This is a genomic window from Nonomuraea sp. NPDC048881, from assembly GCF_040649795.1.
In the GTDB taxonomy this organism is placed as follows: Bacteria; Actinomycetota; Actinomycetes; order Streptosporangiales; family Streptosporangiaceae; genus Nonomuraea.
The window spans coordinates 399,746-456,599 of record NZ_JBEZGC010000007.1; the positions used below are offsets into that span (position 1 = coordinate 399,746).

At 73.7% G+C, this 56,854-nt stretch carries 45 protein-coding genes and 1 riboswitch (2 of these 46 cut by a window edge); of the genes, 22 read left to right on the forward strand and 23 right to left on the reverse strand.

Annotated elements, in window-relative coordinates; translation table 11 throughout:
* A protein-coding gene (locus AB0C33_RS26755) for a M36 family metallopeptidase (RefSeq protein WP_358292536.1) crosses the window boundary here: on the reverse strand, nt 1-142 show its beginning. It extends 2,753 nt beyond the left edge of the window; only the first 142 of its 2,895 coding nucleotides appear in the window; its start codon is at nt 140-142; the stop codon falls past the left edge of the window.
* A gap of 171 nt (nt 143-313) precedes the next feature.
* Here AB0C33_RS26755 and AB0C33_RS26760 point away from each other — a divergent pair, with 171 nt between their 5' ends.
* The 3 genes from AB0C33_RS26760 to AB0C33_RS26770 are packed head-to-tail and all read left to right on the forward strand — an operon-like array spanning nt 314 to nt 1,905.
* A complete protein-coding gene (locus AB0C33_RS26760) occupies nt 314-1,060 on the forward strand; it encodes an SDR family oxidoreductase (protein WP_358292539.1) in 747 nt (248 codons plus the stop codon).
* Nucleotides 1,061-1,094: 34 nt separating this feature from the next.
* A complete protein-coding gene (locus AB0C33_RS26765) occupies nt 1,095-1,442 on the forward strand; it encodes a metalloregulator ArsR/SmtB family transcription factor (RefSeq protein WP_358292542.1) in 348 nt (115 codons plus the stop codon).
* Nucleotides 1,435-1,905, forward strand: coding sequence for an SRPBCC family protein (locus tag AB0C33_RS26770; protein WP_358292544.1), 471 nt, complete (start codon nt 1,435-1,437; stop codon nt 1,903-1,905). Before AB0C33_RS26765 ends, AB0C33_RS26770 begins: the two co-directional genes overlap by 8 nt.
* A 4-nt stretch (nt 1,906-1,909) precedes the next feature.
* Here the strand turns inward: AB0C33_RS26770 and AB0C33_RS26775 are convergent, their stop codons facing one another.
* On the reverse strand, nt 1,910-2,428 hold the full coding sequence (locus AB0C33_RS26775; protein WP_358292547.1) for a hypothetical protein: 519 nt from the start codon (nt 2,426-2,428) through the stop codon (nt 1,910-1,912).
* 260 nt (nt 2,429-2,688) lie between these two features.
* Between AB0C33_RS26775 and AB0C33_RS26780 the strand changes: the two genes are divergently transcribed.
* Nucleotides 2,689-3,033 (forward strand): hypothetical protein, encoded by a 345-nt coding sequence (locus AB0C33_RS26780; RefSeq protein WP_358292550.1) that lies wholly within the window; start codon nt 2,689-2,691, stop codon nt 3,031-3,033.
* Nucleotides 3,034-3,037: 4 nt separating this feature from the next.
* On the opposite strand, the gene AB0C33_RS26785 is transcribed toward AB0C33_RS26780, so the two are convergent.
* On the reverse strand, nt 3,038-3,790 hold the full coding sequence (locus AB0C33_RS26785; protein WP_358292553.1) for a lytic polysaccharide monooxygenase: 753 nt from the start codon (nt 3,788-3,790) through the stop codon (nt 3,038-3,040).
* 338 nt (nt 3,791-4,128) lie between these two features.
* Here AB0C33_RS26785 and AB0C33_RS26790 point away from each other — a divergent pair, with 338 nt between their 5' ends.
* From AB0C33_RS26790 to AB0C33_RS26800, 3 genes are all read left to right on the forward strand, one after another.
* Nucleotides 4,129-5,133, forward strand: a complete 1,005-nt coding sequence (locus AB0C33_RS26790) for a TerC/Alx family metal homeostasis membrane protein (protein WP_358292555.1) — start codon at nt 4,129-4,131, stop codon at nt 5,131-5,133.
* 101 nt (nt 5,134-5,234) lie between these two features.
* Nucleotides 5,235-5,951 (forward strand): GNAT family N-acyltransferase, encoded by a 717-nt coding sequence (locus AB0C33_RS26795; protein WP_358292558.1) that lies wholly within the window; start codon nt 5,235-5,237, stop codon nt 5,949-5,951.
* Entirely contained in the window at nt 5,948-6,919 is a 972-nt protein-coding gene (locus AB0C33_RS26800) for a lysophospholipid acyltransferase family protein (RefSeq protein ID WP_358292560.1), read from the forward strand. The genes AB0C33_RS26795 and AB0C33_RS26800 overlap by 4 nt, the downstream gene beginning before the upstream one ends.
* On the opposite strand, the gene AB0C33_RS26805 is transcribed toward AB0C33_RS26800, so the two are convergent.
* From AB0C33_RS26805 to AB0C33_RS26815, 3 genes are read right to left on the reverse strand one after another with little or no spacing between them, the layout of a single operon-like run.
* Nucleotides 6,880-7,764, reverse strand: a complete 885-nt coding sequence (locus AB0C33_RS26805) for a carbohydrate ABC transporter permease (protein ID WP_358292563.1) — start codon at nt 7,762-7,764, stop codon at nt 6,880-6,882. The genes AB0C33_RS26800 and AB0C33_RS26805 overlap by 40 nt on opposite strands.
* A 1-nt stretch (nt 7,765) precedes the next feature.
* Complete coding sequence (locus tag AB0C33_RS26810; protein ID WP_358292566.1) at nt 7,766-8,689, reverse strand: sugar ABC transporter permease; 924 nt, start codon at nt 8,687-8,689, stop codon at nt 7,766-7,768.
* On the reverse strand, nt 8,686-10,041 hold the full coding sequence (locus AB0C33_RS26815; protein ID WP_358292569.1) for an extracellular solute-binding protein: 1,356 nt from the start codon (nt 10,039-10,041) through the stop codon (nt 8,686-8,688). Before AB0C33_RS26815 ends, AB0C33_RS26810 begins: the two co-directional genes overlap by 4 nt.
* A 353-nt stretch (nt 10,042-10,394) precedes the next feature.
* On the opposite strand from AB0C33_RS26815, the gene AB0C33_RS26820 reads away from it, so the two are divergent.
* A complete protein-coding gene (locus AB0C33_RS26820) occupies nt 10,395-12,806 on the forward strand; it encodes a glycoside hydrolase family 3 N-terminal domain-containing protein (RefSeq protein ID WP_358292572.1) in 2,412 nt (803 codons plus the stop codon).
* Nucleotides 12,793-13,818, forward strand: coding sequence for a substrate-binding domain-containing protein (locus AB0C33_RS26825; protein WP_358292575.1), 1,026 nt, complete (start codon nt 12,793-12,795; stop codon nt 13,816-13,818). The genes AB0C33_RS26820 and AB0C33_RS26825 overlap by 14 nt, the downstream gene beginning before the upstream one ends.
* On the opposite strand, the gene AB0C33_RS26830 is transcribed toward AB0C33_RS26825, so the two are convergent.
* The 5 genes from AB0C33_RS26830 to AB0C33_RS26850 form a co-directional block, all read right to left on the reverse strand.
* Nucleotides 13,805-15,361: a PQQ-binding-like beta-propeller repeat protein gene (locus AB0C33_RS26830; protein ID WP_358292578.1), complete on the reverse strand. Its 1,557-nt coding sequence runs from the start codon at nt 15,359-15,361 to the stop codon at nt 13,805-13,807. The genes AB0C33_RS26825 and AB0C33_RS26830 overlap by 14 nt on opposite strands.
* Nucleotides 15,358-16,947 (reverse strand): carboxylesterase family protein, encoded by a 1,590-nt coding sequence (locus AB0C33_RS26835; RefSeq protein ID WP_358292580.1) that lies wholly within the window; start codon nt 16,945-16,947, stop codon nt 15,358-15,360. The genes AB0C33_RS26830 and AB0C33_RS26835 overlap by 4 nt, the downstream gene beginning before the upstream one ends.
* A gap of 127 nt (nt 16,948-17,074) precedes the next feature.
* Nucleotides 17,075-18,409 (reverse strand): xylan 1,4-beta-xylosidase, encoded by a 1,335-nt coding sequence (locus tag AB0C33_RS26840; RefSeq protein ID WP_358292583.1) that lies wholly within the window; start codon nt 18,407-18,409, stop codon nt 17,075-17,077.
* Nucleotides 18,410-18,614: 205 nt separating this feature from the next.
* On the reverse strand, nt 18,615-20,207 hold the full coding sequence (locus AB0C33_RS26845) for a glycosyl hydrolase family 18 protein (protein ID WP_352352701.1): 1,593 nt from the start codon (nt 20,205-20,207) through the stop codon (nt 18,615-18,617).
* A 164-nt stretch (nt 20,208-20,371) separates the two neighbouring features.
* The gene (locus tag AB0C33_RS26850) at nt 20,372-23,941 is read right to left on the reverse strand and encodes a discoidin domain-containing protein (protein WP_358292586.1); all 3,570 of its coding nucleotides are present in this window, start codon (nt 23,939-23,941) and stop codon (nt 20,372-20,374) included.
* A 235-nt stretch (nt 23,942-24,176) separates the two neighbouring features.
* Between AB0C33_RS26850 and AB0C33_RS26855 the strand changes: the two genes are divergently transcribed.
* From AB0C33_RS26855 to AB0C33_RS26875, 5 genes are all read left to right on the forward strand, one after another.
* The gene (locus tag AB0C33_RS26855) at nt 24,177-25,169 is read left to right on the forward strand and encodes a LacI family DNA-binding transcriptional regulator (RefSeq protein WP_358292588.1); all 993 of its coding nucleotides are present in this window, start codon (nt 24,177-24,179) and stop codon (nt 25,167-25,169) included.
* A 141-nt stretch (nt 25,170-25,310) separates the two neighbouring features.
* Entirely contained in the window at nt 25,311-26,684 is a 1,374-nt protein-coding gene (locus AB0C33_RS26860) for an extracellular solute-binding protein (protein WP_358292591.1), read from the forward strand.
* A gap of 71 nt (nt 26,685-26,755) precedes the next feature.
* Nucleotides 26,756-27,676, forward strand: a complete 921-nt coding sequence (locus tag AB0C33_RS26865) for a sugar ABC transporter permease (protein WP_352325894.1) — start codon at nt 26,756-26,758, stop codon at nt 27,674-27,676.
* A gap of 2 nt (nt 27,677-27,678) precedes the next feature.
* Complete coding sequence (locus AB0C33_RS26870; RefSeq protein WP_358292594.1) at nt 27,679-28,638, forward strand: carbohydrate ABC transporter permease; 960 nt, start codon at nt 27,679-27,681, stop codon at nt 28,636-28,638.
* Between the two features lie 34 nt (nt 28,639-28,672).
* Nucleotides 28,673-30,190 carry a glycoside hydrolase family 13 protein gene (locus AB0C33_RS26875; RefSeq protein WP_358292597.1) on the forward strand — a complete coding sequence of 506 codons (1,518 nt, stop codon included), beginning with the start codon at nt 28,673-28,675 and terminating at the stop codon, nt 30,188-30,190.
* Nucleotides 30,191-30,223: 33 nt separating this feature from the next.
* Here AB0C33_RS26875 and AB0C33_RS26880 read toward each other — a convergent pair whose 3' ends face one another.
* The gene (locus tag AB0C33_RS26880) at nt 30,224-31,210 is read right to left on the reverse strand and encodes an endonuclease/exonuclease/phosphatase family protein (RefSeq protein WP_358292599.1); all 987 of its coding nucleotides are present in this window, start codon (nt 31,208-31,210) and stop codon (nt 30,224-30,226) included.
* Nucleotides 31,211-31,251: 41 nt separating this feature from the next.
* Nucleotides 31,252-33,525, reverse strand: coding sequence for a protein kinase (locus tag AB0C33_RS26885; protein ID WP_358292602.1), 2,274 nt, complete (start codon nt 33,523-33,525; stop codon nt 31,252-31,254).
* A 136-nt stretch (nt 33,526-33,661) separates the two neighbouring features.
* Between AB0C33_RS26885 and AB0C33_RS26890 the strand changes: the two genes are divergently transcribed.
* Nucleotides 33,662-34,132 (forward strand): PPOX class F420-dependent oxidoreductase, encoded by a 471-nt coding sequence (locus AB0C33_RS26890; RefSeq protein ID WP_358292605.1) that lies wholly within the window; start codon nt 33,662-33,664, stop codon nt 34,130-34,132.
* Between the two features lie 66 nt (nt 34,133-34,198).
* On the opposite strand, the gene AB0C33_RS26895 is transcribed toward AB0C33_RS26890, so the two are convergent.
* Together AB0C33_RS26895 and AB0C33_RS26900 are read right to left on the reverse strand one after the other, a co-directional pair.
* On the reverse strand, nt 34,199-35,005 hold the full coding sequence (locus tag AB0C33_RS26895) for an alpha/beta hydrolase (RefSeq protein WP_358292608.1): 807 nt from the start codon (nt 35,003-35,005) through the stop codon (nt 34,199-34,201).
* Between the two features lie 95 nt (nt 35,006-35,100).
* Entirely contained in the window at nt 35,101-36,579 is a 1,479-nt protein-coding gene (locus AB0C33_RS26900; protein ID WP_358292611.1) for a hypothetical protein, read from the reverse strand.
* Between the two features lie 125 nt (nt 36,580-36,704).
* On the opposite strand from AB0C33_RS26900, the gene AB0C33_RS26905 reads away from it, so the two are divergent.
* Nucleotides 36,705-38,036, forward strand: coding sequence for a hypothetical protein (locus tag AB0C33_RS26905; protein ID WP_358292613.1), 1,332 nt, complete (start codon nt 36,705-36,707; stop codon nt 38,034-38,036).
* Nucleotides 38,037-38,094: 58 nt separating this feature from the next.
* Entirely contained in the window at nt 38,095-38,598 is a 504-nt protein-coding gene (locus AB0C33_RS26910) for an NUDIX domain-containing protein (protein WP_358292616.1), read from the forward strand.
* 21 nt (nt 38,599-38,619) lie between these two features.
* Here the strand turns inward: AB0C33_RS26910 and AB0C33_RS26915 are convergent, their stop codons facing one another.
* Nucleotides 38,620-40,074, reverse strand: coding sequence for a glycine hydroxymethyltransferase (locus tag AB0C33_RS26915; protein WP_358292619.1), 1,455 nt, complete (start codon nt 40,072-40,074; stop codon nt 38,620-38,622).
* Between the two features lie 22 nt (nt 40,075-40,096).
* Nucleotides 40,097-40,183, reverse strand: a riboswitch (ZMP/ZTP riboswitch).
* 82 nt (nt 40,184-40,265) lie between these two features.
* Between AB0C33_RS26915 and AB0C33_RS26920 the strand changes: the two genes are divergently transcribed.
* On the forward strand, nt 40,266-41,198 hold the full coding sequence (locus AB0C33_RS26920; RefSeq protein ID WP_358292622.1) for a MerR family transcriptional regulator: 933 nt from the start codon (nt 40,266-40,268) through the stop codon (nt 41,196-41,198).
* Between the two features lie 33 nt (nt 41,199-41,231).
* Here the strand turns inward: AB0C33_RS26920 and AB0C33_RS26925 are convergent, their stop codons facing one another.
* The gene (locus AB0C33_RS26925) at nt 41,232-42,449 is read right to left on the reverse strand and encodes a multidrug effflux MFS transporter (protein WP_358292625.1); all 1,218 of its coding nucleotides are present in this window, start codon (nt 42,447-42,449) and stop codon (nt 41,232-41,234) included.
* Between the two features lie 212 nt (nt 42,450-42,661).
* On the opposite strand from AB0C33_RS26925, the gene AB0C33_RS26930 reads away from it, so the two are divergent.
* Nucleotides 42,662-43,246 (forward strand): carboxymuconolactone decarboxylase family protein, encoded by a 585-nt coding sequence (locus AB0C33_RS26930; protein WP_358292627.1) that lies wholly within the window; start codon nt 42,662-42,664, stop codon nt 43,244-43,246.
* Nucleotides 43,247-43,280: 34 nt separating this feature from the next.
* On the opposite strand, the gene AB0C33_RS26935 is transcribed toward AB0C33_RS26930, so the two are convergent.
* From AB0C33_RS26935 to AB0C33_RS26955, 5 genes are all read right to left on the reverse strand, one after another.
* Complete coding sequence (locus AB0C33_RS26935; protein WP_358292630.1) at nt 43,281-44,342, reverse strand: GNAT family N-acetyltransferase; 1,062 nt, start codon at nt 44,340-44,342, stop codon at nt 43,281-43,283.
* 29 nt (nt 44,343-44,371) lie between these two features.
* The gene (locus AB0C33_RS26940) at nt 44,372-45,586 is read right to left on the reverse strand and encodes a hypothetical protein (RefSeq protein WP_358292633.1); all 1,215 of its coding nucleotides are present in this window, start codon (nt 45,584-45,586) and stop codon (nt 44,372-44,374) included.
* A complete protein-coding gene (locus AB0C33_RS26945) occupies nt 45,583-47,193 on the reverse strand; it encodes a carbamoyltransferase C-terminal domain-containing protein (RefSeq protein ID WP_358292636.1) in 1,611 nt (536 codons plus the stop codon). The genes AB0C33_RS26940 and AB0C33_RS26945 overlap by 4 nt, the downstream gene beginning before the upstream one ends.
* A 4-nt stretch (nt 47,194-47,197) precedes the next feature.
* The gene (locus AB0C33_RS26950) at nt 47,198-48,445 is read right to left on the reverse strand and encodes a hypothetical protein (protein WP_358292639.1); all 1,248 of its coding nucleotides are present in this window, start codon (nt 48,443-48,445) and stop codon (nt 47,198-47,200) included.
* A 125-nt stretch (nt 48,446-48,570) separates the two neighbouring features.
* Nucleotides 48,571-49,635, reverse strand: a complete 1,065-nt coding sequence (locus AB0C33_RS26955) for a trypsin-like peptidase domain-containing protein (protein WP_358292642.1) — start codon at nt 49,633-49,635, stop codon at nt 48,571-48,573.
* Between the two features lie 165 nt (nt 49,636-49,800).
* Here AB0C33_RS26955 and AB0C33_RS26960 point away from each other — a divergent pair, with 165 nt between their 5' ends.
* Nucleotides 49,801-50,460 carry an AMP-binding protein gene (locus AB0C33_RS26960; RefSeq protein WP_358292645.1) on the forward strand — a complete coding sequence of 220 codons (660 nt, stop codon included), beginning with the start codon at nt 49,801-49,803 and terminating at the stop codon, nt 50,458-50,460.
* A 69-nt stretch (nt 50,461-50,529) separates the two neighbouring features.
* A complete protein-coding gene (locus AB0C33_RS26965; RefSeq protein WP_358292648.1) occupies nt 50,530-52,980 on the forward strand; it encodes a LuxR C-terminal-related transcriptional regulator in 2,451 nt (816 codons plus the stop codon).
* Nucleotides 52,981-53,051: 71 nt separating this feature from the next.
* Here AB0C33_RS26965 and AB0C33_RS26970 read toward each other — a convergent pair whose 3' ends face one another.
* A complete protein-coding gene (locus AB0C33_RS26970; protein WP_358292652.1) occupies nt 53,052-56,441 on the reverse strand; it encodes a BTAD domain-containing putative transcriptional regulator in 3,390 nt (1,129 codons plus the stop codon).
* Nucleotides 56,442-56,655: 214 nt separating this feature from the next.
* Between AB0C33_RS26970 and AB0C33_RS26975 the strand changes: the two genes are divergently transcribed.
* Nucleotides 56,656-56,854 carry the 5' portion of an AMP-binding protein gene (locus AB0C33_RS26975; RefSeq protein WP_358292655.1) on the forward strand. 1,526 nt of this gene lie beyond the right edge of the window, so 199 of the gene's 1,725 nt are visible here — the first part of the coding sequence; its start codon is at nt 56,656-56,658; its stop codon lies beyond the right edge, outside the window.

Sequence of the window (56,854 nt, forward strand, 5' to 3'; positions counted from 1 at the left end):
TGCCGTGCTGCTCGGCCTGGAAGTCGTGGACGATCGGCGCCTGCCCGCCGGGTTCGCCCCGCGCGGCGCCGGTCAGGGGCAGGGCAGAGGCGGTGACCGCGAGGGCGATCACGGCGCTGCGTAACCAGGGTCTGGTGGACACGGTTCCTCCTGGGCACGGAAGACGGGCGGTTGACGCCCGTCCCGCCAGAGGTAACACCGCCCCGGAGTCCTGACAAGATCGGATGAAGCCTCCAGGACTGTCCAGTTCTTGACACCGTCGCGTATTAAACCTATAGGTTGATAAACCAACGGGTTGAACAAGGAGGAAGAGATGCTTCTCCGAGAAAAGGTCGCGGTGGTCTACGGCGGCGGCGGCTCGATCGGCGGCGCGGTGGCCCGCGCCTTCGCCCGCGAGGGCGCCCGCGTCTTCCTGGCCGGCCGCACCCGGGCCCCGCTCGACAAGGTCGCCGACGACATCCGCGCGGCCGGCGGCACAGCGCAGACCGCCCTCGTCGACGCGCTGGACGAGCAGGCCGTCGACGCGTTCACCGGCTCGGTGGCCGCCCGCGAGGGCCGCATCGACGTCTCGTTCAACGCCGTCTCCGTCCAGGACGTGCAGCGCCCGCTGGCCGAGATCTCCGTCGAGGACTTCCTGCGGCCGATCCAGGTCGCCGCGCGCACCCAGTTCCTCACCATCAGGGCCGCCGTGCGGCACATGGCCGGTTCGGGGGTCGTCCTGCTGTTCGGCGGCGGCGGCCCGCAGACGCAGCCGGGGCTGGGCGGGTTCAAGGTGTCGCTGGACACCATGGAGGGCATCCGCCGCCAGTGGGCGTGCGAGGCCGGGGCGCAGGGCGTGCGCGTGGTCACCCTGATCACCGGCGGCGTGCCGGAGAGCATCCCCGACTCGTTCCCGGGCAAGGCCGCGCTGGAGGCGGAGCTGCGCGAGCCCACCCTGCTCGGCCGGCTCGCCACCCTCGCCGACGTGGGCGAGGTGGCGGCGTTCGTCGCCTCCGACCGGGCCCGGACCATGACGTCGGCGACCGTGAACGTCTCCTGCGGCGCGATCGTGGACCATTAGGGTCGGCACCGCCCAGGAAGGAACGTACGCACCGATGCCCGACGACCAGCTCAGCCTCACCTTCGCCGCCCTGGCCGACCCCACCCGGCGGGCCATCCTCGCCCGGCTGGCCGACGGCGAGGCGACGGTCAACGAGCTGGCCGAGCCCTTCGAGATGAGCCTGCAGGCCGTGTCCAAGCACCTGAAGGTGCTGGAGCGGGCCGGGCTGATCAGCCGCGGACGCGACGCCCAGTGGCGGCCGTGCCGCCTGGAGACGGCGCCGCTGGAGGGCGCCTCCGCGTGGATCGACCGCTACCGCGAACGCTGGACCGGCAGCTTCGACCGGCTCGACCAGGAGATCAGGAAGCTCCGGCACAGCGAGGAAGGACGTGACCATGGCTGAGACCGAATTCGTCATCGAACCCGGCCGCCAGGACATCATCATGATCCGGACCTTCGACGCCCCCAGGGACGTCGTCTTCCGGGTCGTGACCGACCCGGCGCTGATCCCACGCTGGTGGGGCCCCCGCTGGCTGGACACCCGGGTGGACGCCATGGAGGTCGTGCCGGGCGGCCGGTGGCGCTTCGTCAACACCGACGCCGGCGGCCGGGAGTACGCCTTCGGCGGCGTCTACCACGCGGTCGTGCCGCCGGAGCGGTACGTACGCACGTGGGAGTTCGAGGGCACGCCGGGCGAGGTGGCCCTGGAGACCGTCCGGCTGGAGGAGGCCGGCGGCCGTACCCGGTACGTGGCCCGGTCGGTGCACCCGTCCGTGGAGGCGCGCGACGCCATCGTCCGCGCCGACGGCGCCAAAGGCGGCGCCCAGTCCATGGACCGGCTGGCCGAGCTGCTGGGAGCGCGCTGACGTCTTACTGCGGGCAGGCCAGACGGCAACCGCCGAAGCGGGCTTCGTCCGGCTCGGGGAAGCGGGACTTCGGCATCCCGCGCAGCGCCTCGGCCATCGAGGCCCGCCAGATGGGGCCGGGGATGGTGGCGCCGTCCACGGTGTCGTAGCGGCGCCCGCCGACGGTCAGGCCGGTGAGCGTGGGCCGGCCGAGGCCGCCGGTCCGCAGCAGGCCGGTCACCGCGTCGGCGACGGCCGCGTCCAGAACCTGCTCGCACCGGGCGCCGAGGGCGTGCAGCACCCTGCCGGAGCCCTCGCGGACCTCCTTGACCGCCCTCGGCGCGCAGCGCAGGCCGTGGGCGGCCAGCGTGGCGTAGGTGGCGGCGACGGTGACGGTGTCCGCCTCGTTGATGCCGAGCGTGAAGGTCTCGTACTCCCGCAGCGGTGTCCCGTCGCGGTGGGCGAGGCCGAGCCGCTGCGCCGTGCGCACGGTCTGGCAGAGGCCGACCCGCTCCTCCAGCCGCAGGAAGAAGGGGTTCGGCACGGCGCGGGCGGCCGAACGCAGGGTGGTGAACGCGCCGCCGTCCTCGCCGCCGGGGCCGATGACCGTGTGGGTGGGGTCGCCGACGTTCTCGCCCTTGCAGTTGGTGAAGGAGTTGTAGCCGGTGGCCTGGAAGGAGCGGGCGCGGGGGAAGCCGTCGTCGTAACGGAAGCCGCCGGACAGCGCCGCCGCGAGCGACGGCCCGTTGCGCCGCCTGCTGCGCCCGCGGGTCGAGGGTGGTCGCCACGACCAGGCCGCCGCGGGTGAGCAGCCGCGGATCGATCGCGGTCAGCTCGTCGTGCACCCGGCGGCAGAAGGCCGGGTGGCGGCTGGCCGCGCAGTCGGGAGCGAGCTTCTCGACGACCTGGCCGCCGCCGTCGGTGATCACGCTGTCGCGCACCACCAGAGGGGCGACGGCCAATCGCTGCCTGGCCGGCGCCGGGCCGGCCGTCGCGGACAGCACCAGGACGGCGCCCCAGACGGCCGCCGCCACCCCGGCGACGACGCCGAGGGCGAGGAGAAGTCGCTTCATCGGCGTCCTTCCGGAAGGGGGTGCGGCCGGCCCGTCCATCATGGCCGACCGCACCGCCCCCGTGCACCGGAGCTAGACGATCACACCCGTTGCCACAGGGCGGGCACGTTCGGCGGCTCCCAGCCGGGCAGCGCCGTGTGCGGCTGGAGGCAGCGGTAGGTGACGTTGTTGTAGACCACCTGGTCACCCGACTTGTACGCGGTGCCCGCCGTCCAGTTGCCGGCCGGGCCCTGGGTCGGGGTCACCGTGGGGGTCACCGTGGGGGTCGGGGTGGGCGTGGGGGTCGGCGTCGGGGTGGCGGTGGGGGTCGGCGTCGGGCCGCCGGGGCCCACCTGGAGGTCGACGCAGTTGTAGAAGGCGTTCTCCGTGTCGGCGATGTTCCAGATGGCCAGCAGCTTGATGCGCCCGGTCCGGCCGCCCAGGCTCACCGTGTGCGTCACTGTCGCGCCCGGTTCCCTGCCGTGGTCGTTGAACGAGGCGATCCGGGTGCCGCCGACGTAGTAGTCCCACGTGCTGGTGGCGTGCCGGGCCTCGATGAGCCACTTGAAGTTGACCGTGTCGCCGACGGACGCGGCGGGCCAGGCCTTGCTGTCGTCGTCCAGTGGGGCCCACCGGGCGTCGCCGCCGCTGCAGTTGCGCAGGCCCTTCGGGCCCTCGACGCTCTGCGGCTCCCAGATGATCTGGCCGCAGTTCTTGACCTTGCCGGCCGCGCAGTTGGCCTGGCGGCTGGGCGGGTCGGAGATGTAACCGTGCGCCGAGGCCGGCGGGGAGAGGGCGACGACGGTGGCGACGGAGACCGCCGCCATGGCTAAGAAGGTCCATACTCTGCGCATGTCACCGTTCCTTCATGCTGGGGGATAGTCCCAAATATAAAGGAAAGTTTCCTAACGGTAAATGGCACAGTCAGCGCTTTTCCGCCCCGCAGTCAGGCTCTCGTCGCCTTCCGCCGGTAGCGAGAGCCCTGCGCCTGATGTCGGGCAGCGCACAGATGGGCTGGCCAACAGGGGGTGACATGTCGTGACTTCGCCTAGGCTGAGGGTGCCGAGGGGAGTACTTCGCAAGCGCCGGCCCGGTCAGTACGGACGTCCCAGACGTCCCCGGGCGGCCGCCCGCGCGATCGGCGCACGGGCGAAGGAGACCTCGAACGATGACGCGCGTTCGAGGAGGACCCATGCCCCCGGGCACATTGCAGGCTGCCCCCGCCCTGACCACCATCGCCACGCCCACCCTCTGGCTGGTCGCGATCGCCGGGCTCGTGCTGCTGCTGGCGCTGGATCTTCTCCTGACCAGGCGCCCGCACGAGGTCCGCATGCGCGAGGCGGCCGGCTGGTCGGTGTTCTATCTGGTGCTGCCGGTGATCTTCGGCTTCTACCTGTGGGCGGACCACGGCGGCGGCGTCGCCGTGGAGTTCTTCACCGGGTTCGTGGTGGAGAAGTCGTTGTCGGTGGACAACCTGTTCGTGTTCATGCTGCTGCTGGCCGCCTTCGCCGTCCCGCCCGCGCTGGCCCGGCAGGTCCTGCTGTACGGGATCGTCGGGGCGCTCGTCCTGCGCGGCGTCTTCATCTGGCTCGGCGCCGCCGCCCTGCAGAGCGGCACGTGGGCGTTCCTGTTGTTCGGCGCGATCCTCATCGTCACCGCCGGGAAGATCCTCAAGGACGTGCTCGGCGGCCACGAGCAGCAGGTGGACATCTCCTCCATGCGCAGCGTCCGGCTGGTGCGCCGGTTCGTGCCGGTCACCGACGACTACCGCGGCTCCCGGCTGGCCGTGCGCGAGGGCGGCCGGCTGGCCCTGACGCCGCTGGCCCTGGCCGCCGTCGCCGTCCTGGGCACGGACATCGTCTTCGCCGTGGACTCCGTGCCGGCCGTGTACGGCGTGACCGAGGACCCGTTCCTGGTCTTCGCCACCAACGCCTTCGCGCTGATGGGCCTGCGGGCGCTGTACTTCGTGCTGCAGGGCGTCCTGGCCAAGCTGCGCCACCTCAACCACGGGCTGAGCGTCATCCTGGCCTTCATCGGGGTCAAGCTCATGCTGCACTGGGCGCACGGCGTGTGGGACTGGATGCCGCAGATCCCGACGCTCGCCTCGCTCGGCGTGATCGTCGCCGTCCTGACCACGGTCACTCTGACCAGCCTGTACGCCAACCGCCGCGACCGCGAGAAGGAGGCCGCGAGCTAGTTCACCGCTCCGACGCCTGGGTGCCCCCGACGCGAGAGCCGGCCGTCATGTCGGCATGACGACATGGTCGCGAGACGCTTTCAGGGAAGGACCCCGCGCCCATGACGATCTCTCTTGACACGAGCCGGTACACGGTCGGCATGGCCACGAGCCCCGCCGACCTCCAGGCGGCCCAGCGGCTGCGGTACGAGGTCTTCGCCGAGGAGATGGGGGCGCGGCTCGACAGTCCGGTCTCCGGCCTCGACGTGGACCGGTTCGACGCCTACTGCGACCACCTCCTGGTGCGGGAGGGGCGGCGGGTGGTGGGGACGTACCGGCTGCTGCCGCCGGGGCGGTCTGACCGGCTCTACTCCGACGGCGAGTTCGACCTGCGCGCCCTCGCCCCCATCCGCAACAACCTGGTCGAAGCGGGACGTACCACCGTGCACCCGGACCACCGGGACGGCGCGGTGGTCGCGCTGATGTGGGCCGGGATCGCCCGGTACATGGTGAACGGCGGCCACCAGTGGCTGGCGGGCTGCTGCTCGGTGCCGCTCGACGACGGCGGCGCGCTGGCGGCCGGGGTCGCCGGACGGGTGCCGCTCGGCCCCGAGGAGCACCGGGTCACGCCGCACGTGCCCTGGGCGGCCGACGGCGCGCCGCGCTCCGACCGGTTCGTGCCGCCCGCGCTGCTCCGCGGCTACCTGCGGCTGGGCGCGTGGGTGTGCGGGCCGCCCGCGCACGACCGGGACTTCGGCACGGCCGACTTCTTCGTGCTGCTCTCGATGGCCCAGGCGAACACCCGCTACCTGCGTCACTTCCTGGGCGGGACGCCGTGACCGGCCCCTGGCTGCGTACGGGCCCGTGCACGCCGGACATGTGCGTGGGGGCGGCGGTCGTCGGCGCGGGGGCGGTGCGCCGGGCGCTGCGGCTGCTCGCGGCGGCCCTGGTGGTGCTGGCCGGGGTGCCGGTGGCGCTGGCGTTCCGCCACGCCCGCCCGGACGTGCGGGCGCGCGTCACCGGAAGGTGGGCCCGGCTCCTGCTGCGCGCCCTGGGCATCCACCTGGACCTCGTCGCCGAGGATCCGGCGGAGGCGACCCGGCCGCCGACCATGGCCGGGGCCGGGGCCGGGGCCGGGGTCGAGTGCGGGGGCGGGGTCGGGGCCGCGGGTTCGGGGGGAGGTGGGAAGGCCGGGGTGTTGGTCGTGGCGAATCATGTGTCGTGGCTGGACCCGCTGGTCGTCGCGGCCGCGGTGCCCGCGCGCCCGCTGGCCAAGCGGGAGATCGCCGCCTGGCCGGTCGTCCGCACGCTGGCCGCGGGCTCGGGCGCGCTGTTCATCGACAGGGAACGCCTGTCCGCGCTGCCGTCGGCGGTCGCCGCCGTGGCCGGGGCGCTGCGGGCGGGCGACACCGTCGTGGCCTTCCCCGAGGGCACCACGTGGTGCGGGCTCGGCATGGGCGACTTCCGGCCGGCGGTGTTCCAGGCGGCGATCGACGCGGGCGCCGCCGTACGGCCCGCCACGCTGCGCTACCGCGAGGACGGCCGGCCCTCGACCCGCGCCTGCTACGTGGGCGAGGACTCGCTGCTCGCCTCGGTGCTCCGGGTGGCCGCGACCCGGCGGCTGGCCGTCGAGGTGCGCCTGCTGGCCCCCCTGCGCGCCGCGCCGCCGGCCGGCCGCCGGCGGGCGCGGGCCGCCCTGGCCAGGGACGCCGAGGCCCTGGTACGCGCCGCGATGGACGGTCCTCCCACGCGGGGGAGGACCGCCGCTCACTTGCCGAAGCCCGCGGTCAGCCCGCTGAGCAGCTGACGGCGGCCCACCACGTAGAGGATCAGGATGGGCAGCGTGGTCAGGACGACCGAGGCGAGCACGGCGGGCACGTTCACGCTGTACTGGCCTTGGAACGTCCACAACGCCAGCGGCAGCGTGCGCTTGTCCGGGCTCTGGGTCAGGATCAGCGGCAGCAGGAAGCCGTTCCAGATCGTCAGCGCGTTGTAGATCGTCACCGTCACCACGGCCGGACGGGTCAGCGGGAAGGTCAGCCGCCAGAGCATGCCCCAGTCGGTGGCGCCGTCCAGCCGCATCGACTCGAACAGCTCCTTGGGCACGTCCCTGATGAAGTTGGACAGCACCAGCACCGACAGCGGGATCGCGAACGCGATGGAGGGCAGGATCATGCCCAGCAGCGAGTCGTACAGGTGCAGCCGGATGATGATCAGGTAGATCGGGATGATCGTGGCCTGGAGCGGGATCGCCAGCCCCATCAGGAACAGCGAGTTCACCCCGCGCAGGAACCGCCCGCCGCCGCGCACGATCGCGTACGCCGCCATGAACGACACCCCGACGGCCGGGATCACCGCGCCGAGGGTGACGAGGAGGCTGTTGAGGAAGTACAGCGCGAAGTCCGACTCCAGCACCAGCCGGTAGGCCCCCAGCGTCGGCTCCGCCGGCGGGGCGAGCGGGTTGGAGGCGTAGTAGGAGCTCTGCTCCTTGAAGCTGGTGATGACGATCCAGTAGATCGGCACCACCACGATCGCCAGCCAGATCCACCCGGCGACCCCGGCCACCCAGTTGCGGCGGGCGGCGGCCGGGCCGCCCGCCCGCCGGGACGCCCCGGCGGCCCGCCGCGCCGGCTCCGTCAGCGTCGTCGCCATGTCAGGCCCCTTCCAGCTGGCTCGCCGAGGCGTCGCGGCCGCCCAGACGGCGCAGCAGCAGCGCCAGCGCCAGGCCCACGAGGACGAGGATGACCGCGATCGCGCTGGCCGGGCCCATCAGGTTGGCCTGGAACCCCCGCTTGTACATGTCCAGGGCGAGCACCCGGGTGGCGTCGCCGGGTCCGCCCGCGGTCAGCACGAAGATCAGGTCGAAGAACGTCAGCGACCCGACCACCATCAGCGTCGAGGACGTGATGATCGTGTACTTGAGCTGCGGCAGCGTGATGCTGAAGAACGTGCGCACCCGGCCCGCGCCGTCGAGCTGGGCGGCCTCGTACATCGAGCGCGGGATCTGCCGCACGCCGCCCTGGTAGATCAGCGAGTGGAACGGGATGAACTGCCACGACACCACGAAGATCACCACGCTGAAGGCGAGGACGGGCTCGCCCAGCCAGTCCTGGGCCAGCAGGTCGAGGCCGAGCCCGGCGCCGAGCCCGAAGTTCGGGTCGAGCAGCGCCTTGTAGGTGATGGCGATGGCGGCCGAGCTGAGCAGCAGCGGGATGAAGTAGAACACCGACAGCACGGCCCGGTAGCGCTGCCGACCGGCCAGGAACACCCCGAGCAGGATGCTGGCCGGCGTCTGCACCGCCCAGGACGCGGCCATCACCAGGAACGTCACCCACAGCGCGTGCGGCAGCCCGGGGTCGGCGAGCACGGCCCGCCAGCTCGACAGGCCGGCGAAGCCGATGTCGCCCAGCCCGTCCCAGGAGGTGAAGCTGAGGACGAGGACCCCGATCAGCGGGATCACGCCGAAGGCGACGAAGAGCAGCAACGCCGGGACGGCCAGCCAGGCGAGGGAGCCGCGGCCCCCTCGCCCGGCCGCCGCCGGCGCCCGCCGCCCGGCGGGGATCGGGATCACGCTCACTTGCCGATGACCGCGTTCATGTTCGTCTGGAACTGCTGCGGCGAGATGGACAGCTGGAACAGCTTGGCGATGTTGTCCAGCAGCACCTCGGCGGCGGTCGGGCTGAGCGCCTGGTCCCACGACTGGGCGAAGGTCTTGGCGTTGCTGGCGATGCCGTAGACGAACTTCAGGAACTCGGCGTCGGGGGAGGAAGCGAAGGCCGCGTCGGCGCCCTTGACGATCGGCACGGCGCCCGTGTCCGCCCACTCCTTGACCTCGGTCTGGTCGAGCACGCCGCTGGTGAAGAACTTCTTGGCGATCTCCTTCTGCTCGGGGGTGGCCTTGGCGGAGATCGACAGGTACTGGCCCGGGTTGCCGACGGTGTTGCTCGGGTCGCCCTTGCCGCCGTCCACGGGCGGGAAGTTCATGTAGCCGAGGTGGCCGCCGGGGACGAAGTCGCCGCCGTCGTTCTTCATGCCGCCGTACGTCCAGCCGCCGTGCAGCATCATCGCGGCCTTGCCGGTGTAGAGCAGCGCCTGGTCGGCGTTGGAGTCGGCGGTGATGGAGGAGAAGCCCTTGATGAAGCCGTTCGCCTTGATCAGGTCCTGCATCTTGGTCAGGGCGTCGAGGGCGGCGGGGTGGGACCAGGCGTCCTTCTGGCCCTCGAACACCGCCTGGAACACCTCGGGGCCGCCGATCCGGTCGAACAGGAACTCCAGCCACATCATGTTGGTCCAGCGCGACTGGCCGCCGAGCGAGAACGGCGCGATGCCCTTGGCGTTGATCTTGGGCACGATGTCCATGATCTCGCCCCAGGTCGTCGGTGGCTGCACGCCGACCTTCTCCAGGACCTCCTTGTTGTAGTACAGGACGATCGGCTGCACGGTCTCGCACGGCATCGCGTAGATCTTGCCGTCCACGGTGGCCGCGCCGAAGGAGGAGGGGAACAGCCGGTCCTTGACGGCGGCGTTCTCGGAGAACCAGGACGTGAGGTCTTCCACCTGGCCGGCCTGCACGTAGCTGCGCAGCGTGCCGCCGCCCCAGCCCCAGATCAGCGTGGGGGCCTGGCCGGCGCCGATGGCCGTCTTGATCTTGGTCTTGTAGGCGTCGTTCTGGAACGCCGTGCCCTCGATCTGGGTGTTGGGGTTGGCCTTGTTGAAGCGCTCGATCGCCCGGCGGCGCACGCCTTCCTGCGGCTCGACCGACAGGTACCAGTAGGTGGCCTTGGCGCCGCCGCCGCCGCCACCGCCGGTCGGACCGCCGCCACCGGCGCGGGTGGGGCCCGACGTGCCGCAGGCGGCGAGCGCGGCTCCCAGGGGCAGCCCCATCGAGAGGCTGAGGAAGGTGCGGCGAGAGGTTGTCCTGGTCTCCACGCTGATCTCCGTACTCGAATGCCGTGGCCTGGCCGCGGCTCGGTTGTCCTTGGGACGCGTTGGCCGGCGGTCGGATCGGCAAACCCCCCAATGCCGCTCGTCCGCTCGCCGTTGAGTGAACTAGTCGAAACATTTGCGACATGACCGCGCGGCACGTCAATCTAGATTTCGACCATTTCCCTGTCAAGACCTCTGTCGCGGAAACGGAGCTGGGCGGCGGCCGGGCCTGTGTAGTAATCTCGCGCGGGCATCTAGCTGGCTATTCTGCCCCAGTTGCGGCATTGTGCAGGTGGCAGGCCCAGCTCCGAAATGTTTCGAAACTTTGCGGCAGAACTCTTGAAGGAGTGCAGTTCATGACGGCTCTAGATCGGACCCCGGCGGATCGGGTCCTCGGTCCGTGGCTGGACCCGGCGCTTCCCGTGGCCGAGCGCGTCGAGGCCCTCCTTCAGGAGTTGACGCTGGAGGAGAAGGTCGCCCAGCTCGGCAGCCGGTGGGTGGGCAACGACATGGCGCACGAGGAGGCGGCCCCCGCCCCCGACCCGGACGGCACGGGCACCCACAACGTGGCCCCCATGCAGGACGTTTTCGCCGCCTCCGGCACCGTGCCCCTGGGCGAGGCCGCCCGGCACGGGCTCGGCCACCTGACCCGCGTGTTCGGCAGCGTCCCGGTGACGGTGGCCGAGGGCGCCGCCGAGGTGGTGCGGCTGCAACGCGAGGTCGTCGGGCTGTCCAGGCTCGGCATCCCCGCCCTCGTGCACGAGGAATGCCTGACCGGTTTCACCACCTACGGCGCCACCGTCTACCCGGCGGCCATCGCCTGGGCCGCCACCTTCGACCCCGGCCTGGTCGAGCGCATGGCCGCGGCCATCGGGCGGGACATGCGCGCCGTGGGCGCCCACCAGGGGCTGTCCCCGGTGCTCGACGTGGTCCGCGACTACCGGTGGGGCCGGGTCGAGGAGACGATGGGCGAGGACCCGTACCTCGTCTCGATGCTCGGCACGGCGTACGTGCGCGGCCTGGAGAGCGCCGGCGTGATCGCCACGCTCAAGCACTTCGCCGGGTACTCGGCCTCGCGGGCCGCCCGCAACCACGGCCCGGTCCCGATGGGCCGCCGCGAGCTGACGGACATGATCCTGCCGCCGTTCGAGGCGGCGATCACCCTGGGCGGCGCCCGTTCGGTGATGAACTCCTACTCCGACGTGGACGGCGTGCCCGCCGCCGTCGACTCCTGGCTGCTGACCGAGCTGCTGCGCGAGGAGTGGGGGTTCACCGGCACCGTCGTGTCCGACTACTGGGCGGTCCCGTTCCTGGCGACCATGCACCAGGTGGCCGCCGATCCGGCGGACGCGGGCGCACAGGCGCTGGCCGCCGGCGTGGACGTCGAGCTGCCCGACACCCTCGGCTTCGGCGCCCACCTGGTCGAGCGGGTGCGCCGCGGCGAGCTGCCCGAGTCGCTGATCGACCGCGCCGCGCGCCGGCTGCTCACCCAGAAGGTGCAGCTCGGCCTGCTCGACCCCGGCTGGACGCCGGAGGGCTCGGTCGCCGGCGCGCCGGACGTCGAGCTGGACTCGGCCGCCAACCGCGCCCTCGCCCGCGAGCTGGCCGAACGCTCGATCGTGCTGCTCGACCCCGGGACGGCGCTGCCGCTGCGCGCGGGCCTTCGCCGGATCGCCGTCGTCGGCCCGTGCGCCGACGACCCGCGCACGTTCATGGGCTGCTACGCCTTCCCCAACCACGTGCTGCCCCGCTACCCCGGGCTCGGGCTGGGCGTCGAGGCCCCGACCGTGCTGGACGCGCTGCGCGCCGAGCTGCCCGGCGCCGAGATCGTGCACGAGCCGGGGTGCGCGGTCCAGGGCGGCGACCGGTCCGGGTTCGCCGCGGCGGCCGCCGCCGCCCGCGCGGCCGACCTGTGCGTCGCGGTCGTGGGCGACCTGGCCGGGCTGTTCGGCCAGGGCACGTCGGGCGAGGGCTGCGACGCCGAGGACCTGCGGCTGCCCGGACTCCAGGCCGACCTGCTGGCCGAGCTGTTCGCGACGGGCACGCCGGTCGTCGTGGTGGTCGTCTCCGGCCGCCCGTACGCGCTGGGCGAGGCGCACGCCGGAGCCGCCGGGCTGGTCCAGGCGTTCATGCCGGGAGAGGAGGGCGGCGGGGCGATCGCCGGTATACTGAGCGGTCGTGTCCAGCCTGGAGGCAAGCTTCCCGTGCAGATACCCCGCCATCCTGGCGGGCAGCCGGGCACCTACCTGCAGCCCCCGCTCGGAGCCGACAGCAAGGGCATCAGCAACCTCGATCCCACCCCGCTGTTCCCCTTCGGGCACGGCCGCTCCTACACCTCCTTCGAGGTCGGCGACCTGCGGATCAGCGCGGCCGAGGTCCCGACCGACGGCGAGTTCACCGTCTCGGTCCGCGTCGCCAACACCGGCGGCCGGGCGGGCGACGAGGTCGTGCAGCTCTACCTGCACGACGTCCTCGCCCAGGTCACCAGGCCGGTGAAGCAGCTCACCGGCTTCGCCAGGGTGCACCTCGAACCGGGCGAGAGCAGGCGGGTCTCCTTCCTCGTCCACACCGACAGGACCGCCTTCACCGGGCGCGACCTGCGGCGCGTCGTGGAGCCAGGAGACGTCGAGGTGCTCGTCGGCACGTCCGCCGCCGACCTGCCGTGCCGCGGCGTGGTCCGGCTGACCGGGCCGACGCGGCCCGCCGGCGCGGGCAGGCGGCTGGTCACACCCGTGGAGATCCGAGGAGGAACAGATGCCGGCTCCTAGGCGCGCCACGCTGGCCACCGTCGCGGCCTCGGCCGGCGTGTCCGTCGCCACCGTCTCCAAGGTGCTCAACGGCCGCAGCGACGTGGCTCCGGCGACCCGTTCGCTGGTGCAGTCGCTGCTCCAGCAGCACGACTACGTGCCCGCCACGCCGCGCCGCGGCGAGGCGGGCGGCCCCGCCACGGTCGAGGTGCAGTTCGACGACGACCTCAACGCCTACTCCACCGAGATCATCCACGGCGCGATCGAGGCCGGCGACGAGCTGGAGACGTCGGTCGTCGTCAGCATCAGGAAGAGCCACCAGCGCACCGGCGGCTGGGCGCGCGACCTGGTCGCCGCCGGGCGGCGGGCGCTCATCGTGGTGACCAGCGAGCTGACCGGCGCGCAGCTCGGGGCGCTGACGCGGGCCCGGCTGCCGCTGGTCGTGATCGACCCGCTCAACCTGCCGACCACCAGCGTGACCAGCGTCGGCTCGACGAACTTCGCCGGCGGCCTGACCGCCACCCAGCACCTGCTGTCGCTGGGCCACCGCCGCATCGCCTACATCGGCGGCCCGCCGACCTCGGCCTGCAACCAGGCCCGCCTGCACGGCTACCGCGCGGCGCTGGAGGCGGCCGGCGCGCCCGAGCCGCCCGGCTACGTGCGCACCGCCCACTTCCACTACCAGGACGGCCTGGACAACGGCGCGAGCGTGCTCGACCTGCCGGAGCCCCCGACGGCGATCTTCGCCGGCTGCGACGAGATCGCGCTCGGGGTCATGGAGGCCGCCAGGTCGCGCGGCCTGCGCATCCCGGAGGACCTGAGCATCGTCGGCTTCGACGACACCCAGATCGCCCGGATGGCCTCGCCGCAGCTCACCACCGTGCGCCAGCCGCTGCGCGAGATGGGCCGGGCGGCCCTGCGCACCGCGCTGCGGCTGGCGGCCGGCGAGCGCATCGACTCCCACCACGTCGAGCTGGCGACCGAGCTGGTGGTGCGCGGCTCGACCGCCCCGGCGGCGCCTACGGAAGGCTGAAGGCCAGGAACACCGACCCGTACGGGTTCGGGTACGGCGTGAAGGAGTACCCGGACTGGACGAACAGCATGCCGTGCGACACCACGGCCCCGCCGCCGCCCGAGACGGCCCCGCCGCGCCCGGTCAGGCCGTTGACCCCCTGCACCTCCTGCATGGTGTCGTAGGCCCACACGACCTCGCCGGTGCGCGCCGAGTAGGCCCGCATCTTGCCGTCCATGCTGCCTTCCCAGACCAGGCCGGGCGTGCTGGAGACGGCCGGGGTGTGGCCGAGGCGGCAGACGTTCGGGTACTGGGCCGCGCCGCCGGTGGCGCAGCCGTCGGCCGGGTTGGGCGTCTCCCACAGCAGGTGCCCGGTGGCCGGGTCGAGGGCGAACAGGGTGCCGGGCTGGGCCATGTACGTGGCCACGTACAGGCGCTGCCCGTCGAAGGAGGTGCCCCACTGGACGCCGGACAGGCCGCCGCCGGGCATCGGCTTGGACAGCTGCCGCTGCCAGACGATCTTCCCGGTCCGGGCGTCGAGCACGTGGTACACGCCCGCCTTCTGCCCGATGCCGACCAGGGCGCGCCCGCCCGCCCTGAACAGGTTGGGCGCGGCCCCGAGGTCGAAGTCGAGCGCGGTGCCGTCGGGGAGGTTGGGGCAGTACTCGCGGTCCTCGGGGGTGGGCAGCGAGCACTCCAGCCGCCAGGTGTCCACGTCGGTCATCCGCCGGGTCCAGCGCGGGCGGCCGGTGTCGATGTCCAGCGCCAGCACCGAGTCGTAGTGGCCGGCGCTGCCGGTGTAGTTCTGGCCGGTGCCGACGTACAGGGTGCGGGTGACCGGGTCGAGGGCGGGGGAGCTCCACACGCCGCCGCCCGAGGGGGCGTACCGGGGGACGCCGTTGGGCCAGGTGCCGTCCTGGCGGGCCTTCGGGACGGTGTTGAAGCGCCAGACCGGGCGGCCGGTGTCGGCGTCCATGGCGTCGAGGTGGCCGCGGAAGGTGCAGCAGGCGTGCTCCTTGCCGAGGATGTTCTCGCCGCTGGAGACGCCGACGTAGACGCGGTCGCCGAAGACCAGGGGCGAGCTGGTCACGATCGCCGTGACGGTGTCGTCGAGCCGGCGGGCCCAGGCCAGCCGGCCGGTGCGCTGGTCGACGGCGTAGAACCAGCCGCGCACGTCACCGAAGTACACCTTGCCCCTGGCCACGGCCGGGCCGTCCTGCACCTGGGTGCGGCCGGTGCCGACGGTGGTCAGGTCGAACTCCCAGCGGGCGGCGCCGGTGGCGGCGTCCCTGGCGTAGAGCTTGCCTTCGGGGGAGCCGAAGTACACGGTGTCGCCCACGACGGCGGGCTGGCTGCGCGGCGTGCCGGCCTCCTTGGGATAGGCGAAGGCCCACTTCAGCGCGAGGCCGCCGACCGTGCGCGGGTTGATCGCGCGTTCGGCCGCGTTGTGCCGCCAGCCCAGCGGGCCCTGCTGCCACATGGGCCAGTCGCCGCCGGTCGCCGCCTGCGCGGGCGCGGGGCCCTGCAGCAGCGCGAGGCAGAGCGCGGTCAGCAGCCGGATCATGAGGTCGCCTCCTTGTTCCAGAACGCGCACTGGTGCTGCCTGGCGATCTCCCGCGTCACCTGGCTGTCACCGGCCGGGGCCAGGGACATGACGGCGGGGTCGGTGCGGGTGTACCGGGGCCACAGCGGGGTCCCCTCCGCGGTCGGGTCGCCGGTACGGGCGAAGCCCGTCCACTGGGCGACGAGCTGGGCGCCGAAGGAGCGCTGGTTGGCGTCCAGGTCCTTGACGTCGGAGTACAGGAAGGGCGCCTCGCTGATGTGGAAGGCGCCGTTCGGCTTGGTCCGGTCGAGGAAGAACAGCGGCGGCGCGTCGGCGTTGTCCACCTGGAAGGCGAACACCGGCAGGTGCGCGGCCAGCCGTTCGTCGTTGAGCAGCGCCGGGCAGACCGAGTTGCTGTCGGCCACGATCGTCCGGTACGCGATGAACGCCGCCGGAGCGGGGAACCTGGCCAGCGGGTAGCGGGCGAGCACCTCGGGGGCGAGGGGGCCGTACTGCCGGCGGACCAAAGTCTCGTACTCGGCCGGGGTGTTCGCGGCGGGGAGCTGGACCTCGTCGCGGCCCACGCCGTGCATGAGGGCGACCTTGTTGACCTTGCCCCTGGCGAACGCCCGGGACGGCGACATGGTCAGGATGCGGCCGTCCACGATGGGGGCGATCGTCCCGCGGTCCGGGCCGAGCCCGTCGCCGGACTGGTCGAGCAGCGCCTTGACCGGCTTGGCCCGCAGGCACGCGGCCGGGTCGGCGGCCTGCTCGCAGCCCAGCGCGGCGGCGAACCGGCCGCCCTGGGCCTGCGCCTCGGCCTGCGTGGGCAGCTCGGCCTTGCAGTCCTGCGGCTGCCAGAAGGTGTTCACGCCGCGCAGCGAGTTGTACTCGCCGCTCTGCACGATCCCCTTCTCGAACAGGCCCTTCGCGGTCGGCGACGCCGTGTGCGCGCAGACGCTCGACCCGCCGGCGCTGGCCCCGAAGATCGTCACGTTGCCGGGGTCGCCGCCGAAGCGGGCGATGTTGCGCCGCACCCAGCGCAGCGCCTCCTGCTGGTCGGACAGGGCGTAGTTGCCGGCGTTCCGGCCGAAGGCCCGGTGGGACAGGAAGCCCAGGACGCCCAGCCGGTAGCCGACGCCGACGTGCACGACGTCGCCGGCCTTCGCCAGGTAGGAGCCGTCGGAGGGGGCGCCGTACCGGAAGCCGCCGCCGTGGAACTCCACCATGACGGGCAGGTTCCGCGCCCCTTCGGGAGCGGCGACGTTGAGCTTGAGGCAGTCCTCGTCCTCGGAGGGGGAGCCGAGCAGCTCCGCCTGCGGGCAGGGGCTGCCCCGTCCGGTGCCGGAGAACACGCCGGGCCAGGGCGTGGCCCGGCGTGCGGGCGTCCAGCGCAGGTCGCCGACGGGCGGGGCGGCGTAGGGGATGCCGAGCCAGGAGCGCAGGCCCTCGCCCGCGATCCCGCACACCTGGCCCGAGTCGGTGGTGACGGTCGTGCCGGGCGCGCAGGCGGGCGCGCCGCGCGGGGCCGCCTGCGAGGGCGGCGTCGTCAGGCTGAGCGACGCGATCACGACGAGCGCGCTCAGCCCTGGTCGGAGCTTCAACATGCGCAAGTTCCCTCGATGGATTGACACGGGATCTTGCGCATCGTGCCAAGGCGAGTCAGCCGGATCAATGGCGGCCGTCATACCGGACCGCCATCTCGCCCGTGTGATCACCGCGCGCCGCCTCCGGCTAGCGGTCGCTCCACTTGATCTCGTACGGCTTGAGCGTCAGCTCCTTGCCGTCCACCGTCGTGGTGACCTGCTTGCCCGTGGTGTTGACCGCGAGGAGCTGCTTGGGCTGGGCCAGCACCCGCACCCGCGGGTCGGAGGAGGTGACCGGCTCCAGCTCGGCCCCCGCCGGGAACCAGCGGGTGAAGTCGCTCACCAGCTTGCCGGTGGGCATCAGCGCGCCCGTGCGCGGCTCCCACATGCAGGCCCGGCACTCGCCGTCCTTGGCCTGCGGGTTCCAGTACAGGGCGGTGCTCGCGCCGCTCCGGGCGAACTCCATCATCGAGACGGCCTGCACGGCCAGCCGCATGGGCTCGTCCCAGACGGTGCCGTCCTCGGGCACGAAGTACCACTCCGACCACCACACCGGCAGGTCGCCGGTCTTCTCGCGCAGCCACTTGGTGATCGCGCTGAACTTGCCCAGGGCGCCGAACGCGTCGGGCAGCAGCTCGTGGGTCTCGGTGGGGGAGGCGCCGTCCACGACGACGAAGTCGGCGCCCTTCTTGTTCTTGAACCAGTACTCGAAGGCGTCGAGGGCGTGCTGGTTGACCGCTCCCCACGGGCCGCGCAGCTCGGTGTCGCCCTTGCTGTCGCTGTCGAAGCCCAGGTACGGCCCGCCGATCTTGGCGTCCGGACGGACCGCCTTCACCGCGTCGTACACCTTGTTGTACAGCTCGGTGTAGCCCTTGTAGTCCGCGGGCTTCTTGTGGTCCCGCCAGAAGCCCTTGAACTCGTTCCAGACCATGAAGTACTTGACGTCCCGGTAGCGCTCGGCCACGGTCGCCGCCAGCTTGGCGAAGTCGTCGAAGTGCTCCGGGTACGGCGCGTCCTCCAGGTGCTCCTTCCAGGCCGACTCCTCGGTCGGGCCCTCGGGGCCGCCCTTCATCCAGTCGGGGGCGCAGCACAGCGTGATCACGCCGGTGCCGCCGGACTCCCGCATGAAGTTCGTCCGGCTGTCGAGGTCCTCCCAGAAGTACTCGCCTCGCCGCGGCTCGGGGTTGAGCGCCCCGAAGCCCATGATGTGCTGGTTCTGCAGCATCGGCGTCTCGGACAGCGCGCGGGCGACGTCCTGCTCCAGGCGCGGGGTGATGTTGTTGGCGCTGACGCCGGTGTGGGTCAGGCCCCAGCGCGGCCAGTCGGCGTCCACGGGCGGCGGCTTCAGCGCCTCGGCGGTGGCGGCGGGCGAGGACGCCGGCGGCGGCTGGGCGCCGGTGGTCTCCTGGTCGGCGGTGGCGCCGAGGGAGCAGCCGGCCGCGAGCAGCGCCATGGCGGCGAACCCCATGACGCAGGTGGCCAACCGGCCAGAACGCCGCGCCGCCGCCCTCCCGCTTACTGTTGACACCTGAATCCCCACCTGGTCCTCGGCGCTTTTTGCCTAGAGCGTTCCATGCCCCCGCAAACGCGGCAAACCAGTGGGCCGGATTCACAGCCAAGCGTTATCTCGCGGACACGGCGGCGCTTCCGGCGCCCCTGGCGCGCCGGAAGGCCGCCGCGTCCTGTCCCTAGCGGCCCTGCAGGCCCTTGACGTTGTCCCCGAACGTCCAGCCCTTCGAGCCGTCCCAGTTGATCGACCAGGTCATCAGGCCCTTGAGCTGGCCGTTGAAGGCGTTCCAGCCCTGCGAGACCAGCGAGGGGGCCATGTACCCGCCACCGGCGCCCGGCTGCGCGGGCAGGCCCGGCACCTGCTTGTCATAGGGCACGGTGATCGTCGTGCCCTGGATGGTCAGGCCGTTGTTGAGGCAGGTGGTCTGCACGGTGAAGCCCTGCACGGTGCCGGCGGAGTAGGAGTCGCCGGAGCAGCCGTACATGCTGCCGTTGTAGTACTGCATGTTCAGCCACCACAGGCGGCCGTTGTCGGCGTACTTCTTGATGATCGGCAGGTACGCGCCCCAGATCGACCCGTACGTCACGCTGCCGCCCGTCACGTACGCCGTCTCCGGCGCCATGGTCAGGCCGAACCCGGCCGGCATCTGGGCGAGCACGCCGTCGATGATCCGGATGAGGTTCGACTGCGAGGCGGAGAGCTGGGTGATGCTGCCGCCGCCGGTCAGGCCGGTCTCGATGTCGATGTCGATGCCGTCGAAGTTGTACTTCTTCAGGATCGGCACGACGGTCGCCACGAAACGGTCGGCGACGGCGCTGGAGCCGAGGTCGATGCCGGCCGCCGCGCCGCCGATGGACATGAGGATCGTCGCGCCCGCGGCCTTGGCCTGGCACATCTCGGCCGGGGTGGCGACCTTGACGGTGGCGTCCATGCCGTCCTCCCACAGCACGGTGCCGTCGGAGCGGATGACGGGGAACGCGGCGTTGATCACGTTGTAGCCGTGCGCCTTGATGCGCGGGTCGGTGATCGGGATCCAGCCGAGCGGCGGGTGCACGCCGTTGATCGCGCCGTCCCAGTTCTCCCAGTAGCCCTGGATCACCTTGCCCGCCGGGCGCGGCTTGGTCGGGCAGGTGGTGTCGGTCGGCGTCACGGTGGGGGTCACGGTGGGGGTCACGGTCGGCGTGACCGTGGGGGTGACGGTCGGGGTCACCGTGGGCGTCACGGTCGGCGTCACGGTCGGCGTCACGGTCGGGGTGACCGTCGGCGTGATCGTGGGGGAGGCGGTGCCGCCGGGGCCGTCGAAGCTGACGTCGTCGGCGTAGTAGGTGCCCTGCCCGTACCAGCCGTGCAGGAAGATGACCGCGGTGCTCTGGCTCGCGGTGGTCGTGAACGACACGGTGAGCTGCGTGTACGCCCCCGCCGACGACGTCCAGGAGGAGGAGCCGCCGGTCACGCCGAGGTAGACGTAGCTGCCGCGCACCCACGCGCTCAGCGTGTACGTCGTGCTCGGCCGCACCGACACCGACTGGGTGCACTGCGCGGTGTCGGACCCGCTGGCCGCCGCGGCCAGCGCCTTGGTGCCGGAGTGGACCGGGGTGGAGACCACCGACCCCAGCCCGCCGGTGCACGACCACGGCGACAGGGATCCGGTCTCGAAGTCCGGATTGGTGAGGAGGTTGGCCGCCTGGGCGGAGGTCTGGACGACGAGGACGCCCAGTGCCGCCAGGACGGAGGCCAGCAGCACGACGAGGAGACGGCGCGTTCGCTTCATGGTGGACAACCCTTTCGTCGCCCGAGCGCGGGCCCGCGACCAGCGGGTTCATCGGATTATGTAAAGAAACTTTAAAGTTGTCCACGGAGCTTGCATACCATTTGGGTCATATCGCGGACGTGCCGTCCGGGCCCCGCGGACCCGGACGGCACGTCGGGACGGGCTCAGTTCACGTTGAGGGTGAACGTGCTCGTCGTGTTGCGGATGTTCGTCGCGTTGTCGCTCAGCCGCAGATTGCCGAACGTCGCCGAGCCGACCGCCGGGCCCTGCCCCGGCTCGGGCAGCTCGTTGACCCAGATGCCGAAGCCCGACTTGGCGTCGAAGGCGTCGCCGCTGCGGTGGGCCCCCGAGATCGACACGTTCGTGAACACGGTGTCGGTGACCGGGTTCAGCGGCGTGCTCGGGCTGGAGTAGCCGGTCTGGAACATGATCCCGCTGTAGGTCGGGTCCACGATGTCCACGTCGGTGACCCGGATCGCGGTGAACTTCTTGGACGCGGAGAAGATCCACATCGCCGGGAAGGTCTGCTGTCCCCAGAAGTGCCCGCCGGCGCGGACGAGCGAGATGTTCTCGAACTTCGTCTGGCCCGGCCCGAAGTCCCGCATCGGGATGCCGAAGTCCAGCGAGCTGATCGTGATGCCCGAGTAGACCAGGGTGTCGGCGATGTAGGCGTTGCGCACGACGTTGTTCTGGCCGCCGTACACCGCGACGCCCGCGGCCCGCCAGGTCAGCAGCGAGGTGATGTTCTCGAAGACGTTGCCCGACTGGTCGGCGTTGACGTTGTCGATCGCCGCGAACAGCGCGAAGCTGTCGTCGCCGGTGGCCCGGGTCTCGACGTTGGTGATCAGGTTGTTCGTGCTGCCGTTGGTGAAGTTCGCGCCGTCGGCGAAGGTGTTCCTGATGCGCGAGTTCCTGATCGTGACGTGGTCGACGTTCGTGCCCCAGAACATGCAGATCTGGTGCTCGACCCAGAGGTCGTCGATCGTGATGTTCGAGACCTTCGACAGGTCGAAGATCTTGCCGGGGCCGTCGATGCGCGAGGTGTAGTTGCCGAAGTGGGCGAACCCGGCGAACGTCGAGCCGTTCGACGACGCCTCGGTGCGCCAGCCGACGTCGGTGCCGTCCTGGCCCGAGGGCGAGACGAACCTGGTGTACCAGGGGCCCGCGCCGACCACCTTGACGGCCTTGCCGTACACCTGGAACTTGCCCGTCGTCTGGTACGTGCCCGCGGGCAGGTAGACGCCGGTCAGGTTGGCGTCCTGGCGCGCCTTGTCCAGGGCGTTCTGCACGTCCTGCTGGGAGAACCCGGCCGGTACGGCGTAGTGCGCGGGGTCGGGGTTGGCGGCCGGCGAGACCTGCTCCAGGCTGACGAAGTCGATGGCGTAGGTCGTGTTGTTGGCCGGGTCCTTCTGCAGCCTGATCCTGCTGCCCTTGGGGACCGTGGCGTTCAGCATGACGTTGGCCTCGTCGTAGATGTGGCGGGCCGGGCCGGCGCCGGGGGAGTTGCCGGGGCTCGCCTCCGCGCCGTACAGCCAGGCGTACTTCGAGGTCAGGTCGATGGCCTTGTGGAAGGCGCCGTCGACGTAGATGTTCAGGGTCGAGCTCGTGCCGCCGCCGCCCGGGGCGTCCGGGATGGAGAAGCGGGTGACCAGGGTGTTGGTGTCGGCCTTGGTGGTCCACTCGACGTAGGAGCCGTTCTGGCTCAGCGTCACCGCCCGGCGGCCCGACGCCTCGCCGGCCACCGTGCCGACGTCCCTGCTCGGGCCGACGACCTGCGCGCCGCCGCCGGTCACGCCGTCCTCGGCCTCGTAGGTGTCGTACGGCATGTTCGCGCCGCGGCCGACGAAGAGCTGCTGGACGCTGGTGTTGTTGGCCTGCTTGACCGGCAGCTCGTTGGCGTCGTTCGCGATGACGGTCTTCACGGTGTAGCGGCCGCCGGCGGCCGTCCAGGTGCCCAGGGACACGGGGGCGGTGGTGGCGCCGGCCGCGATCGCGCCGCTGTGGGCGCCGGTCAGGGTCCTGACGACCGTGCCCGCCTCGTTCGCGACGGTCAGCGTGACGCCGTGCGCGCCGGCGGCGGAGGCCACCGTGCCCTGGTTCTTGATGGCGACCGAGAAGGCGACCGCGCTGCCGGCGGCCGGGTTGCCCGGCGTCCAGGAGACCGGCGCGGCGACCAGGTCGGAGGTGTCCACCGGCTTGACGACCAGCGGGGACGGGCCGGTGAGGGAGTTGTTGGACTCGTTCTGCTCGATGACGGTCCCGGCGTCGTCGACCTTGGCGGTGACCGGGTAGCTGCCGGCGTCCCGGGCGCCGATGTTCGCGGTCACGGTCGCCGAGGCGCCCGCGGCCAGCGCGCCCACGTTCGCGGTGGCGACCTTGCCGGAGCCGAGGGAGAAGGCGACGTCGGTCGCGGCCGACGCCGCGTTGCCGGCGTTCCTGACCACGGCCGACAGCGTGACCGCGTCGGTCTCCACCGGCGCCTGCGGCGACCAGGACAGGGAGGTCACGGTCAGGTCGGGGTTCGGCGCGGGCACGCCCATGACCTGCAGCTCGGCCACCTGCCCCGCCGGGGCCCCGGTGTTGGCCGTGAACGAGAGCCGCACGTCGGCCACCCGCGCGCCGACCGGCACCGTCACCGTGTTGCCCGAGCCCGGGTCGAACGTGTAGGCCGCCGAGGAGACCAGGTTCGTGAACCCCGAGGCGCCCTGCTCCCTGCCGAGCACCTGGAACGTCTGGGTGCGGGTGCTCCACACGGCGGCCGGGTCCAGCCTGACCACGACCGAGGAGACGTCGGCGTTCGCGCCGAGCTGCACGGTCAACGTGTTCGGATAGCTGCCGCCCGCGCCCTCCCAGTAGGTCGTCACGCTGTTGTCGTTGGCGTTGGCGGCGACGTAGGTGTGCACGTAGGAGGAGGCGGTGATCGGCTTGCCGGCGGCGAGGTTGGAGCCGCCGCCACCGCTGCCGACGCGGGTGACGGTGTTGCTGGCCGGGGACTGGTTGCCCGCCGCGTCCCTGGCCTTGACCTGGTAGGAGACCGTCAGCGTGCCGGGCTGGGTGTCGGTGTAGGTCAGCATGTTCCCGGCGACGCTGCCGCGCAGCGCGTTGTTGGCGTAGACGTCGTAGCCGGTCACGCCCACGTTGTCGGTGGCGGCGGTCCAGGTCAGCTTGATCTGCCCGGCGACCGGTTCGGTGTAGGCCAGGCCGCCGGGCGCGGACGGGGCCTGGGTGTCGCCCGAGCCGGGGCCGCGCACCTCGAACTCCGAGACCTGGGCGGCGGGCCAGCCGGTGTTGGCGGTGACGGTCACCCGGACGTACCGGACGGTCGCCGCGGTGAAGGTGATCGTCGCCGCCGGGGCGAACGTGCGCACGGCCGAGGCCGAGAGCGTCGTGAGCGGCGAGCCTTCGGTGCCGCCCTGCACCGTCAGCGTCTGCGTCCTGGACTCCCACGTGGCGGGCAGCTTGAGGACCACCTCGTTCACGCTGACGGCCGAGCCGAGGTCCACCTGGATCCATTGCGGGAAGGCGTTGTTGGCGCTCTCCCAGTAGGTGGCCTGGTCGCCGTCGGTGGCGTTGCCGCCGCCGTAGACGTCGGTGGTGCTGCTCACCGTGACCGGTTTCCCGGCCGCCAGGTTCGGGCCCGCGGCCGCGGCCGGTGGGGCCGTCCAGCCGATCAGGGCCAGGGCGACGGCCACGGCCGCCGCGAGCGGTCGTAAGAGGGAGGGCTTGCGTCTCATGGGGGGTGTCACCTCTCGTCGGGCTGGGAGGGTTGCCCGCACCTTAAGTTGACTCCTAGAAATCCGCAATGTTTCTACTTCGTTTCGCAAATAATCGACTGTCGCGTGATTTCGCGGGCCCGGCGAACGAAGCAGGTCGTGACCCCTGCGGAAGCGGCGGAAATCCGCCCCCTCGCACGCAAGGATGGGCGCAAGCTGTTGCAAGTCTTTGCGGGATTGGTCGTATAGTTTGCGCATGACCCGACGACTCGGAGACGTGGCCAAGAAGGTCGGCATGAGCGAGGCGACCGTGAGCCGGGTGCTCAACGGCAAGCCCGGCGTGTCGGAGGCCACCAGGGAGGCCGTGCTCACGGCCCTCGACGTGCTCGGGTACGAGCGCCCCACCCGGCTGCGCGGCGACCGCGCCCGGCTGGTCGGCCTGGTGCTGCCCGAGCTGCAGAACCCGATCTTCCCGGCGTTCGCCGAGGTCGTCGGCGGCGCCCTGGCCCAGCAGGGCTTCACCTCCGTGCTGTGCACCCGCACGGTCGGCGGGGTGAGCGAGGCCGACTACGTCAGCCTGCTGCTCTCCCAGCAGGTCAGCGGCGTCGTCTTCGCCGGCGGCCACTACGCCCAGGCCGACGCCTCCCACGAGCACTACGAGCTGCTCTACGAGCGCAAACTGCCGACCGTCCTGGTCAACGCCGCCGTCGAGCACCTGGGGTTCCCGCAGGTGTCGGCCGACGACGTGGTGGCCGCCGAGATCGCGCTCGGCCACCTGCGCAGCCTCGGCCACGAGCGGGTGGGCCTGGTGCTCGGGCCGCGCGACCACGTGCCGTCCCGGCGCAAGCTCGCCGCCGTGGCAGGGCAGGTCGATCCCGCGCTGGTCGAGCACAGCATGTACTCGCTGGAGGGTGGCCACGCGGCGGCCGCCAGGCTGGTCGCCAGGGGCGTGACCGGCATCGTGTGCGCCGGCGACATGCTCGCGCTCGGCGCGGTGCGGGCCGTGCGCCGGGCCGGCCTGTCGGTGCCGGCGGACGTCTCGGTCGTCGGGTTCGACGACTCGGCCCTGATGAACTGCACCGACCCGCCGCTGACCACCGTGCGCCAGCCGATCGACGCCATGGGCCGGGCCGCCGTCGACCTGCTCATCGCGCAGATCGACAAGCACGTGGTGCCCGCCGACGAGCTGCTCTTCGACCCGGAGCTGGTGGTCAGAGCCTCGACGGGACGGGTTCGCGGCTCGTCCTGAGAACGTCTTCCGGTGACCTAGTCGTTATCTTGCAACCCTATGTCGAAACATTGCGGACATCTGAGGGATCTGCCATTGTGAGCGCACAGCGGGGCGCCTCACCGTCCCCCGGCTTCGTCAAGCTTCGGAAGGGTCAGATCGATGAAGAGATCGGACTATCGCAGGACTGTGGGGCTGCTCGTGGCGGCAGGCCTGAGCATGAGCGCCGTGGCCTGCGGCAGTGGCGACGACACCAAGCCCGAGGCGCAGGGCAGCGCCTCCGGCGCCGCGCAGGTGAGCATCACCGTCGCCTGCCAGCCCGCGAAGTCCGCCCCCAAGGAGCGGCAGGCCTGGGACGACGACGTGGCCGCGTTCATGAAGGCCAACCCCGGCGTGACGGTCAAGAGCACCGACCAGCAGCCCTGCTTCGACCCCAAGACCTTCGGCCCGAAGCTGGCCGGCGGCCAGATGGAGACCGTGTTCGTGGTGCCGGTCACCAACTACGGCGACGTGATCGCCAAGGGACAGGGCCTGGACATCACGCCGTACACCGGTGAGATCAAGAACTGGAACGACCTGCGCCAGGACGTCCGCGACCTGGTCACCAAGGACGGCAAGGTCTACGGCGTCCCCAACGTCCACTACAGCGTCGGCCTGGTCTACAACCGGGCGCTGTTCACCAAGGCCGGGCTCGACCCCAACAGCCCGCCCAAGACCTGGGCCGAGGTCCGCGAGGCGGCCAAGAAGATCGCCGCGCTCGGCGGCGGCGTCATCGGCTACGGCGAGTACTCCGGCGGCAACACCGGCGGCTGGCACTTCAACCAGGCCCTGTACGGCCGCGGCGGCGACATGGTCTCGGCCGACGGCAGGACCGCCGCGTTCAACTCGCCCGAGGGCAAGGCCGTGCTGCAGTTCCTCAAGGACCTGCGCTGGGTGGACAAGAGCACCGGCGCCAAGCTGTTCAACGCCTGGGAGCCGCTCATGCAGGCCATGGGCTCGGGCAAGGTCGGCATGATGCTCGGCGCCCCCGACGTCGTCACCGACGTGGTCAACAAGTTCAAGGGCGCCGCCACCGACTACGGCATCACCGGCTTCCCCGAGGCCAAGGCGTCGCTGAGCGGCGGCGAGGCGTTCTTCGTCAACCCCAAGGCCACGCCCGAGCAGGCCAAGGCCGGCCTGGCCTGGGTGAACTTCCGCTTCAACACCGTCGACAAGGGCCGCTTCGACTTCGCCCGCGGCAAGTCGCTCGGCAACCCGGTCGGCGTGCCCGACAACGACGTCTACGGCGCCTCGCCCACCGGCAAGGCCATCCAGGACGCCCGCAAGGCCAACGCCACCCTGCCGGTGGAGAACTACCAGCCGTACGTGGACGCCTCGGCCACCATCCCGCCCAAGATGGAGCCGCCGCACGCCCAGGAGCTCTACGCCATCCTCGACGTCGCCATGTCGGCCGTGCTGAGCCGCGAGGACGCCGATGTCGACCAGCTCCTCGCGGACGCCGAGACCAAGGCGAACGCCATGCTCGGCAAGAGCTGAGCGGAACGTGAGACCGGGGCGCCGCACCCGCCGGCGCCCCGGTACGTCGAGTCGGTGATCGGAGACACCCCATGAGCATTGCGACCGCCGGAGCCGCGCGACGGCCGAGGCCGCCCTCGCCGTTGCGCCGGGCGTTGCGGAGGAACCTGACGGCCTACGGGTTCATGGTCGGGGCGCTGTTCTGCTTCGTCCTGTTCTCCTGGTATCCCATCGTCCAGGAGTTCATCCTCAGCTTCCAGAAGACCGACCTGGTCAACGAGCCGGAGTGGGTCGGGCTGGACAACTTCAGGGCCGCCTTCGCCGACCCGGCCTTCGGGCCCGCGTGGCTGAACACGCTCATGTTCACCGTCCTCGCGCTGGTGCTCGGCTACGGGCTGCCGTTCGCGGTGGCGATCCTGCTCAACGAGCTCCGCCACTGCCGGGCCTACCTGCGGTTCGTGGTGTACCTGCCGGTCATGCTGCCCCCGGCCGTCGCGGTGCTGCTCTTCCGCTGGTTCTACGACCCCGACGTCGGCCTGTTCAACCAGATCCTCGGCTTCTTCTCGCTGCCCGGACTCAACTGGATCTACTCGACCGACACCGCGCTGCTCTGCCTGGTGCTCGTCTCGACCTGGATGAACATGGGCTCGGCGACCCTGATCTACCTCGCCGCGCTGCAGAACATCCCGCCCGACCTCTACGAGGCCGCCGAGCTCGACGGCGCCGGCGTCTGGAAGCGGATCAGGCACATCACGATCCCGCAGACCCGGCTGATCCTGCTGCTCATGCTGATGTTGCAGATCGTCGCGACCATGCAGGTCTTCATCGAGCCGTACCTGCTCACCGGCGGCGGCCCGGAGAACGCCACCGCCACCGTCGTCTTCCTGATGTTCCAGCAGGCGTTCACCTACAGCGACTACGGCGCGGGCGGCGCGCTGGGGATGATGCTCATGGTCGTGCTGCTCGCCTTCGCCGCCGTGCAGCTCCGGCTGACCCGCGAGGAGAAGGGCTGACCATGTCGAACGCCACCCTGCGACGCCCCGCCGCGCCGCCCTCGCCAGGACGCCGGGCCAGGAGACGGCCGCCCAGGCGCATCGAGGTGCAGTTCCGCACGATCATCTCCCCGCACCAGCTCAACAGCCGGTGGGGACGGCGGGTCTACTGGACGGTCCTGGTCGCGACCGTCGTCACGTTCACGGTCGTGTTCCTCCTGCCGATGTACTGGATGATCACCGGCGCGCTGAAGTCGGCCGAGGAGTTCGCCCAGGTGCCGCCCACGCTCTTCCCGAAGGAGCTGAACTTCGGGAAGTTCCTGGAGTCGTGGGAGCTGTTCGACATCGGCACGCTGCTGAAGAACACCGTCCTGTACGCCGGCGGCGGCTGGCTGATCACCATGTCGGTCGACGTCGCCGCCGCGTACGCGCTGTCGAAGCTGCGCCCGGCGTTCGGCAACGTCATCCTCGGCGCCATGCTGGCCACGCTGATGATCCCGCCGATGGTCGTGCTCATCCCCACCTATCTCGCCATCCACGACGTGCCGGTCCTCGGCTGGGACCTGCTGAACAACCCGTGGGGCCTGTGGCTGCCCGCCGCGGCCAACGGCTTCAACATCTTCCTGCTCAAGAGGTTCTTCGACTCCATCCCCCGCGAGCTGCTCGAAGCCGCCCAGATCGACGGCGGCGGCCCGTTCCGCATCCTGTGGTCGGTGGTGCTGCCGGTCTCCCGCCCGATCCTCGGCGTGACGTCGATCTTCACGATCGTCACCTCGTTCAAGGACTTCATCTGGCCGCTGCTCGTCATGAGCGACAGCGAGAAGATGACGCTCAGCGTGGGCCTGGCCCAGACCGCCGGAGCCGTGTCGCAGGACCAGGTCATGGGCGGCCTGGTGATCGCCAGCATCCCGACCGTCATCGTCTTCTTCATCTTCCAGCGGCACATCATGGCGGGACTCACCGCCGGCAGCCTCAAGGGCTGAGTGCCTCCACCTATGGCAAGGAGTTGTCTTCAGCATGTCCGAAACGTGGTGGCGGGGAGCCGCGATCTATCAGGTCTACCTGCGCAGCTTCGCCGACGGCAACGGTGACGGCGTGGGCGACCTGGCGGGGCTGCGGGCACGTTTGCCGTACCTGTCGGCGCTCGGGGTGAACGCGATCTGGCTCAACCCCTGGTATCCGTCGCCGCTGGCCGACGGCGGGTACGACGTGGCCGACTACCGGGACATCGACCCCGTGTTCGGCACCCTGACCGAGGCGGAGGAGCTCATCGCCGAGGCGCACGCCCTGAACATCAGGATCATCATCGACGTGGTGCCGAACCACAGTTCGACCGCGAGCGCGTGGTTCCAGGAGGCGCTGCGCGACCCGTCCGTGCGCGACCGGTTCTGGTTCCGGGACGAGCCCGGCGAATGGCAGTCGATCTTCGGCGGCCCCGCCTGGACCCAGGTGCCCGACGGCCAGTGGTACCTGCACCTGTTCGACCCCGGCCAGCCCGACCTCAACTGGACCAACCCGGACGTCCACCGCGAGTTCCACGACGTGCTGCGCTTCTGGTACGACCGCGGCGTGGACGGCATCCGCATCGACTCGGCCGCCCTGCTCGCCAAGCCCGACGGCCTGACCGGCTCGTACGAGGACCTGGACGAGGTCCACGACGTCTACCGCAGCTGGCGCCTGATCAACGACGAGTACGACGGCCGCGTCCTGGTCGGCGAGGTCTGGCTGCCCGACCAGGAGCGACTGGCCCGCTACCTGCGCTCCGACGAGCTGCACACCGTCTTCAACTTCCCGTTCCTGGCCTGCCCCTGGGAGTCCGCCGGGCTGCGCCAGGTGATCGAGCAGACCCTCGCCACCCACGCCCCGCTCGGCGCCCCGCCCACCTGGGTGCTGTCCAACCACGACGTCGCCCGCGTCGTCACCCGGTACGGCCGCGCCGACACCTCCTGGGACCACGGCGACCGCAGGGACGGCGCCCCCTCCGACCTGGAGCTCGGCTACCGCCGGGCGCGCGCGGCGGCGCTGCTGGCCATGGCGCTGCCCGGCGGCATCTACATCTACCAGGGCGAGGAGCTGGGCCTGCCGGAGGTGGACGACATCCCGGACGAGCTGCGCCAGGACCCGATGTGGCGGCGCTCGAACCACACGGTGAAGGGCCGCGACGGGTGCCGGGTGCCGCTGCCGTGGTCGGGCGACGAGCCGCCGTTCGGCTTCGGCACGGCCACGCCGTGGCTGCCGCAGCCGGACGCCTGGAACAAGCTCACCGTCGAGGCCCAGACCGCCGACCTGGGCTCGATGCTCAACCTCTACCGGGACGGGCTGCGCATCCGCGCCGAGCGGCTCGGCGACGGCACGCTCACCTGGCTCGACCTCGGGCCCGACGTGCTCGCCTTCACCCGGGACTCCGGTCTGACCTGCGTGGTCAACCTGGGCGCCGACCCGGTGCCGCTGCCCGCCCACGGCACGGTCCTGCTGGCCAGCGGCGCCCTGGACGGCGACCGCCTGCCCACCGACACGGCGGCCTGGATCGCCTGACACCGCCCCGGCCCGTCCGGAACGCCCGGCGGGTCAGCTCTGGAGGCGGAGGTCGGCGAACAGGGCGCGGTGGTCGGAGCCGGGCAGGTCGAGGACGCGCACGTCCACCGCCCGCGCCCGCCCGTCCGTGAGCACGTGGTCGATCGCCACCAGCGGCGGGATCCGGCGCATCGGCCACGTGGGGACCAGCCCCTTGCCGGTGGCCGCCGCCGCGTCGGTGTAGCCGGTGCCCAGCAGCCGCCGGAACACGGCGTGGTCCAGCGTGGCGTTGAAGTCCCCGGCCAGGATCCGCGGCGCGCCCGTGGACGGCGCGGGCGGCAGCGTCCCGACCCCTGCCGCCCACTCCGGCACCGTCGAGGGAACCGGCGCCACCGGATGCACGACCACCACCTCCACCGCGCCGCCGGGCAGCGCCGCCTCCACGACCGGCATGTGGTGCCCGACCGGCTGGAACAGGCCCGTGCGCTCGCGCAGCGGGTGGCGCGCGTACACGCCGCTGCCGACCGGCCCCCACGTCTCCGGCTTGGTGACCTGGTACGGCAGCAGCGTCTCCAGCCCGGCCGCCGCCAGCCGGTCGCGTTCCGCCCAGGTCAGCTCCTGGAGGCTGAGCACGTCCACGTTCAGCGTGCGGACCAGGTCGACGATCGTGCGGGCGTCGCCGCGGCCGCCGTTGAGGTTGGCGGTCAGCACGCGCAACGGGCGGCCGGTCGCGCCGTCCGCACCGCCGGGCAGGGCGCGCGGGAGCACCAGCCAGGCCAGGCACACGCACACCGCCAGCATGACGGCGACCGCCGCCCGGCTGCGGGCCAGCGCCGCCGCTCCCAGCATCAGCAGCGCCGCCACCCCGAAGTACGGCGTGAAGGACACCAGCGGGACCAGCAGGACGCCCGACTCCAGGCCGCCGAGCCGGACCGCCGTCCCCGCCGCGAACAGGACCGCGACCGCCGTCGCCAGCCGCCGCCGCCAGACCCGGCGCGGACGCGTCCGCACGGGCTCCTTCACCACTTCGTCCGTGAGCACAGCCCGAACCCTAGGCCGCGATTCTTAAACCTGGATGAGCGTCAGGCGGGACCGAGGCTCCACGCGCTCAGCAGGGCGTCGCCGCCGCTGCCCACGACCACGGGACGGCCCTCCAGCTCGGCCAGCGCCAGGGCCCGCACCTCGGCGCCCGGCCCCGGGCCCAGCTCCCCGACGACCTTGCCGTCGGTCAGGCTCCAGACGCGGACGACCGTCTCGCCGCCGCCCGGCGCGTGCGCGACGACCGCGACGGGCCTGCCGCCGAGCGCGCCCACGACCAGCGCGGACGCCCCCCGGTCGTCGGGGCTGCGGCGGCTGAAGTTCCACTTCTTCCTGCGCCTGCCGGTCGCCAGGTCGTAGACGCGCAGGGTGGCGTCGAGGTGGGTGGAGACCAGGACGGGACGGCCGTCCAGCTCGCCGCAGGCGAGCAGCTCGATGCCGCCGATCTCGCCGGTCTTGTAGGTATGTGTCACCTTTCCGTCTGACAGGCGGCGCACCCGGACGCGGTTGGCGCCGTCGCCGGTGACCAGCACCTCGTCGTCGCCGAGGCGGCCGAACGCCAGGCCGTTGACGCCCTGGAAGTGGTCGGTGACGGCGGGGCCGATCTGGCGGCCGGTGGCGAGGTTCCACAGGCGGACGACGCTGTGCAGGTCCTTCAGGCTGTCGTACTTCTGGGTGACGGCGACCGCGCGTCCGGCGGTGGTGACGGCGATGACCGGGTCGGCCGCCTTCTTCGTGTGGAGAGCGCCGCCCGCCGGGTTCCACAGCCGCATCGCGCCGTCGCCGTGCCCGGTGGCGGCCTTGCCCTCGCCGCAGGCCACGGCGGTCACGGCGGCGCCGCCGTCGCCCAGCCTGCGCACGGGCGCGGACGCCGGGCCGAGGTCCCAGACGAGCACCGTGCCCTTGGACGTGCCGCAGACGACGGTGGCGCCGGCGGCGGCCAGGACGGCCGGCGTCCCGCTGCCCGCCGGCAGCGCCACGGGCTCCCTGACGGGCGCGCCGAACGGCTCGGCCGCGGGGGACCGGGTGGTGGACGCCGTGGGGGATCCGGTGGGCGACCCGGTGGGGGACCCGGTGGGGGACTCCGTGGGGGACGTGCCGGGCGCTGGGCTCGTCGCGGCTGTCGTGGGCGTGCCCGTCGCCGTGCCCGTCGCCGGGGGGCCGGTCGGGTCGCCGGTGGGGCGGGGGGACGGGTCGTCGGCGAGGCCGTTCGCGGGGCGCAGAAGAAGGAAGGCGGACGCCGCCGCAGCCACCGCGGCCGTCGCACCGCCGACCACCACGGCCCGCCTGCTCACCCGCCGATCCGTACCCGGCCTGGTCGCCTCCCCGTGAAACGCCGGCCCCGTCGCCCCACCCAGAGCCGGCGGAACCGTCGCCCCAACTCCGCCCCCGGCCGGCGGAACCGTCGCCCCAGGCCCGCGCGGCGGAACCGTCGCACCGGCTCCGGCTCCGGTCGGATGGGCCATTGCTCCGGCTCCGGGCGGGGGGATCGGCGCACCGGGCCCCGCGGTGCCGGGGGCGCTGATGAGGTGGCGGAGGAGGGCGGCGGGGGTGGGACGGGCGGCGGGGTCCTTGGCGAGGCAGGACCGGATCGGGTCCACCAGGCGGGCCGGCACGTCCGTGAGGTCGGGCGTCCCGCTCATGACCTTGTGCAGGATGGCGGCGACCGTCTCGCCCGCGTACGGCGGATGGCCGGTGGCCGCGAACACCATCGTCCCCGCCCAGCTGAACACGTCGGACGCCGGCCCGACCCGCTCGCCCGCGAACTGCTCGGGCGACATGTACGCCGGCGTCCCCATCGGCGCCGAGGCCTGCGTCGTCGCGCCCAGGGCCTTGGCGATGCCGAAGTCGATGACGATCGGCCCCTCGGGCCCCATCAGCACGTTGCCCGGCTTGAAGTCGCGGTGCACGATCCCGGCCTCGTGGATGGCGGCCAGCGCGGTCAGCGTGGAGATCGCCAGCCGGTCCAGGGCGCCCCCCGTGCGCGGCCCCGACTCCCGGACGAGCCTCTGCAGCGTGTCGCCCGCGACGTACTCGCTCACGATGTACGGCCGCCCGTCGGCCACCCCCACGTCCAGCACGGCGGCCGTGCAGAACGCGGCCACCCGGCGCGCCGCCTCGGCCTCGCGCAGCAGGCCCCGGGTGACGTCGTCGTCCTGGGTCAGGTGGCTGTGCAGCAGCTTGATCGCGACCTCGCGGCCCGCGCCGTCGACGCCCTTGTAGACGACCCCCTGCCCGCCCGAGCCGAGCACGCCGAGCAGCCGGTGGTCGCCGATCCTGTCGGGATCGCCCGGCCGGAGCGGACGGACTTCCGGCATTCCGCTCCTCCCCTCGGGCACGTACCGGCATATGCCGGCGAACCACACCATAGGGCCGCCTGGGCGAGCCCCGGAAGCCGGGGCCCGCGCCGGATGGCAGGATCGAAGCCGGCACCGCACAGGAAAGGCGTCCCGTATGGCTCCCAGGATCGCGACCGCCCGCCGCGTCGATCTGCCCGAACTTCTCGACTTCCTCCGCCCCCGGCATCACGGCCTGCTCTCGACGACCCGCGCCGACGGGCGTCCCCAGCTCTCGCCGGTCTCGTGCGGCCTCGACGACGAGGGCCGGATCGTGGTCTCCACCTACCCCGGTCGCGCCAAGGCCGCGAACGCCCGGCGCGACGAGCGCGTCTCGATGTGCGTGCTGTCCGACGACTGGGACGGCCCCTACGTCCAGGTGGACGGGCGAGGCGAGGTGCTGGACATGCCCGAGGCCCTCGACGCCCTGGTGGACTACTACCGGTGCATCGCCGGCGAGCACCCCGACTGGGAGGAGTACCGGCAGGCCATGCGCCGCCAGAACAAGTCGCTGATCCGGATCACGATCGACCGCTGGGGGCCGATCGCGACCGGCGGCTTCCCGGCGAACCTGACCCCCGGCGGCTGAGCGCCCGACCAGGGGCGCCCGACCAGGAGCGAGCCACCAGAAGCCCGCCGCCCAGGGCCCGCCGCGTCAGCGGGCCAGCACCTCGCGCAGCACGTCGGCGAACTCCTTCGGACGGTCGACAAAGCCGCTGTGCTCGCCGGGGAACACCACCGGCGGCGCGCCGAGCAGGTCGGCCAGCGCCAGCGAGGTGCGGTACGTGAGCAGGCCGCCCGAGTCGGCCCCGACGCCCACGACGACGCGGGCCGGCCCGGCCTTCAGCGCCGCGACGTCGGGCACGTACCGGGTGGTGCCGCGCAGCTCGTGCAGGAAGAAGTGGGCGGCGTCGGCCAGGTCCTGCTCGGGCGACTCGCTCGGCGGCGGGGCCGGGGCGTCCTCGCCGGTCTGGAAGCCCGCGGTGGCCATGAACTTCCCGAACGCCGCTCCCGGGCCCTCCCGGCGGAACGTCTCGATCATGTCGTCCACCTCGGCGCGGCGCCGGGCCACGTCGGGCAGCAGCTCCAGCACGGGCGGCTCGTGCGCGACGAGGGTGCGCACGCGGGTGGGGTGGCGGGTGACCAGGGCGAGGCCGGTGACCGCGCCGCCGCTGCTGCCGAGCATGTCGGCCGACTCGGCGCCGAGCGCGTCGATGATCGCGAGCGCGTCGCCGGCCCGCAGGTCGGGGGTGGAGTCCTGGCCGGGGTCGTCGAGCGTGCTGCCGGACACGCCGCGCGGGTCGTGGGTGACGACGGTGTGCTCGCCGGCCAGCTCCTCGGCCAGCGGGGCGAAGGGGGCGGCGTCCATCGGCGCGCCCACGAGCAGCAGCAGCGGGCCGCTGCCGCGGACGTGGTAGCGCAGGCGTCCGCCCGGTATGTCGAGAATGTGCGTGGTGCTCATCGGTGGGTCCTTCCGCGGAGTCGGGTGACACCAGGTTGGACCACCGGGGGCGGGTGAACTCATCGGTCCGCGGGCTCCCTGTGGCAATGTGCCGATCAGAGCTCCTTGACCTCGTCGAACAGGTCCTCGACGGCCGCGACGATCCGCCGGGTGGCCAGGGAGGCGGTGTCCGGGCCGTCGAACGGGTGCGCCCCGCCCTCGGCGACGCCCTCGACGGTGGCGAGGTGGGCCCCCGGATGGCAGACGACGTCCGGCTCGGGCAGATTGGCCAGCAGGAACTCGCCCTGGCTCGCCCGCGCCTGCGACGGGTGTGCCCCCCGCCGCACCCACCGCAGGCTCCCCGACCGGTCCAGACGGTAGACGCCGGGGCCGTGGGCGGCCGACACGCGTACGGGGGTGTCGCGGGCCAGGCGGACCCGGACGTGGAACGGCCCGCCCGGCCGGGCCGAGCGCAGCAGCGTGCGCTGGTTGAACTCCTGCGCGTCCCCCAGCCAGGTCACCGGCCCGCCGAGCATCACCGACAGGTGGGCCAGCACGAACGGGGGCAACCCGGCGGCCTGCTGGTTGACCGACGCCACCTCGGTGCCCTCCTGGTGCCGCCACTTGATCGCCGTCAGGTGGACCCGTTCGCCCGGGGTGAGGATGGCCTCCACGCTGAACAGGCCGGCCGCGCCGTACCTGCGCCAGGCCCAGAACGCGATGCGCTCGGCGCACTCGATGAGCAGCGCGGCGGCGGGCGTCGGCCAGGGGCGCGACCAGTCGTCGCCCGTGCTGCGCATCGGCCCGGCGCCCAGCTCGGCGATCCCGGCCGAGGTGTGGGCGGGGCGGTCGGCGTACACCCGGACGCCGCCGTCGCGGTCGGGCACGCTGAGCACCGCGATCGTGCACGGCCAGCCCGGCACGTACGCCGCCACCCGGTACGGCCCGAGCAGCCGGGCCGCGCGCGGCATGTCGTCCTCGCCCGCGACGACCACGGTGCCGTGCCGGTCCGCCCGCCGGCCCGCCTGCACCACGACCCGCTCGGTGCCGACCGCGCGCCGCAGCTCGGCCAGTCCGGGCAGCCGCTCGACGTGCACGCAGGGGACGCGGGCCGCCGCCGGCACGCCGGCCGCCCGCAGCAGGTCGTCCAGCAGGTGCTTGGCCTCGATCGCGGCCCGCACGTCGGCGTCGATGGCCGCGACCACCCCGCCGGGGCCGGCCAGCTCGCGCAGGCGGGCGTTGTCGTACCAGGTGAAGACGACCGGCGGACGGTCCAGCTTGAGCAGGTGCCGGGCGGCCTCGTGCCGGACGCGGGGCAGCCAGGCGTGCCGCTCGGCGACGGACCGGGTCCTGGTGCGCTCCTCGGCGGCGACGACCATGCCGGGCAGCGCCGGGTCCCACGCCGAGTAGCAGCCGATGCTCAGCGCCGGGCGCAGCACCTCGACCGGGGCCGGGCCGGTGTAGCCGGTGCGCAGCGCGGTGCTGAACCGTTCGACGCAGACCAGCGGGCGGCCCGCCAGCGCGGCCGTCAGCTCCTCCTGCGCCGCCTCCTCCAGGCCGGTCTCGTGCCGGCCCGCGCCGTGCAGCCCGTCCATCAGCCCCTCCCTCGCCGTCCTCCGTACGGGGCCGTCCCGCGAGGGGCACGGCCCGCACTCTTGACGGTGAGCCACGTCCGGCGCACCGTCGAGGCCACAGTGATGTGAAGCGATGTGAAGATGAGATGCCGCCCCGCCGTACCCACCCAGTCGTCAACCGGGCGCTGGCGGCGTTGATCGAGCAGGCGGGCTGGACCCACGCGGCCACCGCGCGGCACGTCAACGCCGTCGCCGCCGAGAGTGGCGAGCGCGTGCACTACGACCGCTCGGCGGTCGGCCACTGGCTGACCGGCACCATCCCGCGCCCCGAGGCGGTGCGCGCGGCGGTCGAGGCGTTCCGCCGCCGCCTGGGCAGGCCCGGCCTGCGCCCGGCGCATCTGGGCTGGCCGGAGCCGGGCGGGTCGCCGTCCGCCGACGATCCCTGGCGCGGCGACCCGGTCGCCCGGCTCGCCGTGCTGGGCGAGGACGACCTGCTCAACCGGCGCACGTTCACCCTGGCCGCGTTGTCCGGCTTATCGGGCTTATCGGTCCTGGCCGCGCGGCGGGCGGGCGGCCGCGCGGCGGCCCGCCGGGCCGGCGCGGGCGACGTCGAACGGATCCGCGCCACCACCCGCGCCTTCGCCGACCTGGACGACCGCTACGGCGGCGGCCACGCCCGCGCCGCGGTCGCCGCCTACCTGTCCCGCGAGGTCACGCCCCTGCTGCACGGCACCACCGGCCGCCGCAGGCCCGACCTGTTCGCCGCCGCCGCCGAGCTGAGCTACCTGGCCGCCTACATGGCCATGGACGCCGGCGCCCACGCCCTGGCCCAGCGCTACTACATCAGCAGCGTGCGTCTCGCCGACGAGGCCGCCGACCTGCTGCTGCGCGCCACCGCCCTGCGCAGCATGGCCGTCCAGGCGGCCGAGCTGGGCCACGACGGCGAGGCGCTGGCCCTGGCCGAGGCGGCCGCGTCCGCGCTGGCCGGGCACGGTCCCGCCCGCACCCAGGCGTGGATCACCGGCATGCGCGCCGAGACCCACGCCGCCGCCGGCACCCGCTGGGACGCGCTCAGGCTGCTCAGCCGTACCGAGACCCAGCTCGAACGCGCCGACTCCGTCCCCGAGTCGGAGTGGACGGGCAACTACCGGCGCGAGTCCCTGGAGCACCAGATCGGCCTGACCCTCACCCAGCTCGGCGACCACGCCACCGCCGCCCGCCACTTCGCCGCGTCCATGCGGGCCAGACGGCCGGTCGAGCTGCGCACCCGTGCCCTGATCGGGCTGCGGGCCGCCCACTCCCTCCTCCGCGCGGGGGAGGTGGACCAGGCGGCGGCCACCGTCCTCGACCTGAGCGACGACATCCGGCTGATCTCCTCGGCCCGGGTCCGGGAGGAGCTGCGCGGCCTGCGCGCCGCCTGGCAACCCCACCGCGGCAACCCCCTGGTCAGCCGCGCGGACCGCTCGGTCGCGGGCTGACCCCGCGGCACCGCCGTCCAGCCGTCCCGGTCGCCGGGCCGGGCCCTAGGATCGCGGCGTGATCAGGAACGCGTACTGCTCCTTCTGCGGCGCCGCCTTCGCCCCCGGCCAGCCCTGGCCCCGCACCTGCGCGGCCTGCGGGAACACCAGCTACCTCAACCCGCTGCCGGTCGCGGTGACGCTGCTGCCCGTGGACGACGGCCTGCTCGTCGTACGCCGGGACGTCGAGCCGCGCCGCGGCCGGCTCGCCCTCCCCGGCGGGTTCATCGACCTGGGGGAGTCCTGGCAGCAGGCGGCCGTGCGCGAGCTGCGCGAGGAGACGGGCGTGGTGGCCGAGGCCGCCGACGTCACGCTCTTCGACGTGGTCAGCGCCCCGGACGGAACCGTGCTGATCTTCGGGCTCGGCCCGCGCGTCACCGCGTCCGCGCTGCCGCCGATGGAGGCCACGGACGAGACGAGCGAGTGGCTGGTCATCGACGGGCCCGCCGAGCTCGCGTTCCCCGCCCACACCCGGGCGGCCGCCGCCTACTTCACGCGACGGGCCCGCCGCGGGCCGGAGTGAGCGGGTCGGGCGGCCGGTGGGTCAGCTCAGGTCGAGGCCCGGGTAGAGCGGGTGGGCGGCCAGCAGTTCGGCCGCCGCGGCGCGGGTCTTCTCGGCGGTGCTCTGCGGCAGGTCGTACTTCGCCTTGGAGGTGGCCGACGGCGTGGTGTCGGTCAGCACGCCGACGATCAGCTCGGCGACCTGGTCGAACTCCTGCGTGCCGAACCCGCGTGAGGTGAGCGCCGGGGTGCCGACCCGGATGCCCGAGGTGTACCAGGCGCCGTTGGGGTCGCGCGGGATCGCGTTGCGGTTGGTGACGATCCCGGCGTCGAGCAGCGCCGACTCCGCCTGCCGGCCGGTCAGCCCGTACGTGGACACGTCGAGCAGCACCAGGTGGTTGTCGGTGCCGCCGGTGACCAGCCGTACGCCGCGCCGCGCCAGGCCCTCGGCCAGGGCGACCGCGTTGCCGGCCACCGCCCGCGCGTAGTCGGCGAACGCGGACTGCCGCGCCTCGGCCAGCGCGACGGCCTTGGCCGCCATCACGTTGCCGAGCGGGCCGCCCAGCACCATCGGGCAGCCCCGGTCGATGGAGTCGGCGTACTCCCGCCGGCACAGCACCAGGCCGCCGCGCGGCCCGCGCAGCGACTTGTGCGTGGTGGTCGTCGTGACGTGCGCGTACGGCACCGGGTCGTGCACGCCGGTGAACACCTTGCCCGCGACCAGCCCGGCGAAGTGCGCCATGTCCACCATCAGGACCGCGTCCACCTCGTCGGCGATCTCCCGCATGCGGGCGAAGTCGATGCGCCGCGGGTAGGCCGAGTACCCGGCGATCAGCACCAGCGGGCGGAACTCGCGGGCGGTCGCGCGCAGCGCGTCGTAGTCGAGCAGGCCGCTCTCCGGGTCGGTGCCGTAGGAGCGCTGGTGGAACATCTTGCCCGAGATGTTGGGACGGAAGCCGTGGGTCAGGTGACCGCCCGCGTCCAGCGACATGCCGAGGGCCCGCTGGTCGCCCAGGGCCTTGCGCAGGGTCTCCCAGTCGTCCTCCGACAGGTCGTTGACGTGCCGCGCCCCGGCGGCGGCCAGGGCCGGGGCCTCCACCCGGTGGGCCAGGATGCCCCAGAACGCCACCAGGTTGGCGTCGATGCCCGAATGGGGCTGGACGTAGGCGTGCTCGGCGCCGAACAGGGCCTTGGCGTGGTCGGCCGCCAGCTGCTCGACGGTGTCGATGTTCTGGCAACCGGCGTAGAAGCGGTGGCCGATCGTGCCTTCCGCGTACTTGTCGGACAGCCACGTGCCCATCGTGAGCAGGACGGCCGGGGAGGCGTAGTTCTCGCTCGCGATGAGCTTCAGCGAGGCGCGCTGGTCGGCCAGCTCGGCGCGGATCGCGCCGGCCACGCCGGGCTCCACGGCGGCGATCACGTCGAGCGCGTTGCGGTAGGCGGCCGACACGGTGGCCGCGTCGTGGGCGCCGTAGGAATGGGGGTGCTCTTCAGCCATGACTTCTCCCGAGCCGTCGAAGTGAGGGCACCCAGGCGCGCGGCGACGTCCAGGACCGCTCCCCGGTGGTCAGTCCCACCTTACGATCACGCCGGTCACGATCCGAGGCTTGACACCACGGTCATCGGCCGGAGCCGCGCAACGAGGGAGGCGCTTGAGTCTCCACCAGGGGGAGACGCCAAGGTGGAGGCATGGACGGCGGCACCCTCTACACGATCGGCGACCTGGCGCGGCGGACCGGGCTGCCGGTCAGGACCATCAGGTTCTACTCCGACCGCGGGATCGTGCCGCCGGTGGAACGCAGCCCGGCCGGCTACCGCCTCTACGACGCCGCCGCCGCGGCCCGCCTCGACCTCGTCCGCACGCTGCGCGACCTCGGGGTCGACCTGGTCACGGTCCGCAAGGTCGTGGACCGGGAGCTGACGCTCGCGCAGGTCGCGGCGGCGCACGCCGAGGCCCTGGCGGTGCGGATCCGCACGCTGCGGATGCGGCGCGCGGTGCTGACGGCGGTGGCCCGGCGCGGCTCGGGGCCCGAGGAGATGGAGCTCATGCACAGACTCGCAGGACTGTCGGAGGACGAACGCCGCCGCCTGGTCGGCGACTTCCTGGACGCCGCCGTCCCGGACGCCGGGCCGGGACTGGCGGGGATGCGGGTCTCACTGACCCCCGAACTGCCGGACGACGCCGAGCCGGAGCAGGTGGAGGCGTGGCTGGAACTGGCCGAACTGATGGCGGACCCGTCCTTCCGCGCGAGGCTGCACGACCTGACCACCGACCACGCCACCGACCGTGCCGCGGGCCATGGGGAAGGGGTGCCGCGGGACGCCGTGTCGGTGGGCGTGTGGGCGGCGGGGAAAGCGCTGGCGGCGGGCGTGGATCCCGCCGCGCCCGAGTCCGCGCCGGTCGTGGCGGCGGTCGCCGGCGAGTACGCACGCCTCCTGGGCCGTCCCGACGACGCCGGCCTCCGGTTGCGGCTGCTGACCAGGCTGACGGCGGTGAACGACCCCCGCAGGGAGCGCTACCTCCGCCTGCTCGCCGTGATCAACGCCTGGCCGCCCCCGGCCCCGTCGGCACCGGCCCTCGACTGGCTCGTCACCGCCCTGCACACCCACCCGGCCCCCTGAACCCCAGGCCCGGAAGACACCACCGGACGGGGCTCAGCCGCGGGCGGGGGCCTCGGCGGTGGTGGGGCCGGTCTCGGGCAGGCCCCGGGTCAGCAGGCGGGCGCCGATGCCGAGCAGCGCGCTGACGACCAGCGTGACGCCCATCGGCAGCCCGGTGTCCGCGCCGCCCAGGCCGACCAGCGGCGAGACCAGCGCCCCGAGCGCGAACTGCAACGCGCCCATCACGGCCGCCGCCGTGCCGGTCGCGTACGGCGCCCGCCCCACCGTCAGCGCCGCCGCGTTCCCCATGATCAGCGTGAACGAGCTGACCAGCGCGAACAGCACCGGCAGCACCACCACCGCGGCCACCCCCGCCCCCAGCAGCACCAGCAGCACGGCCGACAGCCCCAGCACGACCCCCTGCCCGGTCCGCAGCAGCCCCTCCGGGCTGAACCGGCGCACCAGGCGCGCCGCGGCCAGGCCGGTCAGCGTCATGCCCAGCGCGTTGGCCGCGAACGTCACGGTGTAGGCAGGGGTGGACAGGCCCAGGACGTTCTGCACGACGAAGGGCGAGGCCGAGATGTACCCCATCAGCCCCGCGAAGCCGAAGGCGAAGGAGAAGGCGTAACCGAGATAGCCCCGGTCGGCGAACAGCCGCCGCACGGTCCGCCCGGTGGCGGCCAGGCCGCCCGCGTGCCGGCGTCCGGGCGGCAGCGTCTCGGGCACGACGAGCGCCGAACCGAGCAGCATCACCGCCGAGATCCCGGCCATCACCCAGAACTCCGCGCGCCACCCGGCGGGCGACAGCGCGCCGCCGATCAGCGGGGCCACGACGGGCGCGACGCCGACCACCGAGGCCAGCAGCGAGAAGATCCGCGCCGCCGCCCGGCCGGACGTCAGGTCGGCCGCCACCGCGCGGCCGATGACGATGCCCGCCGACCCGGCGAACCCGTGCACGAAACGCAGGGCGACGAGCGTCCGGATGTCCGGCGCGAGCGCGCACAGGACGCAGGCGGCCAGGGCCGCGGCGGTGGCCAGCAGGATCGGCCGGCGGCGGCCGAACCGGTCGGACAGCGGCCCGATGACGAGCTGGCCCAGCGCCAGCCCGGTGAGGAACGCGGTCAGCGTGAGCTGCACGCCGGCCGCGCCCGTCCCCAGGTCGGCCGCCAGGTCGGTGAACACGGGCAGGTACATGTCGGTGGCCAGCGGCGCCACCGCCGACAGCAGGCCGAGCACGACCAGCAGCGGCCCGGACACCCCGGTCCTGGTCACGACGCACACCTCTGCGGACGGTGTCGGTGGCTGTGGGGAGTCTCGAACTCCATGGTCATGATCTCCAAGACGGCCGCGCGGCTAGAGACCTAGGATGTTCCGTGATCCGGCCACGGCTAACCGCGCCACCGGCACCCGAGCGCGAGACGTCACCGCAGGTCCACCCGTCGGCGGAGCCCGGGTGGCCCGCGTCGCCGAGACAGGAGCACCGCATGACCGCCCGGCTGCCCGCCCTTCCCCCGGAAGACCTGGACGACGCCCAGAGCGAGGTCTACCGCGCCATCACCGGCGGCTCCCGGGCGGCGGGCCTCCAGGTCTTCCCCCTCACCGACGAGCGGGGACGGCTGCGCGGCCCGTTCAACGCCATGCTGCTGAGCCCGCCGGTCGGCGGCGCGCTCCAGGCGCTGGGCGCGGCGGTGCGCTACGGGTCGGTGCTGCCGGACCGGGCCAGGGAGCTGGCGATCCTCGTGGTCGCCGCCCACTGGGGCAGCGACTTCGAACGCGACGCGCACGAGGCGGTGGGCCGGTCCTGCGGCCTGACCGAGGCCGAGCTGACCGCGGTGCGCGAGGGACGTCCGCCCGGCCTGGCCGACCCGGCCGAACGCGCCGCCGTCCTCGCCGCCCGCGAGCTGACCCGGACGGGGACGCTGGGCGAGGAGGACTACCGGGCGGTCACGGCGGCGCTCGGCGAGCGCGGCCTGTTCGAGCTGACCACCCTGGTCGGCTACTACGCCACGCTGGCCCTCCAGCTACGCGTCTTCGCGGGCGAGCTCCCCCCGGAGCGCCGCGAGCGCTGAACGGCGGCGCGCACCGGCCCTCGTCCTTTCCGGGTCACGTGCTGGATGGCGGGGACGGGAGCTGCGGCGGGTCGAGGCGGTGGCCCAGCCCGCCGACGAGCCGGGTGACCATCGCGCCGCGGGCGGCGAACAACCGGCTGCGCGGCTCCAGCCGCACCCCGAACTGCTTCTTCGTCTCGTACGCCGCGCCGCCGAGCCGCAGCCTGCGCGCGCCCGAGCCGACGGCGGCCCGTACGCACGCCGTGAGCAGCGCGTGGTAGACGGCGGTGCCCTCGGTGCGGGCGTAGTCGCGCCCGATCCACCGGGCGACCAGCTCGTCGCCGTCGCGCAGCAGGGCGACGCAGCCGACCGGCGCGCCGTCGCGGCGGGCGGCCAGGACGGTCAGGTCCGCGCCCAGGGCGCCGGCCGCCTCGGTGAACAGACGCGGCCGGTAGAAGACGTGCGGCCCGTGGCGGAGGTCCACCGCGGCCACCATCGAGCCCAGCCGGTCCAGCAGCCGGTCCGGCTCCCCGCCCGGCCCGGGCGTCAGCGGGCGGACCTCGATGCCCTCGCGCGCGGCCCGGCGCTGCGTGCGCCGGATCTCGGCCCGCCTCTTGCGCGGCAGATGGTCCAGGTACGCCTCGTACGACGGCCACGTCAGGTCCAGCAGCGTCTCCGGCAACCAGCCCAGGCGGCTGTAGCCCGGCTGCCCGGCGGCGTACGGCAGGTGGTCGACGACGCAGAACAGCAGCCGCTCGCGCCTGACCAGCGACCGCACCGCCCGCAGCAGGACCCGCCGCTGCGGCCCCTCACCGCCCAGCAGCCCGGACGTCGCCGTCATCGGCGCCTGGACCTGGAGGAACGGCCACCTCCTGGTCAGCCGCCCGAACCGGGACTCCAGCACCGGGTTGTGCAGCCGGTGCTCCAGCGCGCACACCGCCGCGGCCACGAGCCCGCCGTCCTTGCGGACCAGCAGGTAGCGCGGCCGGTGCCCGGACAGGACGCGTTCGGCCAGGGCCAGCCAGTGATGCCGCACGAACGGCACGCCGTCGGCGAGCGCGTCCCACTCCCCGGCCCCGACCTCGCCGATGGAGGCCGCCACCTCAACGCTGTACATCGCCCGCCTCGCCGGCCGGGCGGGCCACGTCAACGCCGTCCATCGCCGCGCACCTCGAAGCGCAGCGCCCGGGTGACGGCGGCGGCGGCCGCGTCCAGCTCCGCCGGGCCGGAGGCGTGCACGACGAACCAGCCGAGCCGGTCGGAGACGTCCCGGTAGGGCCGCACCCGCTGCCCCGGGCGGGCCAGCAGGACCAGCTCGGCCACCTCCGGCAGCGCCCTGGCCGCCGCCACGCCGGACACCGACACCAGCTCGCCCGCCCGCCCGGCGGTCAGCACCCGCCACAGGACCGGCCGGGGCGGGTGCGGGCGCAGCTCGATCGGCAGGCCGACCGCGGCCTGCACGGCGACCCGCACCGGATCGACGCCGTAGCAGGACCGCACCATGTCGTCGGTGCCGTTGCCGCCGGTGCGCAGCCCGAGCTCGATGACGTACGGCCGGCCGTCCGGGGTGACGATCAGGTCGAGGTTGAGCGGGCCGCGCCGGTAGTCCAGGCGCTCGCAGACCTTGTCCATGATCGAACGAGTGGTGTCCAGGACGCCGCCGGGCAGCCCGGCCGGCATCCGGCGGCTCATGGTCAGCACCAGCGGCGGCGGGCTGACCGTCTGCAGGCTGGTCGCGACGAACGCCACCCGCCCGTCGTCCACGACGCACTCGCAGTTGCACAGGATCCCGCGGATCTCCTCCTCGACCATCACCAGCCCTCCGTACGAGCTGCGCCGGGCCTCCTCGGCGGCGGCGCGCACGTCGCCGGGGGAGGCGCACCTGCTCACCCCGCGCCCGCTCTGGGCGTCGGCGGGCTTGACCACCACGGGGAAGGGCAGCCCGCGCGCCCGGACCGCCAGGTCGGCCGGGTCGTCGCCGACGATCCACGGGTAGGAGGACACGCCCAGGTCGTCGAGGATGCCGCGGAGCACCCATTTGTCCACCGAGGCCCGCGCCGCCGTCTCCGACAGCCGGCCCGGCAACCCGAACGCGTCGGCCACCGCGCGCAGCGCGGGCACCGCGACGTCGCTGGAGGGGGCCACCACGCCCGCCAGGTCGGCACGTCCGGCGAGCGCGGCCGCGACGGCGGCCGGGTCGTGCGTGCTGACCGGCAGGTACTCGTCGGCCAGGGCGACGCCGGGCGCGTGGGCCGAACGGTCGACCGCGATCGTCCGCAGGCCCATGCCGGCCGCCGCCCGGTAGGTGGACAGCGAGCCGTCGGCGGCCCCGAGCACGACCAGGGACCTCGCGCCGCTCATCGGTCCGCCTCCCGGCCGGCCCGGTCGTCCGTCCGGCGCTTGCGGGCCCAGAACGGGCCGAGGGCCAGCGCGTCCGCGCCGGTCCTGAGGTAGCAGGCGACGGCGTCCTCGGGCGTGCACACGATCGGCTCGTCGTCGTCCCGGAAGGAGGCGCCGGCCAGCATCGGCACGCCGGTCAGCGCCTCGAAGCGGGTGATCAGGGAGTGGAAGAGCGGGTTGGCGGCCCGGCTCACCGTCTGCACGCGGGCGCTGCCGTCCACGTGCGTGATCGCGGGCACCTCGCCGCGGCGGTGGTCCAGCACGTCGAACCCGAGCAGCATGACCGGCGAGGGATGCCCCCCGGCGAAGTAGTCCGCGGACCGCTCGGCCAGGCACGACGGCGCGAGCGGCAGGAACGGCTCCCGGCGTCTGACCCGTTCGTTCATGCGCGCGGCGGACGTGGGGTCGCGCGGGTCGGCCAGCAGCGAGCGGTTGCCCAGGCCGCGCGGCCCGCACTCCGTCCGGCCCTGGAACCAGCCCACGATCAGGCCGTCGGCGATGCGGGCGGCGGCGTGCCCGGCGATGTCGTCCGGCCGCCGGTAGTCCACGCCCGCGTCGCGCAGCGCCTTCTCCATGCGTTCCGCGGTGAAGCCGGGCCCGGCGAACACGTGACCGCCCGCCGGGCGGGGCCGGCCGTACAGGCCGACGCTCACCTCCAGCGCCGCGCCGAGCGAGGCGGCGGCGGGCTGGGCGAACAGCTCCTCGAAGCCGGACTCGGCCAGCAGACGGCCGTTCAGCATCGGGTTCATCGCGGTCTCGCCGGCCACCGCGAGCCGGGTCGCCCCGGTCGTCTCGCGCAGCCATCGGGCCAGGTGCAGCCCGGCCCGCTCAAGGGTGGCCTGGAGGGCGAAGGCGATGTCCACGGCGTGCTGGGTGAGGATCCTCCCGGCGGGCGGGGGCGGCGGGCCGAAGGCGTCGAGGAACCTCGCAGAGACCGTGTGCCGTCCGCCGCCCGCGTGCGGCTCGAACCAGCTCAGGTCCAGCTCGTGGCCGCCGTACGGGGTCAGGCGCAGCAGGTCGGCGAAGGGCTGGACGTAGGTGTCGCCGCCGTACGCCGCCAGCGCCATCACCTTGTCCTCGTCCAGGCCGGGACGGAAGCCGAGGTAGCCGGTGACCGCCGCGTACAGGGCGCCCAGCGAGTGGGGGTGACCGACGTGCCGCAGGTGCCTGATCCGGTCACCGTCGGCGACGGCCAGGCAGGTGCCGGTCCCGTCCATCGTGAGCACGGCGGCCGAGTCGAACGGGCTCACGTGGAAGGCGCCGGCCGCGTACGCGCGGTGGTGTTCCACCAGGTGCACCCCGAACCCGGCCGGGCCGGTGTGCCCGGCGGCCTCCCTGACCTCCCAGCCGGGCGGGGAGCCCGTCCGCTGCCCGTGGAAGGCCACGTGGTCCACCTCGTCCAGCCCGATCCCCGCCTGTTCCAGGCAGTACGCGACCGCCCGGCGGGGGAACCGGCCGTCGTGCCGGACGCGGGTGAGCCGCTCCTCCTCGGCGAACGCCACGATCTCGCCGTCGCGCACCAGCGCCGCCGCGGAGTCGTGCGCCCGGGAGATGCCCATTACGTACATGTCGTCACTCCGAGTTCCGCGAGATCAGCATCCGGCGCATCACATGGGCCTTCACGGGCACCCCGAGGGCCAGCGCCACCAGGCCCCCGGCCGCCCCCGACCACGGCACGACGACGACCGCCAGCGAGGCGGTGGCCACCAGCCCGGCGAACGCGCCCGCCGACGTGACGGCGAGCACGTCGTTGTTCGTGTTCTCCACCAGGTAGGCCGCGTACATCACGGTCAGGAACAGCGCCGGCACGGTGACGACCAGCCCGGCCAAGATCACCGGCGACGCCGCGAGCCCGTCCGGAGCCCACCGGAGCAGGGCCGCGCAGGCGACGGCGACGGCGGCCCCCGCCCACCCGGCCCGGCCCAGGAGATGGACCGCCCGCGCCCGCCCGGCCCGTCCGGCGAGCCCGCGCAGCCGCCGCGAGGTCGCCGGCTGCGCGACCCGCAGCAGGTAGATGACGAGCTGGCAGACCGCGACCGCCGGCAGCAGCGCGAGATACAGCACGCCGCTCTGCCCCGCCCGCCCCGAGGCGCCGAGCACCAGGTACACGACCGCGAAGCAGAGCGCGTCGCACAGGTCGGCCGCCCCCAGCAACCAGGCGGCCCGCGACAGGGGACGCAGCAACGCCCGCCGCCCATGACCGGCAGGCGGGCGCAGCCAGTCGCGGGGGAGCGTCGCCAGCGCCCCGCAGGTCACCGCGACCGTCCCGGCCAGGACGAGCAGCAGGTGCGTCTGCGGCGGCCAGCCGGTCCACAGGGTGGCGGCGGTGACGGCGAGCACCACGCCGCCGCCGGCCACGAAGGCCATCGTGTCCAGCACGGGCCGGCCGCGTACGCGGTGCAGCCCGGAGACCGTCATCAGCAGGCCCGTGCAGGCCGACCACGCCCCTGCCGCGAGACAGAGGGCCGCCGTCGACAGCGGCGCGATCACCGCCACGGGAACGAGCACCGCCAGCAGCACCGCGACCGGCGCGGCGGACATGGCCACCGTCAGCCTGGCCACCGCCGGGCCGGTCCGCCTGACCCGCGCCAGCGTCTTCAGCGCGGCCTTCTCCGGCGCGTCCGCGACCAGGAGCAGCCATCCGCAGAGCCCGAGCGCGGTGGCGTAGTGGCCGAACGTCGCCCCGTCCCACACGGCCGCCGGCGCCGCCGCGGCGACCTGCGTACCGGCCCGGAACGCGCCCCGCCCCGCCAGCAGCCGCAGCACCGCCGCCGGCCGGAGGCGGGACGCGGCATGGGCGTCGGCACTGGTCTGGGTCAACGTGGTCCCCCGTGGGTCGCCTGACGGCGTGGTGGCGTTCGTGCGCCGGGTCAGAGCGTCCGCCGTGCGGCCGGAATACCGGCCGGGGGGCCCAAAACAGATCAGTCAGCGGACGCCGGCGGTGGTCAGGCGGCGCCGGAGCGTTGTGCGGCCTGGTAGACGGCCATGGCCTCGTTGCCGAAGAAGGGGCCGAACATGAAGTCGGGGGCGAAGTCGTACTTGAAGCTGTTGACGGAGTTCAGCCAGCCGAGGCCGCTGGAGGTGTCGAACCCCTCGAACCACGGCCCGCCGCTCGACCCGCCGGTCATCGCGCAGCGCAGCCCCTGGTCGCGGGTCCTGACCGGGTCCTTGAACACCCGTCCGCTGCAGAACACCAGGTCGGAGCCGTCGAAGGGGGCGGCGGCCGGGTAGCCGAAGGAGAACATCTGCCGTCCGGTGGGCTGGTTGAAGGCCACCCCCTGGCCGCCGACGACGTCGGTGAGCGTGCGTCCCTGTAAGGGCGCGACCACGGCGGCGGCGACGTCGAAGTTGATGTCCTCGTTGGTGTTCCACTGCTGGGTGGTCAGCAGCCGGGTGGCCACCCACGTGCCGAACGGGCGGCGGCCGTCGTCGAAGCCAGGGACGAACACCCAGTTGCGGTGGGCGGCGCCGTTCATCTTGACGCAGTGGCCCGCGGTCATCACGACGCTCTGGTTGGCGCTGGTCACCGCGGTGCCCGAGCAGGAGGCCGTACGCCCCTCGGCGGTGGTGAAGAAGACCCGGCCGACCGTGCGGGCGACGCCGCCCCCGTCCGCCCACGCCTGGCCCGGACTGTCCTGCGCGGGCGCCGCCCGGCGGGCCGCCGCCGCCGTGCTCCCGGCGAGCGAGGAGGCCGCCGCGCCGGTCCGGGAGCCGGTCCAGGAGGACGTCGTGATCCGGCGGCCGCCCGTGACCCCGCGGGTCGCCCAGGGCGTGCCCTGCGTCGGCCCGCCGGAGGACGTCCCGCGGCGCGGCGTGGGCGCGGAGAGCGGTCTGGCCGCCCGCATGCGCTCCGGCGTCCAGTACTCCATGACGGTCCTGCGCTGCGCCGACGAACCGGCCCCCGACCAGCCCACGGGCCCGCGGTCCAGGGCGGTCCCGGCCTGCGCGGGGACCGGCGCGCCCGCCACGGCGAGCGCGACGACGGCGAGCAGGGCGACTCTGCGGTGCATGACGTACCTCCGAAACCGGAACCGGGATCTGCCGTCAGGAGGTACGCGCGCCGCCCCCGCGCGGGCTCAAGCCATGCGGAATCGGGTATGGCGCGGCCGGATTACACACCCGGTTACACACTCTGGACCATGCCGCCCGGCCGCCCCCTTCCTAGCCTGGGGGCCATGACTGGTTGGACGGAGACGGTCCTGCTGCGGGCGGCCGCTCTCGGCCCGCGGGTGGCGGTCGCCGAGGCCGCGAGCGGCGCCACGCTCACGTACGGCACGCTCGCCGTCCGCGCCCGCCAGGCCGCCCAGGGCCTGCGGCGGCGCGGCCTGCGCCCCGGCGACCCGGTGGTCGTGCTGCTGCGCGGCGGCTGCCATCTGCCCGTCGCCGGGTACGCCGTGCTCGCCGCGGGCGGCGTGGTCGTGTCCATCCCCGGCGGACCGGCCGCCACCGGCGCCCGCATCATGATCACCGACCGGGACGACGCCGACGCCATCGCCCAGGAGGCCGACATCCGGCAGGTCTACTCCTTCACCGGCGTCCCCGGCACGGCCGGCTTCGACAGCCTGCTCGGCGCCGACGGCCCGATCGAGCCCACCGCCCGGCTCACCACCGCCCGCAAGGTGGGCGCCGCCGACGTCGTCCTGGTCGCCGGGGCCGACCTGCGGGCCTACGACATGGTGCTCGGGGCGGGCGCACGGCTGGTCGCGGCGCACGAGCCCGACCCCGCCGAGTGCCGCCGGATCATCACCGAGCACGACGTCACCCTGCTGATCGACGCGCGGCTGCGGGTCGTCCCGGTCCGCGCCGCCGGTCCCGCGCTTGGGGCAAACCTCTGACAGCTCGTGAGGGCGGTGTCACACTGGGTGCCAATCCTGGGGTCCAGACACATGAGGATCATGGTGACGTTGCTCAGACACAACCTTCCCGCCGAGCCCGACAGGTTCATCGGGCGGGAACGGGACCTGGAGGAGTTGTGCGGGCTGGTCGGTGAGGTCAGGCTGCTGACGCTCAGCGGCGTCGGAGGCACCGGCAAGACCCGGTGCGCGCTGCAGATCGCCGCCCGGCTGGTCCCGTCCTTCCCCGACGGGGTCTGGCTGGCCGAGCTGTCCAGGCTGACCCGGGCCGACCTGCTGGTCCACGAGATCACCAAGGTGCTGGGCGTGCACGAGGAGGGCGTGCGGCCGCTGCTCGACACGCTGGTCGACTTCCTGCGCGGCAAGAAGCCGCTGCTCGTCCTGGACAACTGCGAGCACCTGGTCGAGGCGTGCGCCGAGCTGGCCGAGCGGCTGCTGACCTCCTGCGAGGACCTGCGGCTGCTGGTGACCAGCCGGGAGCCGCTGAAGATCCCCGGCGAGCTGGTGTGGCGGGTGCCGCCGCTGGCGCTGCCCGGCCCGGCGGAGGCGGCCGAGGAGGTCGAGCGGGTCGAGTCCGTGCAGCTCTTCCTCGACCGGGCGCGGTCGGCCGGGTCGGGGCTCGCGGTCACCGGCGCCAACGCCGGCGACATCGCCCGGCTCTGCCACGCCCTCGACGGCCTGCCGCTGGCCCTGGAGCTGGCCGCGGCCAGGACCGCCGCGATGTCGCCCGGCCAGATCTCGGCCCGGGTCAACGACCGGTTCCAGCTGCTGACGGCGAGCGGCCGCACCGCGCCGGCCCGGCAGCGCACCCTGCTGGCCACCCTCGAATGGAGCCACGACCTGCTCTCCCCGCAGGAGCAGGTGCTCTTCCGGCGGCTCGCGGTGTTCAGCGGGCCGTTCACCCTCGACCTGGCCGAGTCCGTCTGCGCGGGGCCGAGCCTGGCCGCCGCCCAGGTCCTCGACGTGCTCAGCGGCCTGGTCGACAAGTCGCTCGTGCTGTTCGACCAGGGCAGCTCGTGCTACCGGCTGCTGGAGTCGGCCCGCCAGTTCGCCGCCGGGAAGCTGGAGTCGGCCGGCGAGACCCGGCAGCTGCGCGACCGGCTGCTCCACGGCCTGGCCGACCTCGCCCACCACCACGGCCGCGACGTGTGGGCCACGCCCGGCCTGACCTGGCCGCAGCGCTACGCCCGGCTGCTCGCGCTCCAGGACCTGCTGGGCAACGCCCGCGAGGCCCTGTCCTGGGCCGTCCGGTCCGGCCTGGCCGAGCCCGGTCTGCGGCTCGCGTGCGGCTACATGCCGCTGTGGGCCGGGTTCGGCGAGCTGACCGAGGGCCGCCGCTGGTACGAGAGCCTGCTCGCGCTGCCCGCCGCCCGCTCCCTCGGCGACCTGTCCGCCGAGGCCCTGCTCCACCACGCCAACCTGGCCTACGAGCAGCAGGACGCCGCCGCCTGCGGCGAGTCGGCCGCCCGCGCCCTTGAGCTGCGCCGGGCGACCGGCGACGACTTCATGCTGGCCTTCACCCTCGTGATCGCCGGCATGTACGAAGGCACCAAAGGCGACCTCGCGCTGGCCGCCGAGCGCGGCGAGGAGGCCCTGCAACTGGCCCTGCGCGTCGGCAACGGCCTGATCGAGGCGTCGGCGCGGCTGTTGCTGTCCGGGGCGGCCGCCTTCCAGGGCCTTCGGCGCGAGTCGCTGACCAGGGGCGAGGAGGCCATCGAGGTCTACTCCCGCTTCGGCCACCTGTGGGGGGTCACCCGGGCCCACCTGGAGCTGGGCCGCTTCGCCGACTTCCTCGGCGACCTCGACAGCGCCCGCCGCCACCTGGAGGAGTGCGCCGAGCTGGCCGAGGAGATGGCGGCCAAGCCCGTCCTCGCCACCAGTCTCGGCCTGCTCGGCGCGGTCCTGGCCCGCCAGGGCGACGCGGAGCGGGCAAGGGCGCGGCTGGCCAGGTGCGTGACGCTGAGCCGGTCCATGGGGCAGCACCTGCCGATCATCTCCGCGCTGGTCGCGCTGGCCGTCCTGGCCGAGAAGCAGCACGACCTGGAGACCGCCGTACGCCTCTGGGCCGCGGCCAAGGCCATGGAGGAGCGGCTCGGGCTGCCCGTCTGGACGTCCGCCACGCCGGAGCCGCTGCTCGCCCGCGCCCGCGCGGAGGCCGGCGAGGGGCAGGTCCAGCTCTGGTGGACGATGGGCGGCGGCATGACGGAGGAGGAGGCCCTGCGCTACGGCCTGCGGGGCGAGCGGCCGGCCCAGGGCGCGCCGCGGCCCGCGGCGGGCAGTGCGGCGGGGGCTGCGTCGGGCCCGGCGTCGGTGCTCACGCCGCGCGAGCGGGAGATCGTCGTGCTGATCAGCCGGGGGCTGTCCAACCGGGCCATCGGCGAGGAGCTGTTCATCAGCCCGGCCACAGCCGCCCGGCACGTCGCCAACATCCTGCTCAAGCTCAACTTCGGCTCGCGCACGCAGGTCGCCGCCTGGGCCGCGGAGCACGGCGTCCTCCACTGATCCCGCCGAGACTGATCCCGCCGAGACTGATCCCGGCGAGGCTGATCCCGGCGAGGCTCCGGCGGGGCCGGTCATCGGCCCGCGGCCACCTCGGCGGGCCGGGCCGGCGGCGGATCCAGGACCGCCGTGAACAGGTCGCCGGCCCGTTCCCGGAACCGTTCGGCGGCCGGCTCGTCGCCGGTGCGGCGGTGGGCGCGTCCCAGCGTCAGCAGGGCCCGCGCCTCGCCCAGCTTGTAGCCGCTGCCGGCGTGGACGCGGGCCGCGCGGGCGGCGTAGGAGATGGCCAGGCCCGGGTCGCCGCCCGCCAGCGCCGCCTCCGCGCCCGCCGCCAGCGCCGCGCCCTGCACCAGCACCGCGCCCGCCTTCCTGGCCAGCGCCAGCCCCGCCAGCGTGTCGCGCATGGCGGTCACGTGCTCGTCCAGACGGGTACGCGCCACGGCCAGCCCCACGAGCGCGTCCGCCTGGCCCACGGCGGCGCCGATGCCGCGGGCCCGCTCCAGCGCGGCGCTCAGCTGCCCGACGGCGGCCCCGGGGTCGGTCTGGCAGCGGATCCGGCCGAGCCCGAGCAGGGCGTCCAGCTCCAGCTTGGGATCGCCGACCGCCAGCGCCCGCCGCAGCGCCTCCTCGGCGTAGCCGAGCGCGTCGGCCCGCCGGCCCGCGTCCAGGTGCACGTCGGCCAGTTCCCTGCACAGGTCGGCCTGGGACCGCTCGCCGATCGCGGCGCCGAGCCCGCGCGCCGTCGTCAGGCACCGGACGGCCTCGCCCAGCCGGCCGGTCAGCCGGAGCACGTTGCCGAGGCTGGCCAGCGCGGCGGCCTCGGTCGCCGGCAGCCCGCGGTCGCGGCAGAGCGACACCGCCTCGCTCAGACGTTCCTCGGCGGCGTCGAGCCGGCCCATCTGGGTCAGCGCCAGCCCGAGGTCGACGAGCGGCGCGGCCCCCACCCGCGAGGAGCGCCGCGAGCCGTCCACGGCCAGGGCCAGCAGCCGCCGGGCCGCGCCGAGCCTGCCCTGCTGGAGGTGGACCACGCCGAGCGCGGCCAGCGCCGCGAGCTTCCCCTCCGGCCAGCCCGCCAGCTCGGCGGCCGTGAACGCCCCGCGCAGCTCCGCGACCGCCTCGGTCAGCTCGGCCGCCCGCCACCGGGTGGCGGCCAGGCAGTGCCCGACGGCCGCCTGCCCCAGGTGGTCGCCGGCCGCGCGGGCGGCCCGCCGCGCGTCCCGCAGCACGTCCGTCCAGCCGGGCTGGCCGCCGGTCAGGTCGAGGTAGCCGTTCATGGCGTCGATGAGCCGCCAGGCATACGGGTGGTCGGGGGCGTTCCGTACGGCGGCGACGAGGTTGGCGCGCTCGGCGTCCAGCCAGGCCAGCGCGGCGGCGGCGGCGGGAAAGGCGGCCGGGCGGCCGGAGCCGTCGGCGGGGGCGCGCAGCAGGTGGGGGTAGGCGACGTCGCCGGCCTCCCGGACCATCCGCAGGTACCAGGCCATCAGCGCGTCCAGGGCGCGGGCCCGTCCCGGCGCTGACTCCTCGGCCAGCACGCGTTCGCGGGCGTACTCCCGCATCAGGTCGTGGAAGGTGTAGCGGCCCGGCTCCGGCTCCTCGACCAGGTGCGCGGCGGCGAGCCCGGACAGCAGCCGGTCGGCCTCGGCGGGCACGGTCCCGGCCAGCGCGTCGGCCGCCCCCGCGGTGAACGTGGGCCCGGGGACGAGCGCCAGCAGCCGGAACAGCCGCCGCGCCGCCGGATCCAGGCGGTGATAGGACAGGTCGAACGCGCCGCGCACGGCCGCGTGCGGATCTCCGGTGACCGCCAAAGCCGATAATCGGGTGCCGGTGAGCCGGCGCACCTGACCGGCGATGCCGCCGACGGCGTCCCCGCCCGGCCGGCCGAGGATGCCCGCGGCGGCGATGCGCAGCGCCAGCGGCAGCCGGCCGCACGCCCTGGCCAGGTCGAGCGCCGCGTCCCGCTCGGCGGCCAGCCGTTCGCCGCCGAGGATCCCGCCGAACAGCGTGACCGCCTCGCCGGTGGACAACACGCCGAGCGGGACGGGGATCGCGCCGTCCCGGGCGACCAGGCCGTCCAGGCGGTCCCTGCTGGTGATCACGGTGGCGCAGCGCCGTCCGCCCGGCAGCAGCGGGCGGACCTGCTCCTCGCTGCCGGCGTTGTCCAGCACCACCAGCACCCGCCGGTCGGCCAGCAGGCTGCGGTAGGCCGCGCTGGCCTCCTCCACCGTGCCGGGCACGCGCTCGGCGGGCAGGCCCAGCCCGCGCAGGAACCGGCCGAGCGCCTCGATCGGCAGCAGCGGCCGCTCGGCCGAGTGGCCGCGCAGGTCCACGTAGAGCTGGCCGTCGGGGAAGCGGTGGCGGTTGCGGTGGGCCCAGTGCAGGGCCAGGGCCGTCTTGCCGGACCCGCCCGCGCCGGTCAGCACCGAGATCGCCGTCCCGCCGGCGGCCGGGTCGTCGCCGCCCGCGAGCGCGTCGCCGCCGCCCGCGAGCGGGTCGCGGCCGGTTACGAGCGGGTCGCCGCCCGTCGTGGGCGGGTCGCCGCCGGTCGTGGGCGGGGCGCTGTCCTTCTCGGGTGGGGCGCCGTCGGCCGTGAGCAGGTCGAGCAGCCGGAGCTGGGCGGTCCGGCCGGTGAACTGGCCGGGGCCGGGCGGCAGCTGCGCGGGCGTCACCGTTTCCCGGGAATCGGCCGGCCTGATCGGCGGAACGTTCCCGCGCAGGATGCGTTGGTGCAGTTGCCGCAGCTCGGGGCCGGGGTCGAGGCCCAGTTCCTCGGTGAGGCGGCGGCGGGTGCGCTCGTACCGCTCCAGCGCGTCCACGCGGCGGCCGGCCCGGCACAGCGCCAGCATGAGCAGGCCGACCAGCCCCTCGCGGAACGGGTGCTCGGCGACCAGCGCGATCAGCTCCGGCACCAGCACGGCCGCGCGGCCCGCCCGGACCTCGGCGTCCAGGCACTCCTCGACGGCGCCGAGGCGTTCCTCGGCGAGCGCGTCGCGCAGCCGGTCCAGCAGCTCGCCGCCGGAGACGCCGGTCAGCGGCTCGCCGCGCCACAGGGTCAGGGCGCGGCGCAGCCCGGTGGCCTGCCGCTCGGCCGTCTCGCCGGCGCGCGCCCGGGTGACCGCCGTCCGGAACTCGTGCACGTCCACCTGCCCGGGGTCGAGGCCGAGCTGGTAGCCGCGCGGACGGTAGGCGATGGTGACGCCGGCCGCGGCCAGGAGGGGACGCAGCCGGGAGACGTACCCCTGCACCAGGTTGCGCGCCCCGGCCGGAGGCCGTTCGCCCCACAGGCCCTCGATCAGCCGGTTCACCGAGACGAGCCGGCCCGCGTCCAGCGCGAGCAGGGCCAGCGCCGCGCGCTGCCGGGGCGGCCCGAGTGGGATCTCCTGGCGCCCCCGCCAGGCGCGCACCGCCCCCAGGAGTCCGATCTTCAGTACGTCCGCCAGACCCGCCCGTGCTGTTTCGTCTGACATATCGCATTTCCCCTTTGCCACGTCGCAGGCCGCCATACAGGAGACATGACAGGCAGTACAGCCGAAATCCTGACGCCATCAAGCCCCCGTGCAGCGCCCTGCTGCACTCTGAACGCGATCTCGCTTGGGTTCGCTCCACATTCGCTTGACACGGGCTGACAGACGCGCCGACGCGCGGCCGGCCCCGTCGCGTCGCCCCGGGGAAGAGGCAGCGTTGTCCGAACCGCACCACGACGTTCTCCAGGAGTTCGCCCGCACGGCCGGGCTCCATCCGGGCCGTCCGGCCCTGGTCCACGACGGTCGCACCGTCACCTACGCCGAGCTGGCCGTCTGGGTCCGCGCCATTGCGCGGCGGCTCGGGCCCGGTCCCGGGGCGGTGGGCGTGCTGACGTCCCGCACGCCGGGGACCGTGG

Bases quoted from the DNA above. Each gene is read 5' to 3' on its own strand.
- AB0C33_RS26760 (WP_358292539.1), top strand. From the start codon at position 314: ATGCTTCTCCGAGAAAAGGTCGCGGTGGTCTACGGCGGCGGCGGCTCG.
- AB0C33_RS26765 (WP_358292542.1), top strand. From the start codon at position 1,095: ATGCCCGACGACCAGCTCAGCCTCACCTTCGCCGCCCTGGCCGACCCC.
- AB0C33_RS26770 (WP_358292544.1), top strand. From the start codon at position 1,435: ATGGCTGAGACCGAATTCGTCATCGAACCCGGCCGCCAGGACATCATC.
- AB0C33_RS26785 (WP_358292553.1), bottom strand. From the start codon at position 3,790: ATGCGCAGAGTATGGACCTTCTTAGCCATGGCGGCGGTCTCCGTCGCC.
- AB0C33_RS26790 (WP_358292555.1), top strand. From the start codon at position 4,129: ATGCCCCCGGGCACATTGCAGGCTGCCCCCGCCCTGACCACCATCGCC.
- AB0C33_RS26795 (WP_358292558.1), top strand. From the start codon at position 5,235: ATGACGATCTCTCTTGACACGAGCCGGTACACGGTCGGCATGGCCACG.
- AB0C33_RS26805 (WP_358292563.1), bottom strand. From the start codon at position 7,764: ATGGCGACGACGCTGACGGAGCCGGCGCGGCGGGCCGCCGGGGCGTCC.
- AB0C33_RS26820 (WP_358292572.1), top strand. From the start codon at position 10,395: ATGACGGCTCTAGATCGGACCCCGGCGGATCGGGTCCTCGGTCCGTGG.
- AB0C33_RS26825 (WP_358292575.1), top strand. From the start codon at position 12,793: ATGCCGGCTCCTAGGCGCGCCACGCTGGCCACCGTCGCGGCCTCGGCC.
- AB0C33_RS26830 (WP_358292578.1), bottom strand. From the start codon at position 15,361: ATGATCCGGCTGCTGACCGCGCTCTGCCTCGCGCTGCTGCAGGGCCCC.
- AB0C33_RS26835 (WP_358292580.1), bottom strand. From the start codon at position 16,947: ATGTTGAAGCTCCGACCAGGGCTGAGCGCGCTCGTCGTGATCGCGTCG.
- AB0C33_RS26845 (WP_352352701.1), bottom strand. From the start codon at position 20,207: ATGAAGCGAACGCGCCGTCTCCTCGTCGTGCTGCTGGCCTCCGTCCTG.
- AB0C33_RS26850 (WP_358292586.1), bottom strand. From the start codon at position 23,941: ATGAGACGCAAGCCCTCCCTCTTACGACCGCTCGCGGCGGCCGTGGCC.
- AB0C33_RS26855 (WP_358292588.1), top strand. From the start codon at position 24,177: ATGACCCGACGACTCGGAGACGTGGCCAAGAAGGTCGGCATGAGCGAG.
- AB0C33_RS26860 (WP_358292591.1), top strand. From the start codon at position 25,311: ATGAAGAGATCGGACTATCGCAGGACTGTGGGGCTGCTCGTGGCGGCA.
- AB0C33_RS26865 (WP_352325894.1), top strand. From the start codon at position 26,756: ATGAGCATTGCGACCGCCGGAGCCGCGCGACGGCCGAGGCCGCCCTCG.
- AB0C33_RS26870 (WP_358292594.1), top strand. From the start codon at position 27,679: ATGTCGAACGCCACCCTGCGACGCCCCGCCGCGCCGCCCTCGCCAGGA.
- AB0C33_RS26875 (WP_358292597.1), top strand. From the start codon at position 28,673: ATGTCCGAAACGTGGTGGCGGGGAGCCGCGATCTATCAGGTCTACCTG.
- AB0C33_RS26885 (WP_358292602.1), bottom strand. From the start codon at position 33,525: ATGCCGGAAGTCCGTCCGCTCCGGCCGGGCGATCCCGACAGGATCGGC.
- AB0C33_RS26890 (WP_358292605.1), top strand. From the start codon at position 33,662: ATGGCTCCCAGGATCGCGACCGCCCGCCGCGTCGATCTGCCCGAACTT.
- AB0C33_RS26895 (WP_358292608.1), bottom strand. From the start codon at position 35,005: ATGAGCACCACGCACATTCTCGACATACCGGGCGGACGCCTGCGCTAC.
- AB0C33_RS26900 (WP_358292611.1), bottom strand. From the start codon at position 36,579: ATGGACGGGCTGCACGGCGCGGGCCGGCACGAGACCGGCCTGGAGGAG.
- AB0C33_RS26905 (WP_358292613.1), top strand. From the start codon at position 36,705: ATGCCGCCCCGCCGTACCCACCCAGTCGTCAACCGGGCGCTGGCGGCG.
- AB0C33_RS26915 (WP_358292619.1), bottom strand. From the start codon at position 40,074: ATGGCTGAAGAGCACCCCCATTCCTACGGCGCCCACGACGCGGCCACC.
- AB0C33_RS26920 (WP_358292622.1), top strand. From the start codon at position 40,266: ATGGACGGCGGCACCCTCTACACGATCGGCGACCTGGCGCGGCGGACC.
- AB0C33_RS26930 (WP_358292627.1), top strand. From the start codon at position 42,662: ATGACCGCCCGGCTGCCCGCCCTTCCCCCGGAAGACCTGGACGACGCC.
- AB0C33_RS26935 (WP_358292630.1), bottom strand. From the start codon at position 44,342: ATGTACAGCGTTGAGGTGGCGGCCTCCATCGGCGAGGTCGGGGCCGGG.
- AB0C33_RS26940 (WP_358292633.1), bottom strand. From the start codon at position 45,586: ATGAGCGGCGCGAGGTCCCTGGTCGTGCTCGGGGCCGCCGACGGCTCG.
- AB0C33_RS26945 (WP_358292636.1), bottom strand. From the start codon at position 47,193: ATGTACGTAATGGGCATCTCCCGGGCGCACGACTCCGCGGCGGCGCTG.
- AB0C33_RS26955 (WP_358292642.1), bottom strand. From the start codon at position 49,635: ATGCACCGCAGAGTCGCCCTGCTCGCCGTCGTCGCGCTCGCCGTGGCG.
- AB0C33_RS26960 (WP_358292645.1), top strand. From the start codon at position 49,801: ATGACTGGTTGGACGGAGACGGTCCTGCTGCGGGCGGCCGCTCTCGGC.
- AB0C33_RS26970 (WP_358292652.1), bottom strand. From the start codon at position 56,441: ATGTCAGACGAAACAGCACGGGCGGGTCTGGCGGACGTACTGAAGATC.